The following is a 57671-nucleotide window of genomic DNA, read 5'->3' as shown; positions in this document are numbered from 1 at the left end:
TGGGCATTTTCCGGCGTAGGTCAAAACCACCGCCATCTGCAACATCACTTTGAATGTGTCGCGAATATTATCAGCATGAAATTCAGCAAAACTTTCTGCGCAATCTCCGCCCTGCAATAAAAAAGACTCGCCTTTTGCCACTTTAGATAACGCGGATCTTAATTGACGCGCTTCACCAGCAAACACCAAAGGAGGCATTTTACCCAGCGCACCTTCGACACGAGCCAAGTGCTCTGCACTTGGGTAAACAGGCTGCTGCAACGCAGTTTTTTCTCTCCAGCTGGCTGGATTCCATTGATTCATAACTTCTAAAACCTTCTTATTAATCATTACTCTGGCGTCGATCTAACGCGCGACGACCCAGAGAATTTCTGCATCTTTACTAGACGTGGATACAACGGTGTGACCCATACTGGCATCATAATACACACTGTCTCCCTCTTTTAATTCAATTGGTTCATAGAGCTCAGAGAAAAAATTAATCTTCCCCTCTAACACCAATAAAAATTCTTCCCCATCATGACGCACCCACTCCTTGAACTCATCAAAACTCCTTGCCCGTACCTTGGTTTTAAAAGGCACCATTTTCTTTCGGCTGATCGAGAAGTTTAACAATTCATGCTCGTAAGTCGCCGTCGGGTGAGGCTCCCCCTTACCCTTGCGAGTAATGTCACGGCGCCCCGCAATGGAGTGCTCGCTGGCCTCGACAAAAAGCTGCGGCAGATCCATCCCCAGCCCTTTAATCAATTTTTGAACGATGGTGAAACTTGGTGACACTTGATCGTTCTCAATTTTAGAAAGAGTTGAACGGGCTATCCCTGTCCTTTTACTGACTTCCTCTAACGTCCACCCTTTGGTTAAGCGAATTTCCTTTACCCGCTTACCCAATTCCAAGGGTTCAACAAAGCGATCAGGTTCTGATGCTGTAGCAGTTTCTAAAGACGGTCGACTTACCATAATTCACCTATCTCATTCTAAGTCCCAAAAGTTTACTAAAAGAAACTCCGTTAACCTATGGTCTACACAGCTTCTATTGCAATAAAAACGAAAAATGCCCGCTAATGACGGGCATTTTTTGATTTTTATCAGTCGACCTTTGGCTATTGGCGTTTTTTACTCTTGATAAACCACCTGATTACGACCAGCTCCTTTTGCCTCATACAAACAGACATCGGCTTTTTTATAGATGGATTCTCTGGAATCCGTCTTGATATCAAACGCGACACAACCGACACTAATCGAGGTCTTAATTTCTATACCGTTATAGATAAATGGCTTTTCTGCAATCAATTGTCGATACCTTTCGCAGGCATCTTTTGCCTTCTTACCAACGCAATTAAAAATAACCACACCAAACTCTTCACCACCTACTCGTCCCAAAGCATCATCAGAACGCAACCCTTGAGACACCCTTTTCACCACTTCAGCCAAGACAAAGTCACCGGCATCGTGTCCATAATTGTCATTAACTCGCTTAAAATGATCTAAATCGAACAAGGCAAAAGAAAAAACAGACTCAAACCTCTTCGAACGCGCCACTTCCCGGTCCAGTACAGCTTCAAGCGCTCTACGATTTAAAATCCCAGTCAGATGATCCGTAGATGCTTGCGCCTCCAGCACATTATTAGCCAAAATAAGACGATGCCGCATATCAGCAATACGTTGCATTGCCAGCATTTTGGCAGACAGTACCTTCTGGTGAATTGGCTTAATTAAATAGTCGTCGCCTCCAGCACGAATCCCTTCATCAATATCTTCCGCTTCCGCGCTGGCGCTTAAGAAAATGATAGGCACCCACTCAAGGTTTCGAGATTCCTGGATGCTGCGGATTTTGCTCACCGCTTCAAACCCGCCCATTTCAGGCATTTGCACATCCATGAGGATGAGATCAAGCTCATTGGCGTCTTTGATGTACTGGATAATGGCCTGTTCTCCATTCACAGCCTCAATAACATCGTGCTCTAATTTAGACAAATACATTTTCAGTAAAAGTCGATCCGTATTAGTGTCGTCAACAATGAGTATTTTCATAAAACCTTATCGTTCTTTATTGAGCGCCTCAGAAAATAGCGTGTACTCTTTGATTAATAGCGTGATTAACGCACACACTTCTTGAACCTCTTCTTGCTTAGCAGCCTTCTCTATACGTTCTGCAAGTGCTGAAAGGTCACGCCCACCCAAGTTTTGGGAAATGGATTTCATACTGTGCGCGGCTCTAGCGATCGCCGTTAAATCCACACTTTCTTCACTGGCATTTTTTAGTGTCTCTATAATGCCCTCGGCATCAGAAAAGAAAGCTTGGAACAGTATTTCTAAATCCGCCCCTAATACTAACTTTAACTCATCCAATACAGCTTGATCCAATACCACCTTATCAGTGCCTATAGCTTCTTCATTCTTATCGCTTTCGTGACTCAATTTTACGTCTCTACTAGATTCTTGCTGATGGAAATATTGTTTAAATAGTCGTACTAGGTCGCCCTTTTTAAAGGGTTTCGCAATGAGCCCATCCCCACCAGCACGCTCGACATCCGCTAACCTTTCGGCATGAGCATCCGCTGTCAGTGCAAAAATGGGCGTACTACGATTAAGAGGGTCATTTTTTTCTATATGACGAATCGCTCTCATGGCCGTCAATCCATCCATAACGGGCATGTGTAGGTCCATCAAAATCAAATCTGGGCGATGCTTTTGCCATTGTTGAACGGCAATTTCACCGTTTACCGCTTCGAGAATTTCAAAACCCATTTTCTCAATGAGGCCTCGCGCAACGGCGATATTAGCCTGCATGTCTTCAACGATTAGCACGCAACCAGAAAATTGCGGAAAGTCTTTTTCAGTATACAATGACGCTTTTTCACTCGAGGAGAAATACGACACCGGCTTGGCCAACACCTGGCTATTCAGCGCTGCATCCACGCCCAGTGACAACGAATGACTGTCTACCGGCTTGGTTAAACAGACATTCACACCCGCTTTTTGCAAAGAATCTTGCTTCAAGCGTCCTGAGGAAGAGGCCATGATAATAGCTGGCGCATAATCATTACCGCTTTGCTCGCGAACCAGGGCGCTCAAGGCCAATCCGTCTAACTCTGGCATTTGGTAATCCAAGATAATCAGATCGTACGGTTGCTTCTTAGCAGCCGACATTATCCGTTTATATCCCTCAACTGAGCTTAGCTCCTGATCACATTGAATACCAAGCTCTGACAGCTGATTAGACAAAATCATCAGGTTAATTTCATTGTCATCCACAATCAGTGCTTTCGCATGCTGCCATTGTGACAAATCCACACTTTCCGAAGGCTGTTTTAAATAACTCTCCACCAGCGTAAGAGACACAGTAAAGGAAGAACCAACCCCCTCTTCGCTTTGCAGCATAATACTACCACCCATCAACTCCACCAGTTGCTTAGTGATCGCCAACCCTAACCCAGTGCCGCCAAATTTGCGTGTTGTTGATGAGTCTTCTTGCGTAAACGCTTTAAATAATGACGCTTGAACACCCTTAGCGATGCCAACACCTGAATCCGTTACTTTGATCGATAGATTGGCACGCCCCAGCTCACCCAGCGCCGACGCCACCGCCACAACGACTTGCCCTGTGTGAGTAAATTTAATGGCATTGCTAACCAGATTGATCAGCACCTGCTTGATCCTAAACGCGTCCCCGATGAAGTTGGTAGGCGTATAACTTGGGTATTCCACCAACAGGTCTAAGCCTTTCTTTTCGGCACTAACCATCAACAGGCGCACCACATCATAAAGCGTTTTCTCTAGATCAAAATCAACCGAATCAATCGCCAGCTGACCGGCTTCTATTTTTGAGAAATCGAGTATTTCGTTGATCAGCTCTAGTAAGCTTTCTCCAGATTCTTGGAGGATACCCAATTGGGAGGCTTGTTCAGTACTTAACGGCGAGTGTGAAAGCAACTCAGCCATCCCCAAAACACCATTAAGCGGGGTTCGAATCTCATGGCTCATGGTGGCCAAAAAGTCACTTTTGGCTTTATTTGCTAACTCAGCTTCATTACTGGCCTTGCGCAGAATCGCCTCGGTTTCAATCTGGGAGGTAATGTCTAAATTCACACCGATTAATTTCGGTGAGTGCCCTTCTCGGCCACATTCCAATACTCCGTTTGCTTTCAAATGACGAACCTGTCCATCCAAACGAACAATGCGAAAATCCGTATCAAAGCGCTCGCCACCCTGAATAAAAGTCTCTATTTTGTCATTGAGCGCCGCCACATCATCTGGGTGAATGCACTTTTTCCAGACTTGGTATGGATCACTCACCTCTTCTTTTTCCACCCCAAAAAGGCGATACATCCAATCATCCCAAACCAGTTCATTGGTGCTCAAATCCCACTCCCACACCCCTATCGACGCGGCATCAGAAGCCATAGAAAAGCGCTGATTAGCTCTTTGTCTCTCTTTTTCATCTTGCAATCGGCTTGTTATATCCGTCATATGCCCGATGTAACCTTCAATTTCTCCTTGCTTACCTTTAATCATGCTGCCCGCGGTCTCGCAATAAAATACGCGCCCGCATTTATTTACATAAGCCACACGCTCTAGTGGGTTTACCTTGACATCCGTGTCACTGTAATAGGCGTCCCCGATGCGTGAATATTCCTCTTCACAGGCATATAACATGGCGGTATTTTGGCCGACTATCTCATCTGCAGAATAACCAAATAACACACAAAAAGCGGGGTTTACCATGACCACTTCGCGGTGTTTATTGACCAAGGCAATGGCCGAGGGAGCATCAACGAACAAGGATTCAAATAGCCTTTTCTGCTCTAGCATTTCTTGCTCAACAGCAAGCTGCTGGGTACGATCTTGAAAAGTGATCACCGCGCCCTGCACCAGACCATTAATATCTCTCATCGCCACGCAGTTATACTCAGCAATAAACAACCCATTTTTGCCCCATAAAGGCTCAGCCAAAGACTGACTGCTTTCGCCTGTCAGTACGGTTCTACTGACTGGACATTCTGACAAAGGATAAGGCGTACCATCTGCCTGAGAATGATGCAGCAAAGGATGATGATGCTGACCTAATAATTCTTCCAATTGATAGCCTGTTATATGGCAAGCCGCTTGGTTGGCAAAAATAATCTGGCCATCTGAATTTATACCAAGAAAACCATCGTGCGCAGAATTAAGCAGCAAGTGTTGCTGCTGCTCTGACGCTTGCAGTTTTTCCAGTGTATTGTGTCGTGTTATTTCATTACCAACCCATTGAGCCAGCAATTTCATGAGCTCTATGTCGTCTTCACTAAAGCGCTCTTCTTTTGGGTGTGGACTGGAGAAATTGAGCGTTCCCCAACTTTCCCCATCAATCTTAATCAATGCGCCTATATAGGCTTCTAAGCCAAAATTTTGATAACAAGGGTGATCTTTAATAGTGCTTTTAGAGGTGTGGTGAAAATAGGTAGGCTCACCATTATTTAAGGTGTGCACACAATAGGTCTGCCCTAAGTCAAATGCCATACCAGGTGACAATTCATTATCAGGAGAAACACAGTACTTAACAGTATAAGTGTTGCCATGGATCTTACTAATAATCCCTAATGGCAAACCATACTGAGACACACCCACCGCCAAAATACTCTGCAGCTTATCTTCTAGCGCCGTTGTTGAATTTGCTGTGATCTGATGGAGATTGCGAAGAGTCTGCAAGGTTTTCTGCTGAGGCGTGACATTTTGCGCAACGACATACAAGCCAACCTGCCTTCCTTGGTGATGCTTTGGCGTACACACCACCTCGAGAATCTTTGCAACCTCACCATCGCGATGCCTTAAGGTCAGTAAAAAGGTTGTTTTTTGGCCATTTAAAGCTGAGACAAGGGACTCTTTAGAGGTTTCATAGACAGCTTCACCAATCACCTCAGGTACCCGTTTGCCAATGACTTCCTCCTGACTTAACTTAAAACCCTCCAAACATTTATCATTGGCAAAAGCAAAGCGCAGGTCGTTGTCTACAATGGCAATCATGCTGGTGTTTTTATTAACAAACTCAAACATGTCGTCGTGGGGAATAAGACGGGAAATGGCTTCTGCGTCGATCTTTTGCGACACAAGATGTTTAAGTGCCGCCTCAGCAAAACACAAGGATTGGCGCTGTTGCTCGGAAAAATGTGTGAACTCATGTTCACCAAATAAAATCAAATACGCAGGTTGCGAGGTGTCAGCGTCAAGCCGTCTAACGATTAGGTTGCCTGATACTAAAATACCCTGCCAAAAGCTATCCTTGCTATCAGCAGCGTGGGTAAGGCTGGAAACGGACACATTAGACGATAAAGGAGCGCGTCGAAAAGACTGAACCAAGTGTGCCATCTTTGTATTCTGATCATCAAGCAGCACGCTATGATCAGAAAAAACGACCGCGGCCGATGTCATTTCCAAGAGGCGTGTCGCACTCTTTAACGCTGAAATCAATTCTATCATGTCATTCTAGGTCCCATCCTGATAAACAAATAATAGATTGATTTCATTACGCAAACAGATAAATTGCGTTTAAAAATGTAAGCTCATTGTTTAAGGCAACAACTTATCCAGCAAAACGCAATCTTTCGTGTCATTTCGACTTGCTTTCACTTTATCCAAAATCTTCTGAGCGACTTCTTTTTGTCTTTCTGGCACATATTTAGACTCCACTGTTTCCTGAGTCGTCTTCAAGTAGACGTCCAATTTAGGCGTACAGTAATCGTCAAAAGCAAACACACTAGAAGAACTCAAAGCCAAAACACCGCTAAACGCAATAAAGCCAAATCTTAAGAACATAAAGAACCACCTTATAAAAATCGATACAGCGTCCAATGATAGCGAAATGCACACTATTTAGAAGCGGTTATTTAACGAAAACCAAGGGCATCTTGCCTGGCGGTCACTTTGTCCACTCTCTCAACGCTTTGTATGCCTAAAAAATATTGTGATATTTTTCACAATCAAGACGCACCAAAAAAGCGCCCCCTTCTCCGCTCATCAAAGCCCAATAAAGACTAACTAACTTGAATTAAAAGAGAAAAAACAAAAAAACTCACTCATCTTATTAGTGCACGTTCAAAAATAATTCACCAAAAATGCGCACCTTCTTTTTTTCAAAAATAGTGATTGTAATGAAGAAAAAACGATGTAACATCCACATTCCAGTCATATTCCTGACCAATTGGTCACATTGTGATCATATTTTACCTTTATCGTGGAGAGAACGATGCGCAAACTACTTTTAGGGCTAGGCATAGCGGCAACTGCCTCTACTGCTTTGGCAGCAGACTATTCTGATGATATTCATAAGAACGATTACTCTTGGCGTCAGTTCAATCTAATGTACGCATTTAATGAGCTACCAGACCCAAAAGGTAATGATCATGACTACCTAGAAATGGAGTTTGGCGGCCGTTCTGGCATTGTAGATCTATACGGATACATTGATGTCTTCAACTTGCTATCTAGTGACTCAAGCGATAAATACGGCAGCGACAAAATGTTTCTTAAGTTAGCGCCTCGCTTCTCTTTGGATGGCATGACAGGAAAAGACCTTTCTTTTGGACCGGTTCAAGAATTGTATATCTCCACGCTCTTCAATATTAATGGAGGCCATGATACAGATGTAGGTACTGATAAAGAGTCCGATGCTGTAAACAATGCCTTCTTCGGTTTGGGCGCAGATGTCAATGTGCCATGGTTAGGCAAAGTTGGCATGAACCTTTACGGCTTGTACGACATGACCGGCCGCCGACAAGATTGGAACGGCTATCAGTTTTCCGCTAACTGGTTTAAACCCTTGACCACTTTCGAAAATGGTTCATTCCTTGCTTACCAAGGTTATGTGGATTACCAATTCGGCATGAAATCAGAGTACACATCTTCAAGCACTGGCCTTGCTAATTTTAACGGCCTTTACTGGCACTCCAAGCGTTACGCAGTGGGTTACGGGTTGAAATATTTCCACGATGTTTATGGCATCCAAAATGGTCAGTTTGGCTTGAAAACAACGGGCTTCACCCAGTATGTTGATGTAACGTACAAGTTCTAAATATTGCCAGCGTTTTATCACCTATTGCTGACACAGCAAAAGTAAGAGGTGATAACTCCCCTTTCTCGCTCGGTATGTACGAAATAAAAAAGCCTGCTGGGCTTTTTATCACCCCAGCAGGCTTTTATTGCTTGTTTCAAAAACAATTATATTTGGCTAAATCCAAACCGCTACTCTTTAAATGCGCGGCTTCTAACACTCTCTAAACGCTTCAAAATAGCGTCGAGTCGTTCTGGTTTCACCATAAACTCTTGGAAACCCTTCATGCCTTCTTGCGCCATACGCGGCGACGTATCACGATCGTAAAACTGTGCGGTTCCGGCCGCCGCATTCAGCATTTTTACACCGTCGTTTAAGAACACATTATCAGGAGCATGAGCCTTTATGTTAGTTGGAATTTGCAACAAGGCGGCGTTCACTAGCGTTTGATTATCAGCACGTGCCATAAACTCTAAGAACTTACGAGCGTCTTTTTTGTTTGCTGCACGCGTTGGAATATGAACCGTATCCATTGGCGCATCTTCTGCAACCGGCACCTTGGCATCAATGATTGGGAATTGGAAAAAGCCAATTTTCCCATCTAACTCTTTTGGAAAGTTCGGCGTGATAAAGTTACCAATCAAATACATGGCCGCTTTACCGTTGTACAAAAATGGCTGCGCTTCTTGCCATGAATAAGAGGCGTGGTTTTTCAGAAAATACCCAGGTTTAACCAACTGATCCCAATGTTCGAACACCTTACGCACACGAGGGTCAGTGTAAGGGATTTTGCCGTCCATTAAGTCCATATGGAACTTCAAACCATTGGTACGCAAGTCCAAATAATCAAACCAACCAGCGGCCGTCCATAAATATTTTGTGCCTATGGCGATGGGGGTGATGTCGTTTGCTTTTAATTTGGCATTCACCGCCAAAAACTCATCCCATGTTTTAGGCACTTGCAGCCCTAACTTAGCGAAAATATCCTTACGGTAATACATGCCCCACTGATAATACGTATAAGGAATACCGTACTGCTTGTTATTAATCGTCATGGCTGAAGTGGCTGCAGGCATCAGCTCTTTTAGCCCTTCTTTTTTCCAGATGTCACTGACGTCTTCAAACATGCCACGATCAACAAAGGTTTTCATTCGGTTGCCCGCATACCAAAACACCACATCTGGTGGACTGGTCGCCAACCAATTACGAATCGCGGTTTTATAGCCTTCTTTATCATAAAGGTTATATTTCACATTAATATCAGGGTTTTCAGACTCGAATTTCTGAATAATTTCCTGAAAGGCTTTCTTAGGCGCCGGATCCGCTTGATCAGAATTGATCACCAAGGTTCCGGCTTGCACAACCGAGACCGCAGCAAAAGCAAGCGCCCCTATTAGTAACGACGGTAGTTTTTTCATTTGGTAAGTCCTCTTCTTTTTTTTATTAATGGCATCATAAGGTCAATGATTAACGATCGGCTGTTTGACGCTGCCAAATAGCAACGCCAGCGGACGGCAATACCTCAGTTCCTATTACAAGCTCTGCGTTGTCGGGACGGTAATGGCTCGCTTGTGGCCCGTAATTAAAAGCAAATATTAATTTACCTCGCTCACGAATTCGCACCCCTGATGGCAAATACTCCGTGGCCAGCCCCGCGCTTGCAGCCAGCTTTGCAAAACACATTTTCAATAATGACTTATCTAAGCAAGAGCCTAGGTAAAAATGCTTGTTCGCCCCTACCAAAACCGGTCTACCCGCTTCATCTTTCAAAAGGCAAGGTAACTGGGTGTTGATTTGCTCATGCCAATGGCACAATCGCCCTTCTCCCCACAAACCAAATACAGAAGGCCGAGTGTGATCTGGCAAAGCATCGACTCTCTCCACCGTTAGCGGCAATAAACTGGCCAATGGCCCTGGGGCGAGATTCTCAGGAATCTGATAGCTGTCTGTTTTACTGCCAGTACGAGGCCCTGCCAAAAGAACCCCTTGATAGTTATTTAATCTTTCTTGCAGCCCATCAGAAATGTGCGCCTGGGCAGGCAATATCAACAATTTGTAAGTGTCTAACGAGGCTTCAGAAGAGACAATATCAACCGACACACCTAACTCCCGCAGCGCTTCGTACATGCGATAGCACCAGAAAAGGTAACGATAAGCACGAGATTGCGGCTGAATATCCAAAGACCAACAAGCATCGTAATCAAACATCAAAGCGACACGCCCAGATTCTGGCAACGCCATCAACGCATCCGCATCCAAGCCTGTTTGTTGAGAAAGCTGGCGCACTTCTTGCGCAACGTGAGCCGCCTCTATTGCCGCTTCCGCTTCTTGTCCATCAGGGCGCAGCAACCCCGCATGCATTTGCTCTTGCCCAAAAGGTGCTTGGCGCCAACGGAAATAAGAAACCAATTCCGCACCATGAGAAAAGGCTTCCCATGTCCATAAACGCACAGCGCCATCGGCTGGCGTTGGGTTGTGCGGAGCCCAATTTACTGGGCCAGGCTGTTGCTCCATAATCCACAAACGCCCTTTGCCACACCCGCGATATAGGTCATGGTGAAACGCGCCAAAATCAGGGTGCCCCACGCGTAAATAGGTCTGCTTTTCTTCTTGTGAATAGATGGATTCTTGATCTAAAAAGCCCAACGGATAAGTGTCCCAACTTGCCACATCCAGATCTTGACCAACTTTATGGTGATCAAAGGCGGTGAAAAAGCCCATGTAGTTGTGCACCAGATCTCGCCCTTTGGAATAGTGTCGAAGGATCTCTACCTGCAACTTATTAAACGCGACCACCTGATCAGAGCAACAACGTTGAAAATCCAAACGGTGGGAGGGATTGGCTTCTGTAACGGTTAAGTTTGGTAGCTCTATTTCGTCAAAAGAGCGATAGTCCATACTCCAAAAGACATTCCCCCACGCCTGATTTAACGCATTAACTGAGCCATATTTGTCCTTTAGCCAAACACGAAATGCCGTCAAATCGGCCTCTGCGTAACTCAAAATGGTGTCGTGACAACCATATTCATTGTCTGTTTGCCAAGACGCGATCGCCGGATGCTGCCCATAACGCTGAGCCATTAAGGTCACAATACGGCGACACTCCTCACGATACTCAAGACTGGCAAAGGTGTAATGACGACGTGAGCCAAAATGACGAAAGCGCCCCTGCTCATCTTTGGCCAACATAGATGGATGACGATCAACAAGCCATTTAGGGGGCGTCGCAGTCGGCGTGCCTAAAATGACTTTTAAACCCTGCGAGTGCAATATATCTAACGATTCATCCAGCCATTGCCAATGCAACTCGCCAGGCTCAGGCTCTATCGTACTCCAACTAAACTCACCAATACGGACATATTCGATGCCCATTTCTCGCATGGCCTGAGCGTCTTGCTGCCAGCGACTTTTAGGCCAATGCTCAGGGTAATAACACACACCTAACTTCATCTTAAACTCCTGTAAGTGAGGCATTTTCCGCCTCAATCACGTTATTTTCTTGATAGCACTTCCATGCCGCCATAAAGGCGTTGGCGTTGGCCTGAGTCACCGCCACCGATTGACCTTTTTTGTATAACGCAGACCCCAAACCAAAGCCTCTGGCCCCCGCATCAAAGTACCTTGTCATGTTTTCTGGTGTCACTCCTCCCACTGGACACAGCCATGTCTTGCTAGGAATCACAGCCCCCAGCGCACGGATGACTTTGCGATCCGGCAAGGCCTCAGCAGGAAACAGCTTCACCGCGTCGGCGCCCGCATGCAGTGCAGCAAAGGCTTCGCTCGCCGTAAAAAAGCCTGGCATGGCATACAAGCCCGCTACCTTGGCGGCTTTGATTAACTCAACATCCGTGTGAGGGCACACCATTAGCTTCGCGCCTGTGCTCACTAACTCGGTTAATTGAGCAAGTGTTAATACTGTGCCTGCGCCAATCACAGCGGACGCGCCATAGGTTGTTTGCAGCAGTCGAATGCTCGCAAAGGCATCCGGCGAATTTAATGGCACTTCGATCAAACGAAAACCTGCCTTAATCAACACCTGGCTATGCGCAAGCACCTCATCAGGTTCAATGCCGCGCAATATCGCAACCATCGGACATTCCGCCATAAAAGCATCAAATGACGTCATTAGTGACCTCTCTTTGTTCTGTTTGGCACTGGGGCATGGAGCAAACTTTGACAAGCTAAGCGCTTCAAACCTCGAATACTGGCATCACGCGCGTCCAATGAAAGCGCACTGATACGATGCAGTGACAACGCCAGCTGGTAACGCTCACTCAGGGTGTCATTGCCGATAATCAATACCTTTGAACACGGTCTAGACTGCGCCGACAAAATATCATTCACATCATGCCCAATCACGATGCCCGACAAATAATCGCGTACTTGCTCAGCGGGCAATTCACCGCAAAGGTAATCACTGCGCACACTAAAAAGATGGTGCAAAAGACCGCCTGCCTGCAAACTGGTCGCAACGCCTTTTTCAAACCCTGCACCATGAAGAGTTTGGTTATTCGGCATTCCTTTGACCAAAATAGATTCTTGATTCAGACGAGCAAATAACTCGCCCGAAAAGCTACTTGAGAACTGCATAACCTTACCTTGCAGCAATGGCACCCATTTACAATGAGTGCCTGGTAAGCAGCACAACACATCTTGATCTGCTAAGCCTTGTTCGCTCAGCCAATCAAGCGCGCCAAGTAATTGAGTCTCTTCGCCTCGCATTACATCAAAGTGGCCGCTCACACCGATGCCTTGTAACCCTGGCACAATGGCCACATCGCAGGGCAAACTGCTTGGTAACCAACGCAGGTGCTCAGATAAAGTGTCTAACTCAATAGGGCAAAGCTGATAAGGCACTTCTTGCCATCCGCCTCGGCCTCCGACCATACCCGCCATGTAAATCGGCACATCAGGGTGAATCCACTCGTCTAATAACGCCTCTAAAACAGACTCAAATTCATCACTCGCTAGGGTTTGCATACCTTGATGATTGCTTTTTTCCGCGCAAATTCGCCCCGTATGATCCATTAAAAAAGCACGTAAATTGGTGGTCCCCCAATCGACAGCAATGCACAAAGGCAACTCATTGCATGAATCCATACCAAGACTATGTTGCGTCATTACAAGCGCCCTCCGTCAATCACAAAGCTTTGGCCTGAAATCATACGGCTGTTGTCAGACGCCAAAAACAGCACCAAGTCCGCCACATCGTCAGGTTGAATTTTTTCTTTTAATGATTGCTGAGACATCAATTCTGCTTCGCTTTCGGGTGTCAGCCACAGATTTTTTTGCTTCTGGGTCATGACCCAACCAGGCAATACGGTATTCACTCGTATTTTTTGTGGCCCTAACTCCCGCGCTAGGCTTTTACTCAATCCATAAATACCGGCTTTGGCCGCCACATAACCTGGGTATCCGGTCAAGCCCAGCAACCAAGAATTAGAACTCATATTGATAATGCTGCCACCACCGGCTTCTGCCATGGCTGGTGCCACCACTTGTGCGGCAAAAAAATGGTGCTTCAAATTCACCGACATACACAGATCAAATTGTTCTGATGTCACATCCTGCAAACCATGCCGCTGATCGTCTGCGGCATTATTGATCAGAATTCGAATCGCGCCCCAGCGCTGAATACGCGCAGCTATGCTCGCTTGTAAACACTCGATGTCACTCAAGTCCACTCCCGTGAAGTGCACTTGGGCGCCGCTTGCGGTTAGCTCTTGCGCTAAGGCATTACCGGCGACTTGATCAATATCGAAAAAACTCACGAAACAACCTTGCAGTGTCAACGCTCGCACCAAGGCTTCGCCGATGCCCGTTGCCCCACCACTAACCAGTGCATGACGACCTGCCAAACTGGGGTAAATCACTGTCGTACTGTTTTTTTTATCTAACATTAGTGCGACTCTCTACTGACGTTCGAGCCACTGCTGCCCACTAAGAAATCCAAATCCGCGCCCTCATCAGCCTGCATCACATGGTCAATATACAGCTTCGCGTAACCGCGCTGATATTGGCTCTTTTCTGGTTGCCAGGCGTCTTTGCGGCGCGCCATTTCTTCATTTGAAATCCCCAAATGCAAGCGCCTAGCGCTCACATCCAACGTAATCTCATCGCCATTTTGAACCAAAGCCAATGCGCCCCCAATGGTGGACTCTGGTGCAACATGCAACACCACTGTGCCAAAAGCCGTGCCACTCATACGAGCATCACTGATGCGCACCATATCCGTCACCCCTTGTGCTAACAGCTTGCTTGGCAAAGCCATATTGCCGACTTCAGGCATGCCTGGATACCCTTTTGGGCCACAGCCTTTTAGCACCAAAATCGAGTCTTTATCGACCGCCAGTTCAGGGCTATCTATACGCGCCTTATAGTCTTCAATATTTTCAAAGACCACCGCTTTACCAGTGTGTTGCAACAACTCTGGCGTCGCGGCGCTGGGCTTTATAATGGCCCCTTGAGGCGCTAGATTGCCGCGTAACACTGCGATTCCGCCTAGCGCACGCAAGGGCTTATCAAGGGGACGAATCACCTCGTCGTTAAAGCATTCCGCGCCGGCGGTAATGTCTCCTAATGACGCGCCACATACGGTATTCGCCGACATATCAAACACATGGCTCAAACGCTGAATTAACGCAGGGAAACCACCGGCATAATGAAAATCTTCCATCAAAAAACGGCCAGATGGCATTAAATCCACTAAACAAGGAACCGCTGCGCCAATACGATCCCAATCATCCAGAGTCAATGTCACGCCAAGGCGTCCTGCAATGGCCAGCAAATGCACCACAGCATTAGTCGAACCACCAAGCGCAGCATTGGCTCGGATGGCATTTTCAAACGCTGTTTTGGTAAGAATATCGGAGGGTTTTAGGTCTTCTTTGACCATACTAACAATGCGGGACCCTGTTAAATGCGCCAACGCCTGACGACGAGAGTCTACTGCGGGTAAGCTGCCATTTTCAGGTAATGACATGCCCATCGCTTCAACCAAACAAGCCATAGTCGAGGCGGTTCCCATAGTCATGCAGGTACCACGCGAACGCGACATGCTCGATTCAGCACGCATAAATTCATCAAGGCTCATGTTGCCGCCCCGTACCGCTTCACTAAATTTCCAAACATCGGTGCCAGACCCTATGTCTTTACCTCGATTTTTACCATTTAGCATAGGACCGGATGACACTACTATGGTTGGCAGATCAACGGAGCAAGCCCCCATTAATTGCGCCGGGGTCGTTTTATCACAGCCACCCAATAGCACCACGCCATCGATACCATAGGCGCGCAAGGATTCTTCCACGTCCATGCTCATCAGATTACGAAACAGCATGGCCGTCGGTTTCATTTGAGTTTCACCAAGTGACATCACGGGAAACTCCAGTGGCACACCACCAGCCTCCCAAACACCTCGTTTTACATAGTCAGCAAGCTCTCTTAGATGAGCATTACAGGGCGTAAGCTCACTCCATGAATTACAAATACCAATCACTGGACGACCATCAAAACTGTGGTCTGGCAACCCTTGGTTTTTCATCCAGCTGCGGTGAATAAAGCCATCTTTGTCGAGCTTTCCATACCACTGTTGACTGCGTAATGGCTTTTTTTCAAGTAACGTCTGCTTGTTATTTTTTTTATCTTCCGTTGACTCTGTCATTAACGATGACTCCCAATTCGATACACACGAATAAACAGCGCACACAGAGAATAAGGCGACGAACAACGCTCCGCCTTATGCTCATCTGTGATGCTTTTATCCTTTCGTTGCCCCTAGCGTCAATCCCGCAATAAAATGTCGCTGCATCGCAAAAAACAGAATTACGGGCGGCAACGCAGCAATAATAGACCCTGCAGAAATCAACTGCCAAGACGCCATCCATTGGCCTTTCAAAGCACTGATCCCCGCGGTAATAGGACGCACTTCGTCACTTTGTACCAACACCAATGCCCAGAAATAATCGTTCCAGATAAAGGTGAAAATCAGCACCGCCAAGGCCGCTAAGGCCGGACGAACCAAAGGCAGTACAATGTGTCGGAAAATTTGCCATTCACTGACCCCTTCAACCCGCGCCGCTTCGATTAGCTCATCAGGCAAACCAACAATAAAGTTACGCATAAATAAGGTACAGAATCCGGTTTGAAAAGCGATATGAAACAAAATCAAACCACTCGCCGTGTCGTATAACCCCATGTCTATGGTGAGGTTTCGCACCGGAATCATTAAGATTTGAAACGGCACAAAATTACCCGCAATAAAGGCGGCAAATAAACCAATGCGCCCGCGAAATTTAAATTTTGCCAGCGCATAACCGGCTAGCGTTGAAAGCGACACCGCCCCAATTACTGCAGGCAAGGTTATGATCAAGGAGTTCAGCAAATACCGTAACATCGGTGTTTGAGTAAACACCAAGGTGTAGTTTTGCAAAAACATCCACTGCGTAGGGATGCCCCAATAGTTGCCTGCATTAAGGTCTGCTGTGGAGCGAGCTGAGGTCATCAATACCGCCAACAGCGGTAATAACCACAAAAACAAAGCAACCCAAATGGCGACGCGGTAACTGATGTTAAAAGGTAATGACTTTTTTTCTACTGGTGTTGGAAACATTAGGCTTTCTCACTCTTCAGCATGCGCCATAGGAAGTAGGCAATGTAAATATCCATAATCAAGAACAAGATGGTCGCAATGGCCGCGCCATACCCTGCCCGATAGTTGAAAATAGATTGCTCATACATGAAATACGCCAGCACACTGGAGCTACCAAATGGTCCACCTGAGGTCATGGTGGCCACCAAGTCGAAACTTCGTAATGCACCAATAACCGTCACGACAATGGCAATAAAGGTCGCTGGTTTTAATTGCGGAAGAATCACATGACGCAGCATTTTCCAGCCATGAGCACCGTCTAAGCGTGCGGCTTCGATCTGGTCTGGGCTCAAATTATTTAAGCCTGTGAGATACAAGATCATGCAGTAAGCTATTTGCGGCCACAACCCCGCCACAATGATGCCGAACGTTACCCAATGCTCGTCCGACAATACTGCAATCGGCTGAAAACCAAACAGCTCAATCGCCTTGTTAAATAAGCCAAAACTGGGGTCGTAGAACCAAGAAAAAACCAGACCAACGACCACTTGTGAGATAACAAAGGGGAAGAAAAACATGGCTTTAACAAAACGTATTCCCATCACTTTTTGGTTTAGGAACAACGCAAGTAATAAGCCAATAGGAGGGGCCAACATAAAGAAGATCAACCAATAAAGGTTATTGATTAATGCGGTCCAAAATTGTTCATCCGAAAACAACTCAAAATAATTACTTAATCCTACAAACGTCTTTTCACCTAATCCATCCCACTCAAAGAAACTTAACCAGATACTTTGAGCAATAGGGAAAATCACGTAGAGCGAAAACAAAATGACTGCCGGTGCGAGGAACAAAATTGGCATCCATTGTTGCTGTTTGCTATGCAATTTCTGCATCGCTAACCCACCTCTTATTCTTATTAAAATACGGGTTGTCATTGCTGACAGACAACTCACCAAACAAAATAATGGAATAGAGTTCTACTTTTTGCAATACTTAATAAAAATTTGTGGAACTTAGTCCCAAAAAAACATATAACCCTAATACGACGATATTTTTGGAGAAATTACATGACGAAATTGGAGACCAAAAGCGGCGGCTCATCTTTGGATAAAGCCCTAAGCTTGCTCCAAGAAGTCTGCACCGCGAGCACGCCTCTGCGATTCGCAGAAATAGTCGAAAAAGCCGATTTACCCAAAGCCACTGTACATAGAATATTATTATCTTTGGTTGAGAAAGGGCTAATCCGCTTTGATGAAAGCGCTCAACTTTACCATCCAGGGTATGGCTTATTAGAACTCGCCCACAAAGCTTGGTCGCGCATTGATGTAAGAGACGTTGCCGCAGACCAAATCAAATCCTTATGGCAAGAAACCGGTGAAACCATCCATTTAGCGGTATTAGATCGTGGTGATGTCATCTATATCGACAAGTTAGAAAGCCAAAAAAGTTTACGACTTTTTTCTGCCGTCGGGAAAAAAGGCCCAGGGTATTGCACGGGTGTTGGCAAGGCGATGATGGCTTTCTTAAATGAAAGCCAACTTGAAGAGGCCATTCAAGAGCAATCTTTTATACGTCACACCCCCACCACGATTACCACTGCCGACGAATTAAAAGAGCAGCTGATCAAGATTCGCGACACTAAAATCGCTTTAGATTTAGAAGAGCACGAAGAAGGTATTCAATGTGCGGCTTCGGTTATTTTTAATTACCTAGACGAACCCATTGCGGCGCTGAGCATCACAGCACCAAAATTTCGAGTTGACGAAGCACGTTTTCAACACTTTCAACACTTAGTGAAAGACGCCTGTTTGAAAGTCTCCACCCGAATGGGGGCGATTGCCTCCGACAAGCATTAGGATAAATTTCATGGCAACAATAAAATTAAAAAACGTCATCAAACGCTTTAATGAGATTGAAACAATCCATGGCGTTAACCTAGAACTAGAAGACGGTGAATTTGTCGTTTTTGTTGGTCCTTCTGGCTGCGGTAAATCGACGCTATTGCGCTTAATTGCTGGCCTAGAAGACATCACAGACGGCACATTAGAGATCAATGGCCAAAACATGAACAGCGTCGCCCCCGCGGATCGTGGCGTGGCCATGGTGTTCCAGTCTTATGCGCTTTATCCGCATATGACGGTCGAAGAAAACATGAGTTTTGGCTTGCGTATGACCGGTGTGGATCCGGAAAAAATCAAAACTCAGGTGGCCAATGCGGCCAGCATTTTGCAATTAGAAAGTTTATTAGATCGCAAACCCAAACAACTCTCTGGTGGTCAGCGCCAACGTGTGGCCATTGGCCGCGCCATTGTGCGTCAACCTGACGTGTTTTTGTTTGATGAGCCATTGTCTAACCTTGACGCCGAACTTCGGGTTGATATGCGCATTCAAATCGCACAACTCCACAGTCGCTTAAAATCGTCAATGATCTACGTTACCCACGATCAAGTAGAAGCCATGACACTGGCGGACAAGATTGTCGTCTTACGCGCGGGCAATGTGGAACAAGTAGGCTCCCCATTAACGCTATACCACAATCCTGCCAATGAATTTGTCGCCGGCTTTATAGGCTCGCCTAGAATGAATTTTTTGGATGGCAAGGTACTGGCCATTGATGAAAAAAGCCTCGCGACCATCGATGTCGCAGGGCAACAAATTGCCCTCACCGTCGATGCCGACAAAGTCAGCGTCAATGAAAGCGTTAAACTGGGTTTACGCCCAGAACATGTGAAAGAAAACACAGAAAACAGCGATTTCTCTTTTACCGTTGAAGTGGATGTTGCTGAGCATTTAGGCGGCACCAGCTTCTTATATGGACAGTATAAAGGCCATAAATTAACCATAGAAGCCAGCGGCCAGAATCTCACACGAAACGGAGAATCCGTTACAGTCGGCGTTGCTAAAACAGATTGCTATTTATTCAATAGCAAAGGGGAAGCCCTAGTCAATCGCCCTATTCCGTCGCGCACTTAACGCCTAACTAGCAGCCATTGACTGGTACAAAAATGCCCTCATTACGAGGGCATTTTTGTAGGTCATGTGTCATTCAACACACTGGGTAAGACCTAAAATTCGCTTAAGAAGTTTTCCAAATAAGCATAACCTCGTTGCGCTACAACAGGGTTGTACAGGCTGCCGTGCTCTGGGTTATTCGCACTGGGCAGCATAAAAGAATGCACCGTGTTGCCAAAGTCCATAAATTGAAAATCAATGCCTAATCCTGTCCAGTACTGCTTGGCGGATTGAGCATCTGCATCGCTTACCATATGGTCATTATAGCCATTTAACACCATGATCTTCAGGTCACGATTAACCTGCTCTTCCGGCGCTCTATTAAAACTCATCAAACCATGGAAGCTCGCAGCGCCGACACTGTCTTTAAAGTACTGACCGGCTTCTAAGGCCAAGCGACCACCCAAACAAAAGCCAATATGAACAATGGTTTTATTGCTCAGATTCGCCACTGACTCGTCTGTCAAAGTCCGTTGCAATTGATGAAGAGGTGTTTCATTTTCGAGTAGCTTGCCCATTAAAGACAATTTATCTTCGGTGCTCTCTAAGACGCAATCTTGCCCATATAAATCCACAGCCGTCACTGAATAGCCAAATGACGCGACTTTGTCGGCAATCGATTTTTCGAAATCCGTCAAACCTGAAAACGTTGGCCAAATAACCACATGAATGGATTTACTTGCGGCATCCGTGGTGCCTACTTGGTAATGTTGGCGGCTAACATTGTCGATAAAAAGAGAGTGAAAAGTATCGCTCATAATAGGTCTCCTAACCTTAAATACCGTAGCTATTACGGCAATGTTCATTCTGTGAGCTTGAGTGTATCCAGCCAAGCAATTCAAAATCAACGTTGTTAGGCCGACTTTTGACAATGTCGCCTTTCTTGCTTATTTATCCAGACTATCGTCCATTTCTTTTAGGTTATTTTGCGCAATAGCACACTGCGCCACTGGACGCAGTAATGCTTTTAGTCATCCAACTTTTGATTGCTGCTGGAGTCGATCATCACAGCCAGCCACTTCATGCGCGGATTGGCTTCTAAGGCCAGTTTCACAATAATCGTCAGTGGTATCGACAACAACATCCCTACCGGACCAAACACCCACCCCCATAACAATAAGGATAAGAAAACCACCAGCGTTGAGAGTCCTAAGCCTTTGCCCATATAGCGCGGCTCGATCACATTGCCCACGAACAAATTGACCACCACAAAACCCAATGCGGTTAAACCAGCATAGAGGGGGCCGAGCTGAACAAATGCCAACAGCACGGCAGGCACGGCCGCAATAATAGAACCAATATTGGGTACGAAATTCAGCAAAAAGGCACACACGCCCCACAAGATAGGGAAATCCACACCTATGATCCATAGCCACAATGCAATCACGACACCCGTCAGTAAGCTAACAGAGGTTTTGATCACCAAATAGCGGTTCACCGAATTAATAAAAGAACGGAAATGCTCTAACGACTGAGTCGCATCATTCAAGGCCAGCGACAGCTTCTTAGGCAGCTCAACCGCTTCAAATAAAATAAACACGACCGTCATAATCACCAACACGAAATTCGTCAACGCGCTGCCTAACCCACTTAAGGCTTTTGCCACTAACTGCATCAAAGAAGACGGGTCCACATACCCTTTGATTTTGTCATAGGAAATATGAATGCCAATGTTGTTGAGGCTGGCCAGCAAACTGGACATTTCTTCCGCGAAACGCGATTTATAGGTCGGCAATTGCTTCGAAAGATCATCCAACGAGGACCCTACCAACGCGCCCATCATGCCTAGCCCAACCAACACCACCAACACCACCAGCACAATAGACAGCCAAGTGGGCACCTTTCTGCGGCGTAAACTGGCCATCAAGGGAGCGCATACGATGGCAATAAACACCGCCAGCATAAAAGGCACCACAATTTGGGAGGCGGCTTTCAACCCCGCGATAATAATCACAAACGCGGCTAAGCCAACTAACCAGTGCGTGCCTCTATGCTGTTCACTCATGTCAACTCCTTGATTAGTCTATCGGGTAGATGCTTTGTGCATAATCGGATAAATCTTGCAGCATTAGCTGTTTTGATGGAGGCAAATCTGGCGTTTGCGCAATGGCGTTCAAACGATCAAAGAAAGCCTCCATGTCAATCGAGCCACCACCGTCTTTGTCCAGCAATTTAAAGGCTCGGAATTCTTCCCATTCTTCACGCTGCTGCTCATTTAACTGATCCGGGTAATTACGCGCAATATAACGCATTAACATTTCCGGTAAACGACGATCATCAAATGACATTTCGAGTTCATTTAAAGCGTCAGGCGGCGTATTTCGAATGGTGTCCATCCGAGCTTTGTCTTCGCGCGAGAAGAAACCACCAGAATACAGCATCAAATCTGGGTCTTTAGGAATGCTGCGCTCTTCTTGCACAAACACCTGACTGATTTTTTCTGACAAGCCTGGGAAAGACTTTAACAAAGCAAGATTTTTCCGGCAGGCATCGCCATCCAATTCAAGACGCGCCACCACCTTTTCGTCTTTCAAGAAGGTTGCTGGTGCTACCGCTGGCGCCTTATTGTAATGAATGACTTTGAGCGGCAAGCGCGGAAGGTCACCCAATTCGTCTTGGCGAGTAAACACGCGGTGACGGATTTCCTCGACACTGAGGTCAATCAGAGGTTGTGCATCGCTCATTAGATCGAACACAATCACACCATTTTTATTGGTCGGATGCGGAGCAATAGGCGCAACAAACGCACTGTATTTTTTCACCTGACCGAACATGCCTGAGACATGCAAAAACGGCTTCATGCGAATCGGGTCGATAAATTGTTGTAACTCGTGTTTCTGACGCATTTTCAAATAATAATCGAACAACTTAGGGTGCGTCGTTTTAATCAGTTTGGCCACTTCGATGGTGCCGTACACATCGGACAAAGCATCGTGCGCTTGTTCATGGGCAATGTTATTGGCTTTGGTCAGTGCTTCGAGTTTCATCGATACCTGGCCGTCTTCGCCTATGGGCCATTCAATGCCTTCTGGGCGCATTGCGTAGGTCATGCGCACTAAATCAATAATGTCCCAGCGCGAGCAATTGTTTTGCCATTCACGAGCATAAGGATCGATAAAGTTACGATAAAAACCGTGACGTACAACTTCATCATCAAAACGAATGCTGTTGTACCCTAATGAACAGGTGCCAGGCAATGACAACTCTGCTTCTATGGCCGCCATAAACTCCGCTTCACAAAGCCCTTCTCGATTGGCTTCTTGCGGACTAATACCGGTTAATAGACACGCCTCTGGTTGCGGTAAAACATCCTCTGGAAGGCGGCAATAAAACATCATAGGTTCGCCGATCACGTTAAATTCAAGATCCGTGCGAATACCCGCAAACTGCATTGGCCTATCTCGTGCGGGGTCTGTTCCAGTGGTTTCAAAATCAAACCATAAAAATGAAGTGGGTCCCGATGAGGTCACAAATAATTCCTGTTAGCCATGAAAGAAAACCGTATTATACGCATCTTAATGACGATTTGGCGATGCGAGGAGCCGAACAATGGCAAACCAAATACCCTGCCCCTGTGGCACTGAAAAGAACTACCAAGACTGCTGCGCTGTCTATCACCAAAACCCAGGTTCAGCACCAACGGCTGAGGCCCTGATGCGCTCTCGTTTCAGCGCGTTTGCACGTAACGACATTGATTATATTCAACGCACCCAGCAGCTCGATAACGACACCAGTGAAGACGACACACAAGCGATACAAGAAGAAAACAGCACCACCTTGTGGACTCAATTAGACATTTTAGAAACCGAGCAAGGCCAAGCAAGCGACGACACTGGCAGCGTCACCTTTCGCGCCCGTTTTACAGAAGGTAAACACCAAGGGGAATTGACAGAAAAGTCACTCTTTAACAAAATAAATGGGCAATGGTTGTATGTTTCTGGCAGCCATGAAGTTCACTCAAGCCCGCAAAAAACCGCCCCCGTAGAAAGCCATAAAGTTGGCCGTAACGACCCTTGCTCTTGCGGCTCTGGTAAAAAATTCAAAAAATGTTGCGGATAAGTTTCGCCTAAGAAGGGTTCGAAGAACGGGCAATTTCCATGAGAACTTGCCCGTTTTTTTCTTTGCCAAAAGCCACGGCTGCCTTGGCAAAGCGCTGTTTGCTAAACACCTCTATTTACTAAAGACCACCAGATGATCCAGCTCAATATTGATGCCAATTTCTTGGCCAATCGCGTGATTATGATGGGAAGACGCGAAGCAATACACCACCAGTCCTGATGCCAATTTCACGCGATATAAGAAGTGTGAACCGCGAAACCACTTACTCATTACCAAACCTTTAAATTCACTTGCGTCGTCGTGTATCACATCGTCTGGGCGAACCAATAAGTCGACCTGGGTGCCAATGGCGAGTTCGTCGCTCAAGACACCACGAATGCGGCCAAGATCTGAGTCTAAACAATCGTGCCCACACACCACCGCAGAAAGAAAATCCCCTTGGCCGACAAATCTTGCAGTGAAACGACTTTCAGGTCGATGGTAGATTTGATAAGGCGTGCCGTATTGGTGAATTTCGCCTGACTCCATTACCGCGATGGTATCGGCCATAGCAAAGGCTTCCATTTGATCATGGGTTACCAAAATCGCACTCATGCCTTCATGCTTGAGTATCTGGCGAATATCAGGCACCAGCTCTTCTCGTAATTTGGCATCCAAACCTGAAAACGGCTCATCCATTAATAAGAGCTTGGGCTTGGGAGCCATGGCTCTGGCGAGCGCCACACGCTGCTGCTGCCCACCCGACAAAGAATGTGGGTAGCGCATTTCGTAACCAACCAAACCAATCAGATCCAGCAGCTCAGCCACTCGATTGCTCACCACACGGCTGCTCATGCCCTTGAGGCCAAACGCAATGTTGTCTGCTATGGTAAGGTGCGGGAAAAGCGCAATGTCTTGAAACACCATGCCAATCTGACGCTGCTCTGGAGGCAGCAAATAGTCAACGCTGGAAATCACCTCGCCATTCAATGAAATGGCCCCAGACAAGACGGCTTCAAAGCCCGCAATAGCCCGTAACAAGGTGGATTTTCCGCAACCACTTGGCCCTAACAAACAGCCAATTTGTCCCGCGGTCAAATCAAACGACACATCATGCACTACCGCTTGCCCATGATACCCCACAGACAAGTCACGAATATTCAACTCTTGCAATGCTTTACCCGATGAAAAAGAACTCATGATGTTTCCTAAACTGCCCTTTCGCTAAGCTGGCTTTATAAAAAATACTCTAATTCAGTGCTTTCTTAATGATGTTTTGATATTGAACGATTTAACAACACCACCGGAATTAACCCCACCAAGACAATCATAATCGAGGCAGGAGCGGCGTCGACTAACCGCTCATCTGAGGCCAACTCGAATGCCCTGACGGCCAAGGTATTGAAATTAAAAGGCCGCAGAATTAACGTCGCTGGCAGCTCTTTTAACACATCAACAAACACAATTAATAACGCCGTCAACACAGACCCTTTAAGCAAAGGAAAATGCACACGCTTTAACACTTGCAGTGGGGTCAACCCCAATGAGCGCCCTGCCATGTCCATGCTGGGTTTGATTTTACCTAACCCACTTTGCACCGCACCAAGGGACACCGCCATGAAACGCACTGCGTAGGCAAACAATAAGGCGATAATGGTGCCAGAGAACACCAAGCCAATTTTATCGCCGCTGACGTCTTTCACAAGATTGATCAATCTATGGTCTAACCAAGCCAGAGGCACAATCACCCCAATCGCGATAATAGTGCCAGGCAAGGCATACCCTACGCCAGCACTAGCAACCGAGGTCGACACGCTCCGACTCGGGTGCAAACGCAAGGCATAAGACAACACCAACGCCAAGGCGACCACGATCAAGGCAGCCAAAAAGGCCAAATAAAAAGAATGCCACGCCAATAGGAGAAAATCCCAGGTTAACGGCTCGGCCTCAAACACAGACCAGTAAAGCAACACGCCCGCGGGCAAGAGAAAACCAAACAACACAGGCAAACAGCAAAACACACAGGCCGCCACACCACGCCAGCCCGATAAAACAAGCTCTCGTTGGCTCGCTTTACGCAGACCGGACGCATGATAACGCAGCTTTCGCCGTGAATAGCGCTCAGTGAAAATCAGCACACACACAAACAGCAATAAAATGCCCGCCAGCTGAGACGCTCCCGCAAGATCACCAAAACCGTAAAACGTTCGCATGATGCCTGTCGTAAAGGTGGCCACGCCAAAATATTGCACCGTGCCATAATCAGCAAGCACTTCCATCATTGCCAAGGTCAAGCCTGCAATAATGGCGGGGCGCGCCAAGGGTAACGCCAAGCGAAAAAACGCCGAGACATTTGAATAGCCCAAGGTTCGACTCACCTCTAGCGTGTTGGCCGATTGCTCTAAGAACGCCGCCCGACTCATCAAATAGACATAGGGATAAAGCACCAGACTTAACATGATGACCGCACCACCTAGGGAGCGGATCTCAAAGAACCAGTACTCGCCGTACCCCAATCCACTTAAAGCGCGAATCGCCCCTTGCACAGGGCCGGCAAAATCCAGCAAACCAGTATAGGTGTAAGCAATGATGTAAGCCGGCATTGCTAACGGTAAGAGCAACGCCCAACCTAAAACAGAGGCGCCAGGAAAGCGGCACACACTGGTGAGCCATGCCACTGGTACACCAATGCACAGCACGCCAACCGCCACACCAATCATCAACAGTAAGGAGTTGCTGACATAATCAGCGAGTACCGTGTTCCATAAATGGGTCCACACACCACCACTACCAGTAAAGACATTGGCCACTACCACCAGCACGGGTAAGGCAAGAAGCAAGGCGATCCCTATGGCCGCCCACTTCAGCCACGCAAAAGGAGAATGCGAACGCACCACTCTCTGCTTAGACATCATAATCCGCTCACATCAAACCCACGGTAAAAAATTACTTCCAACCTGCTTCATCCATCAATTCAACAGCAAGACGGTTATTATCACCCAAAACGCTTAACGACAGTGCGTCTGCTTTAAAAGTGCCAAATGTCTGCAACACTTTAGGTGGCTCTATACCCTTCACTACAGGGTATTCATTATTAACTTCTGCGTACCATTCTTGCGCTTCATGGCCGCTTAAGAAGCGAATCAATTTTACCGCATTCTCTTTATGTTCCGCCGATGCTGTCACCCCAGCACCACTCACATTGACATGCGCACCACGCTGCCCTTGCGCTTGGTTAGGCCAGAAAATTGCCAGCGATTTAAACACCGCTTGATCTTTCGCTTTGTCGCTGTTGCCCATGCGCCCGAAATAATACGTATTGGCCAGCGTAATATCACACACACCGGCCGCAACGGCTTTAAGCAAATCCGTATCACCACCAAAAGGCGGTCGAGCGAAGTTCGCGACAAAGCCTTTTAGCCATTTTGACGTCGCTTCTTTGCCATCCGCATCTATCATAGACGCCACTAGAGATTGGTTATAAATATTGCTGGAAGAACGAGCACAAATCCGGCCTTTCCATTTTGCATCAGCCAGCCCTTCATAGGTTGAAAGTTCACTGGCATCGACTTTTTTCGGATTATAAAAAATCACTCGAGCACGTTGCGACAAACCAAACCAGTAATCGTCGCTGTCTTTCAAATTAGCGGGAATCGTTGCTTCTAACTCAGCGTCTTGGATAGGTTGCAACACGCCGGCTTGTTTCGCTCGATATAAGCGCCCAGCATCCACTGTAATAAACAAATCCGCAGGGCTCGCTGACCCTTCTACCTGCAAACGACGCAATAACGCATCCGCAGAGCCAGTTACCAAGTTGACTTTAATGCCTGTGCCCGTGGTAAAACGCTCTAACATAGGTTTGATTAAGGCTTCTTTTCGAGCCGAGTAGACATTCACTTCTTCAGCAGCAGAAGCGACCATTGAACTGCCCAAAATCGAAGCCGCCAAGACCACATGAGACAAGCGAGCTTGCTGTGAAAAATATGAAACTTTAGACAATTGAAACGCCATATTTGACTCTCTTATTTTTTTCTCAATAAATAAAACATTACCAACATACAGTCGATGACAAGGCACCGAAAGTCGATAATACTCAGATTAAAACTTACTTTGTCACGGCTCTATTGGCACAATTCATTCTGGTTTGGCCTGCGTTGTTTCTCTTGCTTTCGCCTTACCTGCGTTAACCAAGGTGGTCTTAATTAAGCCTGCTTGTCGTCCATTAAGACCACGACCTAAAAACAAGATGGGGGATAAATATTGGCCAAACACCCCCGTTTGATCGAGTGTCGATAAAGTACCATAACGCAGTTTTTGCTGATCACTACCAAATTGCAAACAACGAAACCAACGGTCCCACACCGCCAATACCACCCCAAAATTACAGTCATAATGTTCCACCGCAGCAGAATGATGTAACTGATGTTGAGCTGGGGAGATAAGCCAACGTTCTAGTGTTTTGCCATAACTGATCGGCACCGGAGAGTGTCTAAGGTTAGCGCCGCAAATATTGAAGACATAGGTGGCAACAAAAACACCGCCTATCATTAATAAAGAAACCTGCCCTGGAAACAAGGTCACAAACAGCGCCACCAAACTTCCCTGCACCAACAAGGATCGACCGTAAAACAACATACCTTCCACTGGGTGCGTTCTTAATACCGTAAAGGGGGTTAACACCTTGGCGCTGTGATGCACGCGATGAAAGGCCCACAGCCATGACCACCGATGCATTAACCAATGCAACCAAAACCGCGAGAAGTCATCCAATAAAAAATAACACAAGGAAAATAGCGCGATAACACTCCAATCCGGAATCGTCATCGCCAGCGGAGACAAGCCTACCTCTCGTAATTGAAACATCAGCCAAGTCACCACCCCAAGGGTAGTAATGACCTTAGGGAATAAGAGTGACAATATCAGTCGATTACCCAACCAAAGCGCATAATCCACTCGTGCCGACGGGTGCCACCAAAGCCGCCACGAAAACAAAGCGCTCAGTCGACGGGGTGCGCCCTTTCCATATCGAAATAGAAAGAGAACAAACGCAAAAAAGAGCGCCGATGCAAAATACAGAATCGACACTCTTTTACTCGGGTTGACTAAATCACTCACTGCCAACGACAGCTCATTGATCAGCCAACCACCATAGTCCACCGTCGTCATGACAAGACAGGCACTCTAACCATCATAGTGATCAGTCGTTTTCTGCACTAGGACCAGATTTTAGTTGTTCTAACACATCGTCCATACCGCCAGTACGATCATTCAATTTCGCAGTTAACGCAAAATGGCTGCTTAGCAGGTTTTGTACTTTCAGCATATTCAGTTTGTATTCTTGCATGGTCACTGATTCAGACTGAGTGAATTCCCCTTTGCTGTTGGCTGCAACAACTTGAGCGTTGCCAAATAACACTGGGCTAAAACCAATCAAACGATCCAATTGCGACTGGGTACGCCCTAGATCTCGGCCGGCAGCTTGCAGAGACAAAGCAAAGCCTTTTAGCTCGCCCCAATGTTTTACATAGTTACGGTACGCTTTTTTCACATCACCGTTCGACTCTTCAATAATGGCGATTTTTTCCAAATCCGCGTACACGCTACCAGCGTATTTGAAAGCGGCTTCAGCAATCACTTGCTGCCAAGCTACGCCGATGACTTTCGCATAGCCTTTTAACTCTTCACGTTGTGCCGCGCTAAGAACCTTGCCTTTGGCGTCTTGAATCACGCTGCGGCCATCGTAGAAGGCCTGCAAAATCGTATGGAAATAATCTGTCTTGCCACTGGCATCAATGCTGGCAGCATAGTAGGCATGCGCAAACGCCATTTCCGTTTTTAAGTCGACCACGCCATCTTTGTTAGCGTCCGCTTTAGCGAAATAGTCTGGGTTCAATTTTACAATCTGAACCACTTCTTTTGGGGTTAATTCTAAACCATTAATCGGCGCACCAAAGTACCCAAACGCTTCATCCCAAACATGCTCTTTGCCTGTATAAGGTGCGCCCTTGCTGTAAGGTTTATCGTTTGGTTTCACATCCGCTTCGAGTTTTTCATCAAGGTAATCGTTCACCGCTTTGTTATAAAACACCGCCCCCATGGTGAATTTAGAAATCAGCTGAGTGTAATCATAACCATTAACTGGGTCGTAGCCGCCCTTTGTGTTGGCCGCGTTAGTGACCATTTGCTGTAACACTTCTGGTCCAGTTAAATTGCCCGGCCAGCCTGTGATTGTGCCTGGGTAAGCGCTCGACTTAAGATCCTTGCCTTTTGATAACTCATCAATACTCGACTGCTTGATCGCAAAGCCTTTTTTACTGACCGGATCTAAAATGCTTAGGCCTTCTGCTTTGCTTGAAAAATACGACTCCATTAGTGCCAAATCACCGCTTTTGGATGCTTTTTTAAGAGAGTTGTGCAAAGCATGACGTGCAATCTGGCCACCATAAGACACCGATGAGCTGGCGTCGCCTTGGTAATCAGGCAAAGACACAGCAAAGTCGTAAGTCTGTGCATGAAGCGACAATGCACTAGCGCCAATAAAAGCAGTGAGTAATGTTTTTTTCATAAGAGCTACCCTGTGATTTTAAAAAAGATAAGAACGGAATTTGTAATGCAAAAAACCAAAATCAATCGATATTCATTATCATTACCATTCTTTTACCCTCTTACTGACCTTACACTTTTCGATAAGTTCCAAAAAAATGCAATTTTTTTGCATGGCTTGTACACATTCGATCAAAAGCGTTTAAAAAACGATGGGGATTTGAGACAAAAACAAAAAGGCCGCTTAAGTTATCCTTAAGCGGCCTTTCCTAGATAATGGGTATCGACCCTGTTATGGCACCGGGTGCCCCTGTGAGGCAATCCAAATTCTAAACCAGTCATCGTCACTTAATAGCAACCTAGTGGCATCAACAGCGCGTTCAAGACGCTCTATTTTACCTGACCCCATCACTGGGCAAATACCCGAAGGGTGACGCAATAGCCAAGCAATCACCACCTGATCCATGGTCACATTACGGTTGTTCGCTATCGCTTGCAGCACACTTCTGATGCGCTCGGCTTTGTCGTCCTCGCCACTAAAGACAGCGCCGCCAGCAAACGGTGACCATGCCATTGGAGTAACGGCGTGTTGTTGCGCATGCTCTAACGTCCCATCTTTAAAGTGCTCTAGTGCCAGCGGCGAAAGCTCAACTTGGTTCACCACGAGAGGGGCATCAAGGCGCGACTGCAATAAATCAAACTGGGCCGCACTGAAGTTGGAAACACCAAAATGCTTTACTTTGCCAAGAGTGAAAAGGTGATCGAGCGTCTGCGCAACCTCATCGGCGTCCAACAAGGGGCTAGGACGATGCAATAATAAGGTATCAATATAGTCACATTGTAATGCCGCCAGCGACGCGTCGACACTTTCGATAATGTGCTTACTGCGATAATCATAACGATGAAGGCCAATCTCTGGACGGCGTTCAGCCGGTAAAAGCACCCCACATTTGGTAACGATTTCCATCTTATCGCGCAACGCGGGCTTCAAGGCCAACGCCTCTCCAAACAGGCTTTCGCATTGATACTTACCATAAATGTCCGCATGATCGAATGTGGTCACGCCAAGGTCCAAGCAAGCTTCAATAAAGCCCAAGCGCTCGGCGGGTGACATACCCCATTCTAGACAACGCCAGAAGCCTTGAGCGATCCGAGATCCTTCAAATCCTAATGGGTGATATTGATGGCGCATAACAGGCTTTCCTTTCTTCTTATGGTGAACATCCTGCTATTCTAAGCCATCTCACTTTTACCGCAAATGATCTCCGCTTATTTACCAGTATCGATCACATACGACTGGCCGTCAGGGAATGGATATTCATCGCAATTCGAGCCACCACCAATGCGATCCACCACCAAAAAGTCCGATGTTTGCTCTAACGCCAATAGCGGATGATGCCAAGTACCTTGGTGATAATTCACCCCTTGCTGTCCACTTGCGTAGAATAATCGCAGCTGACTAAGGTCTGGCTCATCATTCTCTCCTGGAGGAGCAACCACGACAAAATAGGGACGCTCTTGTAACGGCATAAATGCTTGCGATCCTTTGGGGTGTCTTTCCAACATGGTAATCATCATAGGAAAGCGCCTAGCCTGGCCTCGAAACACACTGATGCCTACGTGCACAGGACGGCTTCCCTGCGAGTCTTCTGCCTCTTCCATCATGGTCACCGTAGCCAGATCATGAAAACGCTGGGTCGTGCCCCCATTGATAAAAAAAGACGGCGCGGCATCGGTGGCTTCAATCACCTCGCCAAAAGGCGCAAACACTTGGGCATTTAATGGTTCAGGAATCAATCGCATCTCGCCCCCTTAGAGAACTGGCTTGCCAATCGCGCGGATACGACTGATGCCGCCATCCGGAAAGATATTAACGCGCAAATGAGTAATAGGCCCAACCTCCAACAACGCCTCTTTAAAAGAATGCTCTTGATCGGCTCCTAGCTTGGATTTTGGCAGCAACTCTTGCCAATACAAGCTTTGAGCCGCCAGAGTAGTGTCTGGCAAGTTACCCGCATCCGCGACTTGAATGGAGCAAGCGTCTGCAAAATTGCCTTTGAAAAAAGCCGTATCAATGATGATTTCTTCAATTTCACCACGATGCCCCAACGCCAATATTACCCAATCATTGCCAGGTTCTCGGCGACGACGCGTTTCCCAGCCATCCCCCATATTAATGCCTTTGCCAGGCAGATTCAGATTGTGCATAGAACCAAAATGTTCGTCGTTTGCGCAGATCGCATGACCACCGACTTCCATCGCTAAGAGGTCAAGTGATTGTGCGCCCAAGCCGCTCCACTCCACTTCTGGTTGACCGTATACTCGCAGCCGAGCCACACCACCATCAGGGTATATGTTGAGTCTAATATGGCTATACACCTGGTCACTCGCAATATCCACCAGCTGACGAGCATCCCCTTCTAACGCCACCGTATTGGTAATGGCCGTCCATTCTGTTGAGGCCGTTGGCACACCGTCACAATGACACGCTTCTAGCATAGCGGCAGGTGCGTAGTTGCCAGTAAAATGACGCGTGTCGATTTCTATTTTGTTTATGCGCCCTGGCACCGCCAATTGAACGACGCAATAATCGTAACCTTGTTCGCGTTTACGGCGAGTCTCCCAGCCGTCCATCCATTTCCCATTGTCATCGTATTTGCCTGCAATAAACACAGGGTCACTGTCTTGTAGCATCCTTTCTTTCGGAGCAAAAAAATCGTCGTTTGCAAACAGGGCTTTGGCCCCTAATCGTTCTGAAGCCAGGTTAACCCCATACCAAACAGTGGCAGATTGAGACATGAACACTCCTTACAGTGGCACCTCAGAATGCAAATGCATCGTCGGCGAATCGTGGTTAAATCAATTTCTAGATAATACATTTGTTTCAGAATAATAAAAGATAAAACTTTTGACTCTTTTGAGCACGTAATCCGTGACTAACTTAGAGTAACCCCTTCCCTGTCGCCGCGTTTTCCTTCATTATTTGTCAATTCGCGAATTAAAATGACTCTAATAATGCAAGATCAATCGATAGAACAACGAATTAAGCTTATTTACGACCAGCTTTCGCCTACTCAGCAAAAGCTGGCGGCCTGCATTCTGAATCACCAAGGTGATATCGCAACGTATTCGGCCACCGAACTGGCTAAATTGGCTAACGTCTCTAAATCAGCGGTCACACGCTTGTTACAGCGTTTGGGATATAAGGATTTCACCGAGGTAAAAAAGCAGGTTCGTGCTGCTCGCCGTTGGGGAGCCCCAATAGCGGAAAAGCAGCCAGAAAACCGTCCTCTGTCGACGCTTTTCCAAGACTATGTCACTTGTGATCAGAGCAATATTCGACGCACTTTAGAGTCCATCAATAGCCAAGACTATCAAACCGCCGTTCGTTGGATCAGCCGCGCTGAAAAAGTCTATATTATTGGCTATCGAAACAATCACGCATTGGGATTACACCTTCGCCAGCAACTTACCCAATGTCGTACTGGCGTACAGTTGTTGCCATTACCGGGTCAAACCTTGGGTGAAGAAGTCGCGGGATTTAGCAAGGACGACATCGTCATTATTATGGGCGTAAGACGACGCCCTTCTTGGTTGAAAAACCTAATGATTAGCCTGCGTAAAAAAGGCCAACTCTTGATTTACATCACCGATCATGCCGATGTAAACCCTCATGAAATTAGTGACTTACATTTCTCTTGCGTGGTTCGAGGCGTGTCCGCCTTTGATTCCTACGCCAGCGTCATGAACCTAATTAGCATGCTAGCCAGTAGTGTTTATCAAGACAGTTATGACAGCGCCAATGCGCGCATTCAAACCATCGAAGACACCTACCAAGCTCTTAATGAACTCGACATGGCCGCTCTCAATAATGGCGCCTTGATCGATGACTTTAGCGATAATGAATAAACAACGATGAGTCACTCGTCGTCATCAAACGAACATATGTAAACCTCTAACGGAATGTATAATGAACTCAATCACACTTGGCCCTCTTAAGCACGCCAATGGCGAAATCCAAATTCCAGGCTCAAAAAGCCTTTCAAATCGTATATTGTTGCTGGCAACACTTGCCAAAGGCACCACTAAAATCACCAACTTGCTAGACAGCGATGACATCAAACACATGCTAGCCAGCCTAAAACAATTAGGGGTGAAGTATTCTCTAGAAGACCAAGGCACTACTTGTATTTTGGAAGGTCTGGCTGGTCCTATCCAAGCCGATTTTGGCGATTTGTTTTTAGGCAATGCAGGCACCGCCATGCGCCCACTGACCGCTGCACTTTGCTTAGGACAAGGCGAATTTCACCTACACGGCGAACCTCGCATGCACGAGCGCCCTATTGGCGACCTAGTCGATGCACTACAAGCATTGGGTGTCGACATTCGCTATGAAGGTGAGAAAAACTACCCGCCACTTTGCATTAAAGCCTCTGGACTATCCGGTGGTGAAGTCTCTATTAAGGGCAACATTTCTAGCCAATTTTTGACCGCTATTTTGATGAGTGCACCACTCGCAAAAGGCGATTTGACGATTAATGTCGATGGCGAATTGGTGTCTAAACCTTACATCGACATCACCTTGCATGCGATGAAGCAGTTCGGCGTTGAAGTAGAAAACCAAAATTACCAAGCTTTCGTCGTAAAAGGCCAACAAACCTACCAAAGCCCTGGCGAAATCATGGTCGAAGGCGATGCCTCTTCGGCGTCATACTTCTTAGCGGCAGCGGCCATTGCAGGCGGAAAAATCAAGGTACACGGCGTGGGTTCAGACAGCGTTCAAGGGGATGTTAAATTTGCGGATGTACTCGCGCAAATGGGTGCAAAAATCACCTACGGCCCTACTTGGATTGAAGCAGAGCATCATGAGCTAAATGGCGTAGACTTAGACATGAACCACATTCCAGATGCGGCCATGACGATTGCCACTACCGCCTTGTTTGCTAAAGGCCCAACCACCATCCGTAACATTTATAACTGGCGAGTAAAAGAAACAGACCGTTTGTACGCCATGGCAACTGAACTGAAAAAGCTCGGCGCCGATGTGATCGAAGGGGAAGATTTTATTACAGTGACGCCTGTCGCTACCCTAAACCATGCGGCAATCGACACTTACAATGATCACCGCATTGCCATGTGTTTTTCACTGGTTGCGTTTTCCGACACGCCAGTCACCATCAATGACCCAGGTTGTACCTCAAAAACCTTCCCGACCTACTTTGAGTTATTCAACACAGTAGCCAGTTAACCGCAAGCCGCCCGCACCTTAGAAAGGCACGGGCGGCACGCTACTTTGGTTACAAGCAAGCAACTTTGGTTACAAGCAAGCAACGCCTACTTTTAGCTGTCTTAATTGGTTTCTGCTGCCGCTGCAATTTCATTGCGTAAGAAGGTCGCGGCTGGACCTATCGCTGTACTACGGCATTTTGCGATCACGGCGGCCACTCTGGGCATACGATCAGAAGAGTCCCAACGGGCCGGCTTTAGCTCAATTAATTCACCGCGCTCAATCTCGGCGGCCACCATCGGCCTTGGCATACTTCCCCAGCCAATACCCGCCATAATCAAGCTATAGCGCAGGCGTGATTCATTTACGCGCCATTGATTCACTCCAACAATACCGAACGCAGGCGAGTCACGTGACGATTTAGGATTCGAAACAATAATCTGCAAATGGTCGCGCAATTCATCCCGTGGAATATTGGCTGGCAGCTGCGCTAATGGGTGCGTCGGAGCGACTACCGCAACCAGATCGATGTCTTTTATGACCTCATACTCTAACTCGGCTGGTAAGTTCTTATTGCCAAAAAACGCGCCTAAATCCGCTTCCCCATTGATTAACTGCTGCACCGCATCTTGAGCCCAAGCGGCGTTAATTCGTAACTGAACCTTTGGATAGGCGACTTTAAATTTCTCTAACGCAGGAGTCATCACAGACAGGGACAAAAAATTGTCCACCACCAAGGTAAGCTCAGCTTCTACACCTTGGGTCATGGTTTCCGTTTGCACTCGAAACTCGGCGAAATCTTCTAAAATTCGGCTAATTCTAGGCAACAATGCATAGCCAGCTTCCGTTAAAGAGACCCGATAGCTAGAACGATCAAAAAGCACCACGCCACTTTGCTCTTCTAATTTTTGCACCGTGTAAGTAATAGAAGACTGCACGCGATGTAGCTTTCGTGCCGCCGCCGCAAAGCTGCCCTCTTTCACCACTGTCATAAAAACAGAAAACTGATCCAATGTTATAGCGTTCATCTTATTCATATTAATTGAATGTCTTATTCGAAAATATCCGATTTTTTTAAATGTAACGCCTTCGTATACTAGCGCCCATTGATACCAACTGAACCCACTTTTAGAGAAAAAAACATGTCTAGTACAGCCATCACACCCAACAGGGTTTCAAAACCATTAAATGCCAGCATTTGGATCTTCCAATTATTGGGTGCCGGAGTCTTTATTATGGCCGGCGTCATGAAGACCATGACTCCTATCGACCAACTCTCGGCAATGATGCCTTGGACAGGACAATACCCTCTGGCATTTGTGCATTTTTTAGGTCTCGTTGATTTTGCCGGCGGCCTAGGACTGATATTGCCATCCCTTACGCGCATTGCGCCGCGCCTCACCGTCATTGCTGCGGCCGCCTGCGTTCTGTTGCAATTGATCGCTATTTGTTTTCATTCATCGCGAGGAGAGTTCAACGTACTGCCGGTGAACGCCGTGTATATTTCATTGGCCTTGCTCGTGCTATGGGGACGAGGCAAAAAAGCGCCGATCACGCCGCGTAATGCATAACCATATTATGTTCAATAAAGGCTAAGGGATACAAGTGCTCTGCGCTCACTCTGCGATTTAGAACGTTTTGAGTGACGCGTAAGGCATGTTATCAGATTCAAAAACAGTAGAACCAAGGGGCAGTTGGCTCTACTGTCTCTAAATACGCCATCTAGGCGTGTTTTTTAATCATGGTGCATGACATCAGGGTAATTGGCTTTTAAGCACTACTATGTGTTTCTGCAAGCCATCAATTTTATCCAACAACTCAAGGCTGAGCGCCACACCTGATAAGTTTAATTCAAGCTCATCCATGAGTCGCTGTGCACGCTGCAACCTCACCACCGCTTGCGTATTGAAGTACCAAACCGAGGCCGAAGCTTGTTCAACCGGCTCAACAATACCGTATTCGACCATTTCGACAACGATCTCTGTATGCGCACCACAACGTTCGCAAACCTCCTCTAAGCTAAACAATCTATGCTCGCTTGGCGAAGATTCAATTACCACTATCTCTGACTTAGACATAATCTACCTCTCGAAAACGTGGCGTGGGTTAAAGTCTGCTTCACACTCAGACAGTTTTAGATACAACGCCTCTGCTTCACTGCTGTGTGATGAAGGCAAACTGACTTGCAAGGTCACTATTTGATCACCCGCTTGCCCCCCTTCTTTACCAGCCAAGCCTTTGCCTTTAATGCGCAGCTTATTACCGCTGTTGGCGCCTTTGGGCACTTTCAATTTTACCTTGCCGCTTAGTGTAGGCACTTCAACGGACGAACCTAATGCCGCTTCCCAACAACTGACTGGTAACGTCAGCAGAATATTTCGGCCGTCTACGGCAAAATAAGGGTGAGGGGCAAATTCAATTTCCAGCAGCAAATCACCGGCTTTTCCTTCGCCAATGCCAGCTTCACCCTGCCCAGCCAAACGGATATGCTGACCTTGCATCACGCCAGCGGGAATTTTCACCTTTAAGGTTTTGTCGCGCGGCCTTAACACGCCGTTTGCATCAGGCTCAGTCACTCGCAACGATAACTGTCGCTGACACCCCTCAAAGGCTTCCTCTAGAAAAAGAGCGATTTTGTGGTGTATATCGCGCCCACGTTGGTTCACCGAACGACGACTATTTGAATAATGGGTTGAGCCTCTGGCTTGTGCACCGAAAATTGAATCGAAAAAATCGCTAAAGTCACCACCAGCTTCTTGCCCAAAGCCTGCATGGTCACTACTCGCATTCTGCCAATCAGAGGACGCCCTAAACCCACCTTCGGCCTGATGTGTCGCCTGTTGACGCAACAGGTCATATTCAGCACGCTTTTCGCCGTCTTTTAATACCGTATAAGCTTCATTCACTTCTTTGAAATGCTGTTCAGCGTCTTTTTCTTTGCTGACATCGGGGTGATATTTTCTGGCCAGTTTACGGTAAGCGGCTTTGATGGCCGAAGCATCCGCTTGCTCAGATAAGCCTAAAACCTTGTAATAATCTTTAAACTCCATAACGTCTCACTTTCATCAAAAAGCACTCCTATTACGAACCTTAAGAAAGACATAAATTTGTCTAATCAAAACGCACTGATTAGCATACTCCTTTTCCCTCGCCACACTGGCTAATATTCACACAAGTTTGATTTAAGTCGTCTTACTATGAAATCCAAGACCCTATACCTTTCTCTGTGAATAGCGAATGACAGTCACAGCAAAACACAAGCACCCAAGAATGCCGCGCTTATAAACAAAAAAAGCCTCAGTCTTTTACCTCTGAGGCTTTATTCTTATAGGCATCGTCTATCGGTGTTGAACCGATTTTTACGCTAATAGCTAGCTTTCTTTCGGTGCTTTAGGTGCTTGCTTGCCATAATTTTCTAACGTGTCGATTTGCTTAGGCGTTAACAGTGCGTATAAATCAGCACGACTTTTAGCGTATTCAATGGTGAGTTTTTCGGTGATATTGCCACTTTCACTGGCCAATTTATCCACCTTTTTCATGTAGCCTTTATCATTGGGTGACAGGCTATTTAACTCATGGCGTTTTTCACTTAGCTTCATCTGCAACTGGCGAATGTCTTCACCGTCGGTCTTAAATAATTTGGCCACTTTCTTTTCTGTTGCGGCGTTCAAATGAAGTTTCTTTGCCATATCAGACGCCATGCTATCAGCAATCTGTTCGGTACTTGGCGCAGCGCTATGAGCTTTTGGTAATGGCGATTGTGTGTCTGCAAGAACGTTTGTCGCGGTAGCGGCCATAATCGCTGCACTTAAACCAACCACACTCAACATACCCACTTTTCTACGATTCATCATAATGCTTCCTTAAGCCCTTCTTTACTGATTTGTTGTCATCCATTATGGCGATAAATTCGCCAAACAATGCCAAAGAGCGAGGAATAAGATGCCAAACTTGTCATTAGACTGTAAATGAAAATCCGCAATAACTCGTCGCGTAGCCTTAATACCGACTGAGACTTGCTGATAGGCGAATACATACGCATTCAGATTCTGGCAAACAAATAGTCGAGTATCTTCTGCATCTGAATATGCACCGCATTTACTCGCTCCGTCATTTTTTGATCAATAGACGTTAGCAACGGCATATCAATCTCTGACATTTTTTGGATTTGTTGCGCTAGGGCATTAAGTTGATCTAATTCAGCCGAAATTCTCAGATAACTGTTTTGTGAGCGAAAATCAAACTCGTTATCACTGCCTGTGTAATACCAATCAGCAAATTGCGTTTGTTTAACATCCCTATTCAGCCCAGCAGAGTCACCTTTTAATACCGCTAACACATTCTCGGATTGCCATTGCGTCAGCTCAACAATCGCCGCTGATAAATGAGCAAATGCCATCGACTGATAAGCAGATTTTGTTAAGACAGACGTATCCTTGGCGGTATTAGAAAACGAGGTTGCCAATGCTGAACACGAATGATTGAGTGCTTGTGAGTTATGATGGAGGCCATCTATTTGTTGATAAACAAGATGAGTACGCTCGTCAATTCTCTGCACTAAAGAAGAAATGCTTTCACTAGATTGTCCTGCTTTATTGGCTAACGATCTGACCTCATCAGCCACTACGGCAAAACCTCGTCCATGTTCACCAGCCCGCGCGGCTTCAATCGCGGCATTCAGTGCCAGCAAATTGGTTTGTTCGAAGATGCCTTGAATCGTGTCTATAAAACCTTTTATCTCAATTGTAATGTCTTTTAAGGCACTCATCTCTTGTAAACTAAGTGCCGTTTTCGTCACCATATCGGACATATCTTGCGTAAGCTTGGCGATCTCCTGCTGATTCCTATTGATGTCCTCATTAGCACCCTCTGATGCACTCATGGGCTCAAATAAACGTCCGGTGATCTCATTGATAGCCACCAACACTGTCCCTAACGTGGCCTGTTTTTCACTGATAAAAGGAGAAAGATAAGCGCTCGCATGAGGCATTGCTCTCACTGTTAATGCATTGTTTTCCAACTCATCTTTCAGCAATTTGTTTTGCACTTCCAATGCACCCTTCTCATTTTTCAGCGCCGTTAGTTCACTTTCCAATACCTGTAATCGTTTCTTTGAAAACAGCATAATCGTCCTTCTTTTCATGTGATGAGCAAAGACAAAGACACCAAAAGCCAGAGCAAACCACAGCCTCCTCTGACTTTTGGTTTCCACCTTTAAGTCATTTAGTCCATGTCGGCAGCAAATAAATCTCGCTTCATATAGAACTTCACCCAAAGTGCGGCAATTAAGCAAATTACACCCAACATGCCACCGGCAATGCTGTACACGGTTTGCGTCATTTCAGGGGATGGGGAATTATTTAAAGCCACATAGACCATGGCTGAAATGCCCACTATTTGAGGCAGTGGGTAAAACGGCGCTTTGTAAGGTCGCTGGTGTTTCGGCATGCGCATACGCAGTACGATCACGTCCACATGAGCAATAATATAAGCCAATAGATAACTGGTGGTTGCCGCAATCACTAAGACAATCAAGGAGTCGATGTTAAAAGCTAAGAAAGGAACACACGCCAGCAATGCCATCATGATGATCCCAACCCAAGGGGTATTAAAACGATTTGTGGCCTTTAACACAGGGAAAGCTTGCTTATCTTGTGCCATACCATGCAGCATCCGTGGCAGTGCAGCCAAGATAGTATTAATCGTACTGCACGTTGCTGCTAACCCCATGATGGTCGCAATAAATAACCCCGCCTTCCCAAATACCGCATTGGAGTAATCTAGATATGGAATGGGTGAGCCTAGCAACGTTTCAGTACTCAGATATAAGCTTGCGCCATAAATAAAAGTCGCAAAGATAGCAAAGATGGCAAACAACGACAGCTGCATGGCGCGTGGAATATTTGTTTGCGGTTTTTTTACATCTTTTATCATTGGACAAATATACTCAGCACCAACGAATAACCACATAGCCAAAGCAATCAGTCCAATAAAGCTGCCATCTGTGACCCCATCAAATCCCCAACTTACCTGAGTACCAGAAATCACCCCGTGAGGCTCATCCAATCCAGTAATGGCTACCAAGCCCAAAATAATCAGTGCACTCACCAAAATAAATGCCAGTACATTCTGCACCTTTGCAAACACATCAGCTCCGACCAGGTTCGTAATACTCAACACAACCAGAATCGCTAAAGGGATAACCTTTTCTGGAAACACGCCAGGCAGCAATTCACCGACCATGGCATCTACCAAGAACATTTCTACTGGTATTGCTAAACTTGCCACGACCACATAGCCAGCAAAAACAGCAACAATCGCGGGGAAATGCCCAATGGCCTTTTGCGTATAAGTAGCTAATGTTCCTTCTTGAGGAAACATCAGTGACAATTCAGCAAAGCTCATGGCGTTACACTGAGAAATAAGCAATGCGGCTAGCATAGCAAACAAGAAGGTCGTTCCACCTAACCCCACCCCCTGTAAACCAGAAATCATAGCCCCTTGAACAATCACCAAACCGATGCAGATGGACATCATGGTCAGTAGGCCTATTTTATTAGACTTAGCCGTTGCTAAAGCATGGCCATGGGGTAGGTTTACCGTTTGTGTCGCGCTAAGATCTCTCATAATAATGTTCCTCTTCAGTCAATAGACATTAACTATTTCAAAACCGATCAAATCGGTAAGGGGTTGGATCAATAAGTGGTGTTGCGTTTGAGACAATGTCCGCCGCGAGTTGCCCCGCTGCAGGCCCAGTGCCAAAGCCATGTCCTGAAAACCCTGTGGCGAGGGTGAGCCCAGGCAGTTGACTGACTCGATCAATAACCGGATTCGAATCCGGTGTTATGTCAATAAGACCTGCCCACGTTTCCGCTATCTCAGCCTGATTAAAGATGGGCCAAGCATTACGGAGATTGGTCATCGCTTCGTTATTAAGAGCTGGGTTAACCTTTGGGTCCATCGTACGAATCTGCTCAAACGGGCTAATGCCATTGGCCTTCCAACGTCGTTTAAGAGATAGATCTTTAAAGAAGTAACGTCCTGCGGACACTCGTAAGAAGCTTCTTTGAGCGCGTAACTGCGCCAGGTAACGCCAACCAACCGTAAGATGGTCAAGCGTAATGGGGGCATCCAACGCGCCACGTTGAGTCACGATAAAACCGCCATCTTGATGTTTTCTAAAAGAGAAATCAGGCCCCCCTACGGCGATATCAGTAGGCCCTGTCATTGGCTTAGTTCGCATCACAGAACAAATAACAGGTAAAGTTGGCAGCGACACCCCGTGATTACCCAAAAAGCGGCGCGACCAAGCCCCACTGGCAAGCAACACTTGCTCGCAGCGTATTTCCCCTTTTTCAGTGATCACACCACTGACTTTCCCCGCGCTAGTCGACAACATACGAACCGCGCAATTCTGAACAATAATGGCGCCTTTCTCTATGGCCGCTTTGGCCATCATAGGCACGGCAATAGAAGGTTCCGCTCGGCCATCAGAGCCAGTGTAAATACCACCAACCCAGTTCCCTTTTCCGCCAGGCACACGCTGTTTAACTTGCTGAGAGCTCAACAAGGTGGAATCGAGATCAAACGATTGCACCGAATTGACCCAAGCTTCATGAAGCGCCATTTGCTCATCATCTTTTGCAAGAAACATAATCCCAGCTTGCTGGTAGCCCAAACTATGCCCTACACGTTGCGGCATCTCAGACCACAAACGATCTGCTGCCATGGCCAATGGAACATCCGCTGCATGGCGGCTAGTTTTGCGCACCCAACCTAAGTTTCTCGATGACTGCTCACCCGCTATATGCCCTTTCTCGATCAATACAACGGGAATATTTCGCTCTGCTAAAGTCAATGCTGCAGAGACACCTACAATGCCACCACCAATAATCACCACTTTCGTTTCCGTCGGCAGTTCATCCGTGGTGCTAAATCTATCGAGTGTTTTCGTCATACCCTTGTCCTGTCTAGCGCTGAAATCTAAAGACCAAGCCGGTCCAACTTAACCTGATGTACGTGTACGATTAAGCCAACTGTATTTTTTCTATTGTCGCGGTTGCGGCACCACGGTAAGCGGTGACTTCTAATTCGACCTTATATTCGCTGGACCCTAATGGGGGTGAGGTAACCGTCGTCGCGGGATCAATTCCTCTGAATTTAGTGCCAATAAAGTCCATCACGGCCATGGTGTCCGCTGGGTTTTGGATAAACACTCGAGACATGACAACATCCGCTAGGCAAGAGCCCACGGCAGCTAAGGCTGTTTCAATGTTGTCAAACACTTGTTGAGTCTGTAACAGAAGGTCGTCTGCTATTTCTTTAGTATGAGGGTTTCGACCTGCGGTATTGGATACATAAATCCAATTATCGACCGCGACAATGCGGGAATAACTGGCCGCTTCTTCGAATTTAGATCCGGTTTTCACTTTCGTAATATGCGTCATTGGATTACCTGATTTACACAGAAAAGAAACATGAAGAGCATAAGAATCAAGGCTTATGCCCTTCTGAGATTTGAGTGGACTAGCGAAGCTCTGGGGTATCCCAAAGATTCAGTTTCACGCCAATATTGTTCTCTACTGCATTACGGTAAATTTTAGTCGCCCAAGCCACGTCTTCCGTTGGTAATCCACCCACAGATAAAATAATAATTTCTTCTTCATTGTTACGGCCTGGGGCGGCACCTGCAGCAATGGCGCCTAGATCTTCTAGGCTATCCTTGTTCATCAGCCCTTCTTCAACCATGTCTAAAAAGCGGCAACCAATGATAGGAATGTACATATGGGAAGGCTTTGGAGCTTCTTCATACCATGCGTCGTATAACCCTGGATTATCCAGTACTTTGCGCACATCATCTTGTTCAAGCCCTGCGTCTAAACGGCAATAAGCTGGCATCGAAATGTACGCCCCTGTTTTAACCCATTCCCGTTTTACAATTGGGTAAGTCGATACATCCCCGGTTTCCCCTGAATTACAATAGGTCACGATATCAGAGTCCCGAACCACTTCTTCTAGGGTGTCTACCACTTGAACATTGGTAATTTGTGGAAAGGTGACATTTACCCAAGTTAAAAAGTCATCCAAACTCTTCTGCCCACGCCCTTTCACTTTTAATGTATCAATCTGCGGACAAACCGCCATGAAGGCTGCTACAGAAGTTTTTCCCATCACTCCAGGGCCCAAAAGACCAATAACTTTTGAATCCTTACGTGCTAAATGACGCGCTCCCACTCCCGGTACGGCCCCAGTACGGTAAGCCGACAACAAATTAGCAGACATATGAGCTAACGGCGCACCAGTATCAACATCGTTTAGTGTCATCATTAAAATAGAACGCGGTAAACCTCTTTCACGATTCGCTATATTTGATCCGTACCATTTCACACCACAAGTTTGGTAGTCACCTCCTAGGTACGCAGGCATCGCCATCAAACGACGATCCGGAGTGTGATGTGGCATATTAGGAATGTCTGTTTTTTCAGGAAAAGTGACCATGGCGCCATGGGAATCATTGTTGGCACCCGCCATGCGATAATCCCCCTTATAAAGCAGCGCAAACATTTCCTCCATGGTATCAACACAAGTCGGCATGTCGGTTACGCCCGCCTTGATCATGTCTTGCTCGGAAAGATAAATGAAATCAATTTTTGTATTGTCAGACATAGCATCACCTAAATATAAGATTGAATTAAATTCTGCTAATTAAGAGTAATCTTTATAAAAACCTAATATTTAACAAAGAAACCCAGCAGGCATTTCGATATTAGTAATACGGCTTTATTAGGTATTGTATTTTTGGGACATGCCTATTTATATTTTATAAAAATTATTTGGCACTTAATTTGCTAGGGTTCTTTATTGTTTTAAATAACGAGTGTGAGCCATGTCTACTCATTTATTGCTATCACATCTAAAAAGCATTCGCTCTAAACAGCCTTGGTTAGTGTTAAGTGCCGCTCAGAAGTTTTCATTGTGTCACTCGGACAATGCGTCTATTTCGCACTTTTATAGTTTTGAGGTTAGCGACCAAGAGGAATCGGTATTTGCCATACCAGATGGTTGCGTTGATATTCTGTTTGATTGCGACAGCAGCCACCCAAGTGCAGAAGTTTATGGCACACCACTGGAAGCTACCTGTATCGATTTAGCCGCTGGGCATCGCTATTTTGGGGTGCGTTTTACAGCGGGTATGATGCCAGATTTTCTGGCCACTTCGGCGCAAGAACTGGTGAGCACAAAACAGACATTATTAGACATAAATCCTGATACAAATCAGTTATTTGAAGAAATAGTAAACACAGAAAACTTTGTTCAACAAGTCTCATACTTTGAGCAATTTTATGACTGTCAGATAGCAAGGAAATGCTCCGCAACCACCGCTCAGGTGATACAAAGTATTTATGCGAATAATGGCAATATAAAGATACAAGACATGGAAGCACTGACTGGCTACACAAGGCGCACAATACAGCGCTTGTTTGTTGATGATGTTGGTGTCACACCTAAGCTGTTTAGTCGCATCGTGCGCTGCCAATCCGCAGTCTACAATATCAATCACAGCGATAACATTGAGCTTTCCGATCTTGCTTTTAGCCTAGGTTTTAGTGACCAGTCACATTTCCAAAAAGAGTTTAAAAAGTTAGTTCATGCAACCCCTATGCTTTACCAAAGCAGCGTAAAACAAGAGAGCTACATTAATAGAATTCAATACATTTAACCAACAAACGTTCCAAAAAAGAGCACAAAAACAACAAAACACCAAAACAGTGCAGACGAAAACTTTTGAATTAAAATGATTTTCACAATCGGATTTTGATTTTTTATATTATATAAACGCCATCTCTATTTTCTTTTTTATAAACCTCTTTCATACCTAATTATTTATTTTAAGCAAAAAAAGCCCCAGCTTTTTACAACTGGGGCAACACTCAACGACTATCACAAAAGAACGCTTTACTCTTGCTCATCATCTAAAACCCGCATCATCTTCAGGTTTTAGACCATTACTCGTCATTCAACTTGCTCTAAGGGAGAGAACAAGCTTTCTGGGATGAGGTTATTATAAAACGCTTTTTTGTCAGTGTGTGTCAGAGGGTTGACACCTCTTAGTAAATCTTGTCAGGCCGCTGTCAGCAAAGTTTCTTTTTATTGCTTGAATCAGCACGGTTGGCCAATCAACAAAAAAGACCTGATGCGTTTTGCTCTAAAATGCAGCCATTAATACGACATTTCTAGCTCATAAATAGCATCGTTAAAGGTTTCCATTTTTTCTTGCATCACTTGCTGGGCATCTGCCAAGCCTTTGTTATAAAAGGTTGCTGCAAAATTATCTGTGATAAAGTCCAATAAGAACTCCGCCTCAAAGGCCCCAACTGACAGGTCGAACTCCTGCTCTAAATAGGCTTTTAGCTGGTCCGTCATTTTGACTTTATCGGCGCTATCTAACGTTAATTTGCTCATTATTCTTCTCCATTAAGCGTAATAACAAGCGAACGCTCGCCACCATAATCTCGATGTTCTCCCAAATATATGCCTTGCCAGATTCCCATATTAAGAGCGCCGTTACTGATTGGAATCTGTACACTGGACCCGAGCAGACTAGTCTTTATGTGAGCGGGTAAATCGTCATCGCCTTCGTCATTGTGACGGTAATAGGACTCTCCTTCTCGCACGGTTCGGTTAAAATAATTTTCGAAGTCTTCGCGCACTGTGGCATCCGCGTTTTCATTGATGGTCAGCGAGGCCGAAGTATGCTGAATAAAGACATGACATACCCCTATTTTCATCCTTTTTAACTCTGGCATAGCGCGCACAATATCGTCCGTGATCAAATGAAAACCTCTTGGCTTGCTGGGCAGCCTAATTTCTTTTTGATACCACATAATTCCCCCTATCGATGATGACTCAAGACAAAAAAATAACCCCATAGGAATGTCGTCTGTGAGCATTCCGATGGGGTTATCTTATCTTCTCAAGTTTTCACGCCTCTTGCATGCCTCTGCTGGCATTAATTCCTTACGAGTGTGTATGACTAAGCGACGGGTCCCAGTCTTTCCAAATAACCTCACGTCCTTGTTGGCGAATCATTTTGGCAATCTCACCTACCGGGCGCTCATCACTGATTTCAAATTGCTCTAAGGCCTGTTGCGCGTCTTCGGCATACCCGCCAGGCTGTGTTTTGGATTCGGCACTCATCGTAGTGAAGCCCATCCGCACCGCATGATTTCGAAATTCAGCGGACTCACGCGTAGACAGGCTCATTTCTAAATCCGCATCAAACAAACGCCACGCCGCAATCAATTGCACCAGTTGACGATCAGAAATCACTGATTTAGGCACTATGCCGCCTTCGCAAGGACGAATGCGAGGAAACGCCACGCTAAAACGACTGCGCCAATATCGCTTTTGAAGGTGACGAAGATGCTTAGCCATCATGATGGAATCGGTACGCCAATCTTCTAAGCCCAGCAACACCCCTAAGCCGATTTTATGGATGCCGGCTTGCCCTATTCGATCTGGCGCGTCGAGACGATAATTAAAATCGGATTTATTGCCCCGTAGATGATGCTCTAAATACGTCTGCCGGCGATAGGTTTCCTGATAGACCAATACCGCATCCAAACCAATGCCTTGCAGAGTTTTATACTCTTCAGCCTCTAATGGCTGAACCTCCATAGAAAGCTGACTAAAGTGCGGTTTAATCCATGGAATCATGCGTTCAAAGTAGGGCATGGATACCTTGTTCGTCTCGCCTGTGACCAACAAAATACTATCAAAGCCTTTGCCTTTTATGGCGGCGATTTCTTTTGCGAGCTGTCCTTCGTTTAAAGTCAGTCGCTTAATCGCATTGCTCATGGAAAAGCCACAATAAGTGCATTCGTTGGCACAGGTGTTAGACAAATACAAAGGAGCAAACAAACTTACCGTATTACCAAAACGCTGTTGTGTCAGCTGTTCTGACTTTGCCAGCATTTGCATCAAATAAGGCTCTGCGGCGGGGGAAATTAGCGCCGCAAAATCCTTGATATCGAGTCGTTTTTTGGCGAGTGCGACTTTCACATCCTGCTCATTAATAGACTCATGCAATAACGCAGTTTGCTGCCACGATTGAGACGCCAGTACGGAACTAAATTGCCCTTCAACCTCGGGACTTTGTGGGCTGATATGAAGTCGTTTCACCGCGCTCATGACAAGCTACCAACAAAGTCCGTAAAAGGGCTCGACGCTTGCGCCTGCTGACGCTTTTCACCCAAGCCCGATTCATACGCCAAGCGCCCTGCCTCTACCGCCATTTTAAAGGCCAAACTCATTTGCGCCGGGTTCTGTGCTACCGCCATGGCCGTATTCACCAACACGGCATCGGCGCCCATTTCCAATGCCAACGCGGCATCCGATGGCGCGCCAATGCCCGCATCAACGATCACAGGCACCTGACTTTGCTCAATGATAATGTCCAGAAAAGGCTTACTCGCTAAGCCCATATTAGAGCCAATTGGCGACCCAAGTGGCATCACGCATTGACACCCCACTTCTTCCAATCGCTTGCACAACACAGGATCAGCGTGCACATAAGGCATCACCACAAAGCCTTGTTTCACAAGCTCTTCAGCCGCCGCCAATGTTTCTATCGCGTCCGGCATTAAATACCTTGGGTCAGGGTGAATTTCTAACTTGACCCAGTTTGTTTCCAGCGCTTCTCGTGCTAATTGTGCGGCAAACACCGCTTCTTTTGCCGTGCGAGCCCCTGAGGTATTAGGCAAAAGCTTAATACCATGCTGCTGTAACGGCTGCAGAATATTGTCACTTTGATGTTTCAAATCCATACGACGTAAAGACAAAGTCACCAGTTCACTACCACTGGCGTTAATCGACGCCATCATCGCATCGGCGCTGGCGTATTTGCCAGTGCCAGTGAATAAGCGCGATGAAAACTCATGACCTGCAATCATTAAAGATGACACATTAACCCCCTGCAATGGATTCAAAAATAAACACATTCATATCGCTTTCAAGCATGGTTGTTGCCCACACACTTTTAGGCACCACGGTTTGATCAATGGCCACCGCAATGCCTTGAGACGGCTTATCCAGTTGATGCAATAAATCCATTACCGTCTTTCCCAAAAAGGACAGTGGACTGTCGTTCACATAAAGCGTGATCTCGTTACTCATCAAAAGCCGCCTTTTCTGTTTGATACAAAGACAATAAGTCCCGTGTGGCTTGCACTGGGTTATCGGCCTTGGTGATCGCGGTCACCAAGGCCACACTGTCGACCCCTGTTTTTAACACGGGCGCCACACGTTCGGCATTAATGCCACCAATGGCCACCGTCGGATACACTCCTTTTAACAAGGAGGCATAGAAGCCTAAGCGTACAAGACCTTGCGGCTGCGACGGCATGTCCTTGGTTTGAGTAGGGAAAATATGACCCAAAGCAATGTAACTAGGGTGAATCTTCATCGCATTGGCAATTTCAAAATAACCATGGGTACTGATGCCCAGCGCCAAGCCTGCTTGACTAATGGCACTCAAATCCGCCACCGCTAAGTCTTCTTGGCCAAGATGTATCCCAAAAGCGCCATGCTCAATGGCTTTTTGCCAGTAATCATTAATAAAGACCTGAGCCTGATAACGCTTACCCAGTGCCACAGCGCCTTTAATTTGGCTGTCTAACGTTGAAACGCTAGGGTCTTTGATTCGCAGCTGAGCTGTGGTCGCGCCATTTTCGAGCACCAATTCCAGCCAAGCGAGCGAATCCACCACCGGATACAAACCAAATTTCTGCATATCGATAGCAGTAAATGACAAATCACTCACGTCCGCGGACGCCACTGAACTGAGCGCTGTGATGCTGGGCAAATACTGAGTGTGTTTCGGCCAACCTGCACAGCCCTCGAGATCACTGGCCAAATAGGTCTGGCTCATAGTGATGGCATCCAAGGTGTCATAACCATGGGCTAAGAAGCAGGCCAACGAAAAGGTACGGGCGTCTTGTTGAGTTTGCGATAATTTCTGATGATGCGCCGCAAGGGAAAAACCGCACGATTTCTGGTTCGCTATCAAGCACAGCGCTCCGCTCTGCTCATCGCTCAAAAGCCAGCTGGCCTCAGAGACAGAAAGCCAAGGCTGCAACGCAGTGTTAATGTCCGTTACTGACCCTGTGTTAAGGCATCCTACCAAGCAATCAAGCTGACGCTTGGGCGCCACAATGAGATCTGTGTTGGTTATCAATTCCGTTAAAAAACGATGGCAATTCACATTGGCATTGACCTCAGCGTTCAACACCACACTAACCGACGGCAACAAAGCTTTGATTTGCTTAAGCCATTTAGCACAACACACCACCAACTCATTTGATGGTAATGAATGCAAATAAATAACATCTGGCATCGATTGATCAAGCAAGCTTTGCCATTGGTCATCAAACTGCGCAAACGAACAAGAGACGCTTGACGGCTCGGCTTGCCGATACGTGTCTATATGCTTTACAACACACTTTAAATGCTCAGCAACCGTGGCTGACAAGGCGCGCGAACAGGCCGTAGCCTGTCGCGCGCCAACTTGCCAAATAACCGGAAGTTGATTCATAGTCGTTCCTCGGCTTACGCCAATTTATCTGTCGTTAATTTATCTGTCGTTAAGTAAACATCACTGCCTAGTTCACGAAACTGTTCTGACATTTTTTGCATCCCTGTTTCTGCCTCATGCTCAGCCGCAACAGCCGCTTGATCTTCTAAGCCTTTTGCGTAATCACGCACTTCTTGAGTGATTTTCATTGAACAGAATTTCGGTCCGCACATCGAACAAAAATGCGCCACCTTGCCCGATGCCTGAGGCAAGGTTTCATCGTGATAAGCCCGCGCCGTGTCTGGGTCCAGAGCAAGGTTAAATTGATCTTCCCAGCGAAACTCAAAACGCGCCTTAGATAAGGCGTTGTCGCGCACTTGAGCACCTGGATGGCCTTTTGCCAAATCGGCTGCATGAGCCGCAATTTTGTAGGTGATCAAGCCTTCTTTAACGTCTTCTTTATTGGGCAAACCCAAATGTTCTTTTGGCGTCACGTAACACAGCATGGCACAGCCATACCAGCCAATTTGTGCGGCACCAATGCCCGACGTAATGTGATCATAGCCAGGGGCGATGTCTTGTGTCAGCGGACCTAAGGTATAAAATGGCGCCTCATGACAATGCTCTAATTGTTCCGTCATGTTTTCTTTGATCAGTTGCATTGGCACATGCCCAGGGCCTTCGATCATCACTTGCACATCGTATTCCCAAGCCACTTTCGTCAACTCACCCAAAGTACGCAGCTCTGACATTTGGGCTTCATCGTTGGCGTCCATAATCGAGCCTGGGCGTAACCCATCGCCCAATGAAAGCGACACATCGTAGGCGGCACAAATTTCACAAATGTCGCGAAAACGTTCGTACAAGAAGCTTTCTTGATGATGAGCCAAGCACCACTTCGCCATAATGGAGCCACCACGAGACACAATGCCCGTTAAGCGTTTAGCGGTCATTGGTACAAAACGCAACAGCACACCCGCGTGAATGGTGAAGTAATCCACCCCCTGCTCCGCTTGTTCGATCAAGGTGTCTTTGAATACTTCCCAATTTAGCGCTTCGGCAACGCCATTTACTTTTTCTAACGCTTGGTAAATCGGCACAGTACCGATCGGCACAGGCGAATTACGCAAGATCCACTCTCGGGTTTCATGAATGTTTTTACCGGTTGATAAATCCATCACGGTATCGGCGCCCCAACGGGTTGACCAGACCAATTTTTCGACTTCTTCTTCAATCGACGAGGTCACGGCTGAGTTACCAATGTTGGCGTTCACTTTCACCAAAAAGTTACGACCTATGATCATCGGCTCGCTTTCAGGGTGATTAATATTGGCGGGGATAATGGCGCGCCCAGCGGCGACTTCATCACGAACAAATTCAGGGGTAATGCGTGTTTGAATGTTTGCACCAAAACTTTGGCCGGGATGCTGCTTCAGCAACAATTCGCTTTTTATCGCGTCTAGATTTTGATTTTCACGCAGTGCAATGTATTCCATTTCTGGTGTCACAATGCCTTGTCTGGCGTAATGCATTTGAGTGACACACTTGCCTTTACGGGCTTTACGAACAGTCAGCAGGTTTTGAAAACGCAGGGATTCTAGAGCAATATCACTTAATCGTGCCTTAGCAAATTCTGACGACACCATGGGTAATTCATCCGTGTCGTCTCGACGTTCAATCCAAGGAGCGCGCATGGGAGCCAACCCTTGGTGGACATCAATATTGGCTTCAGGATCGGCGTAAGGGCCTGAGCAGTCATACACGTAAATCGCTTCATTTGGCTCAAACGTTAAGTTGTCTGGGTCTGATCCGATCGGCGTATCTGTCAGATTGATTTTGCGCATAGGCACACGAATAGAGTCTTCTGAGCCGGTTAGGTAAATACGCTCAGAGGCAGGAAAAGGCCTTGCTTGCAATGACTCAATAAAAGATTTGGCGTCAAGGCGTGCTTGATCGCGTGTTTTTTTGGTGGTTTTTTGTGGTGTCGACATAAGCAGTTCCTACTAAGAAAAAAATAGAGAATTGCTTGTCTGGGGTGCTGTCTTACGAAACAAAAGCCCGTTATTTAGGCGTTTTATATCGCAAAAAAGATGAGTCCTGCGGATCTGTTTGAATGAGGAAAAATGACGCGACATCAATCGAACAAAATACACAGGAGTTCATTTGATGCAGATAAGAAAATGGAGACTTTCTTGTTTCCTACGCGGGTCTTAACCCGATCAGGTTCTGCGGATCCCGCACTAAATATGCGATCTCAGCCAAATGGCACTCCGACAAGTGCCAACGAGTATACTCAGTCTTAATCTAATGTAAACACTCAGTGCTCACATTAGATTCGACCAAACGATCAAGAAAAAACGCTACTCGCCTTGCATTTCCAAGGCCATTTTATAGAGGTGATTTTTCTTCTCTCCGGTTAATTTTGCCGCCATCGACGCGGCTTGTTTAACAGGTAAATCTTCCAAAAGAATGCCCAAGATACGCTTTGATTCAAGTTCTTTTTCGTCGCCGCTTTCTTGAATAAAGCTCAGCATGACAACAAACTCACCGCGCATCTGGTTTGCGTCGGCATCAAACATAGCAAGAATTTCTGCGGCTGTGCCCGACAAAAAGGTCTCGAACGTTTTGGTTACTTCACGGGCAAGGACCAATCTAGCATCATCCCCGTAAACATTTAAAACATCCTTAATTGAATCATAAATACGGTGCGTCGATTCATAAAAAACCACCGTACCAGTTTGTTTTTTCCATGACTCAAACAAGTCGCAGCGTGCTTTTGATTTTGCTGGGACAAACCCTGCAAAAAAGAACTGATCCGTTGGTAAGCCCGAAGCACACAAGGCAGAAATCAAAGCACAAGCACCAGGCACTGGTGTCACTGTTAAGCCGCGAGCACGCAAGAAACTGACAATGTGGTAACCCGGATCAGAAATAAGTGGCGTGCCGGCATCCGATACTAGGGCAACATTCTTCCCCTCTTCCAACAAGCTAGCGACGTACTCAGACTTGTCTTTTTCATTATGATCGTGGATCGAAAAAAGTTTGGCTTCGATGCCAAAATGATTCAACAATCGACGGGTGTGACGAGTGTCTTCTGCCGCAATATAGTCTACATCGCGTAAAGTTTTTTCAGCTCTTATACTAAAATCATCAAGATTGCCTATTGGGGTTGCAACTATGTAGAGCGTCCCCCTCACATCATCTGAACTATGTGCTACCATATTGCCTCTTTTATCTGTCATTTTATGAGCTTATGAGCCTAATTAATCTTCGCATCATATCATTAACCGTCTGTACATTTCTGCTAAGTGCTTGTAGCTCGACGAATTTAAATAGATCGCAGGGCACTTTACCGCAATATACACCGCCAAGTAGTCAAGAAAGCACCGCGCCTGACAGCATCTACCATCCGTATCAAGCGCCAAAAGAATTGGTGACCGCGTACGACAACGCGCTGCAATTTTACAAAGACGGTGAGTATCAAAATGCTCACGACACCTTGGGTGAGAAAATACTCATTACGCCCTCTCGCATCCAATTTAAGGCGTCTTTATTAGCGTCTTTGATTGCCGCAAAACTGGACGATCCCATCAAGGCCATGGCGTTATTAACACAAGCCAGCCAACTGGATTCTGCCCAAGAGCCGAGCAATCAAATTCAGCTTAATGAAACCAAAGCCATCGTGTTGGAGCACACAGGGCATTGGTCACAAGCCATTACACTTAGGCTTTCACTAGATGACTCTTTGACGGGTGATGACAAAGCGTATAACCAAGCCGCGTTGTGGGCCAGCATTCAAAACCTGACCGACACCCAAGTGCAAGGGCTCGAGCAAAGCTCGCAACCTAATCTAGAGGGTTGGCTCACGATCAGCAAAATATTGCGCAATCAAACCCTATCGATTGAACAACAACTCACTCAATTCCAACACTGGCAAGCACAATACCCAGAACACCCTGCGGCGCTTAATCCACCACTGGATTTTAAAGTGATCGCCAAGCTGGGTGAAATGGCGCCAAAGAAAATCGTCCTAATGTTGCCAATGAGCAACAAACTGGAACGTGCATCCCAAGCGATAATCGATGGTTTTTTCTCTGCCTATTACCATCAGAAAACCAAACGAGCTGATATTTCTATTATCGACACTGACAGCTACCCAAACATAGCCGATGCACTAGCGGCAGCAAACGCGCTGCATCCTGATGTGATTATTGGGCCTCTTAAAAAGAGCAAGGTCGCACGCCTTAGCCAATTAACATTGAGCCACCCTGTTATTGCGCTAAACCAACTGGGCACCAATGCTTATGTTAATAACCTCTTCCACTTCTCGTTAAGCTCCGAAGACGACATTCACGAACTGATCCATTTCGCGAAGCAAGCCGGAGCGAAAAAAGCCGCTATTTTGAGCACCCAAAGCACTTGGGCATTAAGACAAGCGGATGAATTTTTACAAGCGGCCAAGAAAGAAAACATTAGCGTTGCCGCTAACCTTTCTTATAAAAATGCCTCACGAGACCGTCAAAATACGGTGCAAAAACTGTTACTGGTGAATGAGAGCAAGCGTCGCATCGCCCTCATTCAGCGCTGGACAGGGGAACAAGTGGACAGTGTTACAAGACCTAGGCAAGATTTAGACTATGTGTATTTTGTTGGCAAACTGAGCGATGCAAAACAAGTTCGCCCTTTGCTGGATTACTACTTTGCCAAAAGCATCCCTATGCTGGCCAGCAGTACGCTTAACGATACGCCACCAGAGCGCAATATAAATTTTAGCGACATTGAGCGCATCCTATTTACAGAAATCCCGGCCATCGCCCAAAAAAGCAGCCTACTTGATGAAGTCTCAACAGACCGAGATTCTAATATTCTGCGCCGTTTGTACGCGCTCGGAGCGGACGCCTATTTACTCGCTAACCGCTACCCTTTGTTTGTACAACTAAAAAGTACGCGACTTTCTGCTAATACAGGCATTATTACCATGGATAAAAATGGTATATTCCATAAACGACCTGAGATTATGACTTACCGAAAAGGAAATTTGGTTAATGCCGTCAGTACTCAATTTTTTCACAAGGAAGAAACGGAACTCCCCGAAGAATAACGGGGAGAAAGCCGAGCAAGCGGCTGAGCTTTATTTACAGCAGCAAGGATTGCGACTGATCGATAGGAATTTCCACAGTCGCATGGGAGAAATTGATCTCATTTTCCTAGACAATGATACCTATGTGTTCGTCGAGGTGCGCTTTCGCGCCAACGCATCGCATGGCAGCGCCGCAGAAAGTCTTAATCCGTCAAAGCTTAAAAAAGTCAGATTGACCGCGGACTACTGGTTACAACAAAACAATAAATCAACAAATGCCTGTCGTTTCGACGCCATATTGTTTGATCAAGAAATAGACACTCAACATTTAACTTGGCTTAAAGCAGTATTTTAACCATTATGGATTTTCAAGAAGCGATCTACACTCAATTTGCCCAAAGTTTTGAGGCTCAGCAACAAGCACTAGAAAGCTTGCCCCCTTATATAGAACACGCGGCTCGAGTCATTTTCTCAAGCGTCGCTTCTGGCGGTAAAGTAATTTGTGTGGGAAACAGCACAGGCTCACATTTGGCTCAGTATTTTAGTACTCTGATGTTAGATCGGATGGACAGAGAGCGCCCCGGCTTGCCAGCCATCAACCTCAGCGGTGATGGCGCCGCCCTGCTCGCAATCACTCACAGCGACAGCTACCATGACGTTTTCTCTAAGCAGATAACCGCCATTGGCAACCCTGGTGATATTTTGTTTGTGATTGCCAATCGTGGTAATACCTCGCCCATCATTCAAGCCATCCAAGCGGCCCACGAGAGAAAAATGAACATTGTGGCGCTGACCAGCCCAGAAGCCAAAAACGTGTCTTCTTTGACCTCTCGTGACGACACAGAAATTAAAATCAACCTACTTGGCACCGCCCGTGTTCATGAATGCCAAATTACCGTTATCCACACCTTGATTGACTTACTCGAACGTCAACTGTTTGGTTACGACGAATAAATCACGCCTTTTTTTCAAACACAAAAACACCGCTAAAAAATACCAAAAAAAAGAGCCTCACGTGAAGCGCCCCATGTTGGTTATCCAACCACCAGGAGCGACTTCATGCGCAGGCTCTTCTTTTATCTGACATTGTCTTATTTCTGCGTTTAGTCGCGAATTCAGACTATTTGACCACTTTTAATGTGAACGCTTTCTTTTCAGGTTTCGGTGGCGTTGGCTCTGTTGGTCCTTCTGGAAACTCTTCGTCAGGAAACACAAAACCGTCGCCATTTTCTTTGGCGTAAAGGGCTAAGGCGGCCTTCATAGGAACATACACCTGCATAGGCTTACCACTAAAGCGCGCTTCAAAAGACACCGCGTCTTTGTCCATAATCAAATGACGCACGGCAGACATGCTGATATTCAATACAATCTGACCGTCTTGCACAAACTCTCTTGGTATTACAGCACCTTCGTGGTCTGCATCAACCAAAAGGTAAGGCGTCATATCATTGTCGGACACCCACTGATACGCCGCGTTCAGCAAATAAGATCTTTTAGGTAACATTACAACTCCCATGGTTCTCACCTTTATAAACAAGGCAAAACCGATATTCGATATTTTACTTTACGTCAAATTCGATC

The 57671-nt window shown here is 46.3% G+C and carries 53 protein-coding genes and 1 riboswitch (1 of these 54 only partly in view); of the genes, 11 read left to right on the top strand and 42 right to left on the bottom strand.

All coding sequences use genetic code 11. The features are described 5' to 3' along the window. The 5 genes from E0D71_RS10845 to E0D71_RS10825 form a co-directional block, all read right to left on the bottom strand. Window positions 1-303: the beginning of a 3-deoxy-7-phosphoheptulonate synthase class II gene (locus E0D71_RS10845; RefSeq protein WP_133003319.1), read on the bottom strand. The gene continues 1044 nt to the left of window position 1, outside the view; only the first 303 of its 1347 coding nucleotides appear in the window; the start codon lies at window positions 301-303; its stop codon lies off the left edge, out of view. A 42-nt stretch (window positions 304-345) separates the two neighbouring features. Further along, window positions 346-957, bottom strand: a complete 612-nt coding sequence (locus tag E0D71_RS10840; RefSeq protein ID WP_133003318.1) for an XRE family transcriptional regulator — start codon at window positions 955-957, stop codon at window positions 346-348. 156 nt (window positions 958-1113) lie between these two features. Beyond that, window positions 1114-2031 carry a diguanylate cyclase gene (locus E0D71_RS10835; RefSeq protein WP_133003317.1) on the bottom strand — a complete coding sequence of 306 codons (918 nt, stop codon included), beginning with the start codon at window positions 2029-2031 and terminating at the stop codon, window positions 1114-1116. Between the two features lie 6 nt (window positions 2032-2037). Next, window positions 2038-6456: a PAS domain S-box protein gene (locus E0D71_RS10830; protein ID WP_133003316.1), complete on the bottom strand. Its 4419-nt coding sequence runs from the start codon at window positions 6454-6456 to the stop codon at window positions 2038-2040. 90 nt (window positions 6457-6546) lie between these two features. Next, window positions 6547-6792 (bottom strand): hypothetical protein, encoded by a 246-nt coding sequence (locus E0D71_RS10825; protein ID WP_133003315.1) that lies wholly within the window; start codon window positions 6790-6792, stop codon window positions 6547-6549. A gap of 430 nt (window positions 6793-7222) precedes the next feature. On the opposite strand from E0D71_RS10825, the gene E0D71_RS10820 reads away from it, so the two are divergent. Further along, window positions 7223-8047 (top strand): outer membrane protein OmpK, encoded by an 825-nt coding sequence (locus E0D71_RS10820; RefSeq protein WP_133003314.1) that lies wholly within the window; start codon window positions 7223-7225, stop codon window positions 8045-8047. 170 nt (window positions 8048-8217) lie between these two features. Here the strand turns inward: E0D71_RS10820 and E0D71_RS10815 are convergent, their stop codons facing one another. The 8 genes from E0D71_RS10815 to E0D71_RS10780 all read right to left on the bottom strand — a co-directional run bounded on the left by E0D71_RS10815 (window position 8218) and on the right by E0D71_RS10780 (window position 17512). Further along, on the bottom strand, window positions 8218-9444 hold the full coding sequence (locus tag E0D71_RS10815) for an extracellular solute-binding protein (protein WP_133003313.1): 1227 nt from the start codon (window positions 9442-9444) through the stop codon (window positions 8218-8220). 49 nt (window positions 9445-9493) lie between these two features. After that, window positions 9494-11476, bottom strand: coding sequence for a beta-galactosidase (locus tag E0D71_RS10810; protein ID WP_133003312.1), 1983 nt, complete (start codon window positions 11474-11476; stop codon window positions 9494-9496). A gap of 1 nt (window position 11477) precedes the next feature. After that, on the bottom strand, window positions 11478-12152 hold the full coding sequence (locus E0D71_RS10805) for a 2-dehydro-3-deoxy-6-phosphogalactonate aldolase (RefSeq protein WP_133003311.1): 675 nt from the start codon (window positions 12150-12152) through the stop codon (window positions 11478-11480). Continuing rightward, window positions 12152-13147 carry a 2-dehydro-3-deoxygalactonokinase gene (locus E0D71_RS10800; protein ID WP_243712020.1) on the bottom strand — a complete coding sequence of 332 codons (996 nt, stop codon included), beginning with the start codon at window positions 13145-13147 and terminating at the stop codon, window positions 12152-12154. The genes E0D71_RS10805 and E0D71_RS10800 overlap by 1 nt, the downstream gene beginning before the upstream one ends. Next, on the bottom strand, window positions 13147-13926 hold the full coding sequence (locus tag E0D71_RS10795) for an SDR family NAD(P)-dependent oxidoreductase (RefSeq protein ID WP_133003310.1): 780 nt from the start codon (window positions 13924-13926) through the stop codon (window positions 13147-13149). Before E0D71_RS10795 ends, E0D71_RS10800 begins: the two co-directional genes overlap by 1 nt. Further along, window positions 13926-15689, bottom strand: coding sequence for an IlvD/Edd family dehydratase (locus E0D71_RS10790; RefSeq protein ID WP_133003309.1), 1764 nt, complete (start codon window positions 15687-15689; stop codon window positions 13926-13928). The genes E0D71_RS10795 and E0D71_RS10790 overlap by 1 nt, the downstream gene beginning before the upstream one ends. Window positions 15690-15785: 96 nt before the next feature. Beyond that, window positions 15786-16637: a carbohydrate ABC transporter permease gene (locus tag E0D71_RS10785; protein WP_133003308.1), complete on the bottom strand. Its 852-nt coding sequence runs from the start codon at window positions 16635-16637 to the stop codon at window positions 15786-15788. Further along, window positions 16637-17512 (bottom strand): sugar ABC transporter permease, encoded by an 876-nt coding sequence (locus tag E0D71_RS10780; RefSeq protein WP_133003307.1) that lies wholly within the window; start codon window positions 17510-17512, stop codon window positions 16637-16639. The genes E0D71_RS10785 and E0D71_RS10780 overlap by 1 nt, the downstream gene beginning before the upstream one ends. A gap of 174 nt (window positions 17513-17686) precedes the next feature. On the opposite strand from E0D71_RS10780, the gene E0D71_RS10775 reads away from it, so the two are divergent. Beyond that, window positions 17687-18475: an IclR family transcriptional regulator gene (locus tag E0D71_RS10775; RefSeq protein WP_133003306.1), complete on the top strand. Its 789-nt coding sequence runs from the start codon at window positions 17687-17689 to the stop codon at window positions 18473-18475. A gap of 10 nt (window positions 18476-18485) precedes the next feature. Then, window positions 18486-19592 carry a sn-glycerol-3-phosphate ABC transporter ATP-binding protein UgpC gene (gene ugpC, locus E0D71_RS10770; RefSeq protein ID WP_133003305.1) on the top strand — a complete coding sequence of 369 codons (1107 nt, stop codon included), beginning with the start codon at window positions 18486-18488 and terminating at the stop codon, window positions 19590-19592. Window positions 19593-19684: 92 nt separating this feature from the next. Here ugpC and E0D71_RS10765 read toward each other — a convergent pair whose 3' ends face one another. From E0D71_RS10765 to sbcB, 3 genes are all read right to left on the bottom strand, one after another. Continuing rightward, the gene (locus E0D71_RS10765; RefSeq protein ID WP_133003304.1) at window positions 19685-20389 is read right to left on the bottom strand and encodes a dienelactone hydrolase family protein; all 705 of its coding nucleotides are present in this window, start codon (window positions 20387-20389) and stop codon (window positions 19685-19687) included. Between the two features lie 209 nt (window positions 20390-20598). Next, window positions 20599-21636, bottom strand: coding sequence for an AI-2E family transporter (locus E0D71_RS10760; RefSeq protein ID WP_133003303.1), 1038 nt, complete (start codon window positions 21634-21636; stop codon window positions 20599-20601). Between the two features lie 13 nt (window positions 21637-21649). Then, window positions 21650-23101 carry an exodeoxyribonuclease I gene (gene sbcB / locus E0D71_RS10755; protein WP_133003302.1) on the bottom strand — a complete coding sequence of 484 codons (1452 nt, stop codon included), beginning with the start codon at window positions 23099-23101 and terminating at the stop codon, window positions 21650-21652. A 79-nt stretch (window positions 23102-23180) separates the two neighbouring features. On the opposite strand from sbcB, the gene E0D71_RS10750 reads away from it, so the two are divergent. Continuing rightward, the gene (locus tag E0D71_RS10750; RefSeq protein ID WP_133003301.1) at window positions 23181-23690 is read left to right on the top strand and encodes a YchJ family protein; all 510 of its coding nucleotides are present in this window, start codon (window positions 23181-23183) and stop codon (window positions 23688-23690) included. Between the two features lie 111 nt (window positions 23691-23801). On the opposite strand, the gene E0D71_RS10745 is transcribed toward E0D71_RS10750, so the two are convergent. From E0D71_RS10745 to alc, 8 genes are all read right to left on the bottom strand, one after another. Next, window positions 23802-24869: an ABC transporter ATP-binding protein gene (locus tag E0D71_RS10745; protein ID WP_133003300.1), complete on the bottom strand. Its 1068-nt coding sequence runs from the start codon at window positions 24867-24869 to the stop codon at window positions 23802-23804. A 65-nt stretch (window positions 24870-24934) separates the two neighbouring features. Further along, window positions 24935-26584, bottom strand: a complete 1650-nt coding sequence (locus E0D71_RS10740; protein WP_133003299.1) for an iron ABC transporter permease — start codon at window positions 26582-26584, stop codon at window positions 24935-24937. A 31-nt stretch (window positions 26585-26615) separates the two neighbouring features. Next, window positions 26616-27590, bottom strand: a complete 975-nt coding sequence (locus E0D71_RS10735; protein ID WP_243712024.1) for a Fe(3+) ABC transporter substrate-binding protein — start codon at window positions 27588-27590, stop codon at window positions 26616-26618. 213 nt (window positions 27591-27803) lie between these two features. After that, complete coding sequence (locus tag E0D71_RS10730) at window positions 27804-28835, bottom strand: sterol desaturase family protein (protein ID WP_133003297.1); 1032 nt, start codon at window positions 28833-28835, stop codon at window positions 27804-27806. Between the two features lie 31 nt (window positions 28836-28866). Beyond that, a complete protein-coding gene (locus E0D71_RS10725) occupies window positions 28867-30234 on the bottom strand; it encodes a DUF4856 domain-containing protein (protein ID WP_133003296.1) in 1368 nt (455 codons plus the stop codon). Window positions 30235-30504: 270 nt separating this feature from the next. After that, window positions 30505-31404, bottom strand: coding sequence for an aldo/keto reductase (locus E0D71_RS10720; RefSeq protein ID WP_133003295.1), 900 nt, complete (start codon window positions 31402-31404; stop codon window positions 30505-30507). A 77-nt stretch (window positions 31405-31481) separates the two neighbouring features. After that, window positions 31482-32015, bottom strand: coding sequence for an ureidoglycolate lyase (locus E0D71_RS10715; RefSeq protein ID WP_133003294.1), 534 nt, complete (start codon window positions 32013-32015; stop codon window positions 31482-31484). A gap of 9 nt (window positions 32016-32024) precedes the next feature. Beyond that, window positions 32025-33011 carry an allantoicase gene (gene alc / locus E0D71_RS10710; RefSeq protein WP_133003293.1) on the bottom strand — a complete coding sequence of 329 codons (987 nt, stop codon included), beginning with the start codon at window positions 33009-33011 and terminating at the stop codon, window positions 32025-32027. Between the two features lie 204 nt (window positions 33012-33215). Here alc and E0D71_RS10705 point away from each other — a divergent pair, with 204 nt between their 5' ends. Both E0D71_RS10705 and aroA read left to right on the top strand, forming a co-directional pair. Then, window positions 33216-34121 (top strand): MurR/RpiR family transcriptional regulator, encoded by a 906-nt coding sequence (locus tag E0D71_RS10705; RefSeq protein ID WP_133003292.1) that lies wholly within the window; start codon window positions 33216-33218, stop codon window positions 34119-34121. A 61-nt stretch (window positions 34122-34182) separates the two neighbouring features. After that, window positions 34183-35460, top strand: a complete 1278-nt coding sequence (aroA, locus tag E0D71_RS10700; protein WP_133003291.1) for a 3-phosphoshikimate 1-carboxyvinyltransferase — start codon at window positions 34183-34185, stop codon at window positions 35458-35460. Window positions 35461-35561: 101 nt separating this feature from the next. On the opposite strand, the gene E0D71_RS10695 is transcribed toward aroA, so the two are convergent. Next, the gene (locus E0D71_RS10695; protein ID WP_133003290.1) at window positions 35562-36476 is read right to left on the bottom strand and encodes a LysR family transcriptional regulator; all 915 of its coding nucleotides are present in this window, start codon (window positions 36474-36476) and stop codon (window positions 35562-35564) included. Window positions 36477-36581: 105 nt separating this feature from the next. Here E0D71_RS10695 and E0D71_RS10690 point away from each other — a divergent pair, with 105 nt between their 5' ends. Next, a complete protein-coding gene (locus tag E0D71_RS10690) occupies window positions 36582-37010 on the top strand; it encodes a DoxX family protein (protein WP_133003289.1) in 429 nt (142 codons plus the stop codon). Between the two features lie 183 nt (window positions 37011-37193). Here E0D71_RS10690 and E0D71_RS10685 read toward each other — a convergent pair whose 3' ends face one another. The 8 genes from E0D71_RS10685 to E0D71_RS10650 form a co-directional block, all read right to left on the bottom strand. After that, complete coding sequence (locus tag E0D71_RS10685) at window positions 37194-37517, bottom strand: chaperone modulator CbpM (protein ID WP_133003288.1); 324 nt, start codon at window positions 37515-37517, stop codon at window positions 37194-37196. A gap of 3 nt (window positions 37518-37520) precedes the next feature. Then, window positions 37521-38489 (bottom strand): DnaJ C-terminal domain-containing protein, encoded by a 969-nt coding sequence (locus E0D71_RS10680; protein ID WP_133003287.1) that lies wholly within the window; start codon window positions 38487-38489, stop codon window positions 37521-37523. Between the two features lie 321 nt (window positions 38490-38810). Further along, window positions 38811-39293, bottom strand: coding sequence for a Spy/CpxP family protein refolding chaperone (locus E0D71_RS10675; protein WP_133003286.1), 483 nt, complete (start codon window positions 39291-39293; stop codon window positions 38811-38813). A gap of 188 nt (window positions 39294-39481) precedes the next feature. Further along, window positions 39482-40564, bottom strand: a complete 1083-nt coding sequence (locus E0D71_RS10670) for a methyl-accepting chemotaxis protein (protein ID WP_279433442.1) — start codon at window positions 40562-40564, stop codon at window positions 39482-39484. Between the two features lie 98 nt (window positions 40565-40662). Further along, window positions 40663-42066, bottom strand: coding sequence for an APC family permease (locus E0D71_RS10665; protein WP_133003284.1), 1404 nt, complete (start codon window positions 42064-42066; stop codon window positions 40663-40665). A 37-nt stretch (window positions 42067-42103) separates the two neighbouring features. Further along, window positions 42104-43396 carry an FAD-binding oxidoreductase gene (locus E0D71_RS10660; protein WP_133003283.1) on the bottom strand — a complete coding sequence of 431 codons (1293 nt, stop codon included), beginning with the start codon at window positions 43394-43396 and terminating at the stop codon, window positions 42104-42106. A 70-nt stretch (window positions 43397-43466) separates the two neighbouring features. After that, window positions 43467-43886: a Rid family hydrolase gene (locus E0D71_RS10655; RefSeq protein ID WP_133003282.1), complete on the bottom strand. Its 420-nt coding sequence runs from the start codon at window positions 43884-43886 to the stop codon at window positions 43467-43469. A 79-nt stretch (window positions 43887-43965) separates the two neighbouring features. Beyond that, complete coding sequence (locus E0D71_RS10650; RefSeq protein ID WP_133003281.1) at window positions 43966-45105, bottom strand: tyramine oxidase subunit B; 1140 nt, start codon at window positions 45103-45105, stop codon at window positions 43966-43968. A gap of 220 nt (window positions 45106-45325) precedes the next feature. On the opposite strand from E0D71_RS10650, the gene E0D71_RS10645 reads away from it, so the two are divergent. Next, complete coding sequence (locus tag E0D71_RS10645) at window positions 45326-46159, top strand: helix-turn-helix domain-containing protein (RefSeq protein ID WP_133003280.1); 834 nt, start codon at window positions 45326-45328, stop codon at window positions 46157-46159. A 500-nt stretch (window positions 46160-46659) separates the two neighbouring features. Here the strand turns inward: E0D71_RS10645 and E0D71_RS10640 are convergent, their stop codons facing one another. From E0D71_RS10640 to rsmI, 8 genes are all read right to left on the bottom strand, one after another. Then, a complete protein-coding gene (locus tag E0D71_RS10640; RefSeq protein ID WP_133003279.1) occupies window positions 46660-46902 on the bottom strand; it encodes a DUF2164 domain-containing protein in 243 nt (80 codons plus the stop codon). After that, on the bottom strand, window positions 46902-47324 hold the full coding sequence (locus tag E0D71_RS10635; protein WP_133003278.1) for a secondary thiamine-phosphate synthase enzyme YjbQ: 423 nt from the start codon (window positions 47322-47324) through the stop codon (window positions 46902-46904). Before E0D71_RS10635 ends, E0D71_RS10640 begins: the two co-directional genes overlap by 1 nt. A gap of 133 nt (window positions 47325-47457) precedes the next feature. Then, window positions 47458-48630 carry a 2-iminoacetate synthase ThiH gene (gene thiH / locus E0D71_RS10630; RefSeq protein ID WP_133003277.1) on the bottom strand — a complete coding sequence of 391 codons (1173 nt, stop codon included), beginning with the start codon at window positions 48628-48630 and terminating at the stop codon, window positions 47458-47460. Then, window positions 48627-49403, bottom strand: coding sequence for a thiazole synthase (locus E0D71_RS10625; protein WP_279433441.1), 777 nt, complete (start codon window positions 49401-49403; stop codon window positions 48627-48629). The genes thiH and E0D71_RS10625 overlap by 4 nt, the downstream gene beginning before the upstream one ends. A gap of 1 nt (window position 49404) precedes the next feature. Further along, window positions 49405-49614, bottom strand: a complete 210-nt coding sequence (gene thiS, locus E0D71_RS10620) for a sulfur carrier protein ThiS (protein ID WP_243712019.1) — start codon at window positions 49612-49614, stop codon at window positions 49405-49407. Next, window positions 49607-51031: a thiamine phosphate synthase gene (thiE, locus tag E0D71_RS17400; RefSeq protein ID WP_165942982.1), complete on the bottom strand. Its 1425-nt coding sequence runs from the start codon at window positions 51029-51031 to the stop codon at window positions 49607-49609. Before thiE ends, thiS begins: the two co-directional genes overlap by 8 nt. A gap of 14 nt (window positions 51032-51045) precedes the next feature. After that, the gene (thiC, locus tag E0D71_RS10610; RefSeq protein WP_133003276.1) at window positions 51046-53001 is read right to left on the bottom strand and encodes a phosphomethylpyrimidine synthase ThiC; all 1956 of its coding nucleotides are present in this window, start codon (window positions 52999-53001) and stop codon (window positions 51046-51048) included. 188 nt (window positions 53002-53189) lie between these two features. Continuing rightward, window positions 53190-53293: riboswitch (TPP riboswitch) on the bottom strand. 77 nt (window positions 53294-53370) lie between these two features. After that, window positions 53371-54231, bottom strand: a complete 861-nt coding sequence (gene rsmI, locus E0D71_RS10605; RefSeq protein WP_207923366.1) for a 16S rRNA (cytidine(1402)-2'-O)-methyltransferase — start codon at window positions 54229-54231, stop codon at window positions 53371-53373. 32 nt (window positions 54232-54263) lie between these two features. On the opposite strand from rsmI, the gene E0D71_RS10600 reads away from it, so the two are divergent. Genes E0D71_RS10600 through E0D71_RS10590 form a run of 3 tightly spaced genes read left to right on the top strand, consistent with a single transcriptional unit; the run spans window position 54264 to window position 57044 of the window. After that, the gene (locus tag E0D71_RS10600; protein ID WP_133003274.1) at window positions 54264-56111 is read left to right on the top strand and encodes a penicillin-binding protein activator; all 1848 of its coding nucleotides are present in this window, start codon (window positions 54264-54266) and stop codon (window positions 56109-56111) included. Beyond that, window positions 56056-56445: a YraN family protein gene (locus E0D71_RS10595; protein WP_133003273.1), complete on the top strand. Its 390-nt coding sequence runs from the start codon at window positions 56056-56058 to the stop codon at window positions 56443-56445. The genes E0D71_RS10600 and E0D71_RS10595 overlap by 56 nt, the downstream gene beginning before the upstream one ends. Before the next feature lie 5 nt (window positions 56446-56450). Continuing rightward, a complete protein-coding gene (locus tag E0D71_RS10590; RefSeq protein ID WP_133003272.1) occupies window positions 56451-57044 on the top strand; it encodes an SIS domain-containing protein in 594 nt (197 codons plus the stop codon). 166 nt (window positions 57045-57210) lie between these two features. Here the strand turns inward: E0D71_RS10590 and E0D71_RS10585 are convergent, their stop codons facing one another. Further along, window positions 57211-57594 carry a ClpXP protease specificity-enhancing factor gene (locus tag E0D71_RS10585; protein WP_133003271.1) on the bottom strand — a complete coding sequence of 128 codons (384 nt, stop codon included), beginning with the start codon at window positions 57592-57594 and terminating at the stop codon, window positions 57211-57213. Between the last annotated feature and the right edge of the window lie 77 nt (window positions 57595-57671).

It is taken from the genome of Marinomonas sp. KMM3893, from assembly GCF_004352855.1.
In the GTDB taxonomy this organism is placed as follows: domain Bacteria; phylum Pseudomonadota; class Gammaproteobacteria; order Pseudomonadales; family Marinomonadaceae; genus Marinomonas; species Marinomonas arenicola.
The sequence above is the reverse complement of the archived record's forward strand: the minus strand, read 5'-3'. Positions and strand labels throughout refer to the sequence as shown.

Excerpts from the sequence above, each read along its gene's own strand:
- E0D71_RS10660 (WP_133003283.1), bottom strand. The coding sequence starts at position 43,396 with ATGACGAAAACACTCGATAGATTTAGCACCACGGATGAACTGCCGACG.
- E0D71_RS10670 (WP_279433442.1), bottom strand. The coding sequence starts at position 40,564 with ATGCTGTTTTCAAAGAAACGATTACAGGTATTGGAAAGTGAACTAACG.
- E0D71_RS10810 (WP_133003312.1), bottom strand. The coding sequence starts at position 11,476 with ATGAAGTTAGGTGTGTGTTATTACCCTGAGCATTGGCCTAAAAGTCGC.
- E0D71_RS10840 (WP_133003318.1), bottom strand. The coding sequence starts at position 957 with ATGGTAAGTCGACCGTCTTTAGAAACTGCTACAGCATCAGAACCTGAT.
- rsmI (WP_207923366.1), bottom strand. The coding sequence starts at position 54,231 with ATGGTAGCACATAGTTCAGATGATGTGAGGGGGACGCTCTACATAGTT.
- E0D71_RS10595 (WP_133003273.1), top strand. The coding sequence starts at position 56,056 with ATGCCGTCAGTACTCAATTTTTTCACAAGGAAGAAACGGAACTCCCCG.
- E0D71_RS10800 (WP_243712020.1), bottom strand. The coding sequence starts at position 13,147 with ATGACGCAACATAGTCTTGGTATGGATTCATGCAATGAGTTGCCTTTG.
- E0D71_RS10675 (WP_133003286.1), bottom strand. The coding sequence starts at position 39,293 with ATGATGAATCGTAGAAAAGTGGGTATGTTGAGTGTGGTTGGTTTAAGT.
- E0D71_RS10715 (WP_133003294.1), bottom strand. The coding sequence starts at position 32,015 with ATGCGATTGATTCCTGAACCATTAAATGCCCAAGTGTTTGCGCCTTTT.
- E0D71_RS10725 (WP_133003296.1), bottom strand. The coding sequence starts at position 30,234 with ATGAAAAAAACATTACTCACTGCTTTTATTGGCGCTAGTGCATTGTCG.
- E0D71_RS10825 (WP_133003315.1), bottom strand. The coding sequence starts at position 6,792 with ATGTTCTTAAGATTTGGCTTTATTGCGTTTAGCGGTGTTTTGGCTTTG.
- E0D71_RS10695 (WP_133003290.1), bottom strand. The coding sequence starts at position 36,476 with ATGAATAAGATGAACGCTATAACATTGGATCAGTTTTCTGTTTTTATG.
- E0D71_RS10730 (WP_133003297.1), bottom strand. The coding sequence starts at position 28,835 with ATGACGACGGTGGACTATGGTGGTTGGCTGATCAATGAGCTGTCGTTG.
- alc (WP_133003293.1), bottom strand. The coding sequence starts at position 33,011 with ATGTCTCAATCTGCCACTGTTTGGTATGGGGTTAACCTGGCTTCAGAA.
- E0D71_RS10765 (WP_133003304.1), bottom strand. The coding sequence starts at position 20,389 with ATGAGCGATACTTTTCACTCTCTTTTTATCGACAATGTTAGCCGCCAA.
- ugpC (WP_133003305.1), top strand. The coding sequence starts at position 18,486 with ATGGCAACAATAAAATTAAAAAACGTCATCAAACGCTTTAATGAGATT.
- aroA (WP_133003291.1), top strand. The coding sequence starts at position 34,183 with ATGAACTCAATCACACTTGGCCCTCTTAAGCACGCCAATGGCGAAATC.
- E0D71_RS10600 (WP_133003274.1), top strand. The coding sequence starts at position 54,264 with ATGAGCCTAATTAATCTTCGCATCATATCATTAACCGTCTGTACATTT.
- E0D71_RS10685 (WP_133003288.1), bottom strand. The coding sequence starts at position 37,517 with ATGTCTAAGTCAGAGATAGTGGTAATTGAATCTTCGCCAAGCGAGCAT.
- E0D71_RS10820 (WP_133003314.1), top strand. The coding sequence starts at position 7,223 with ATGCGCAAACTACTTTTAGGGCTAGGCATAGCGGCAACTGCCTCTACT.
- thiS (WP_243712019.1), bottom strand. The coding sequence starts at position 49,614 with ATGAGTAACGAGATCACGCTTTATGTGAACGACAGTCCACTGTCCTTT.
- E0D71_RS10805 (WP_133003311.1), bottom strand. The coding sequence starts at position 12,152 with ATGACGTCATTTGATGCTTTTATGGCGGAATGTCCGATGGTTGCGATA.
- E0D71_RS10785 (WP_133003308.1), bottom strand. The coding sequence starts at position 16,637 with ATGTTTCCAACACCAGTAGAAAAAAAGTCATTACCTTTTAACATCAGT.
- E0D71_RS10640 (WP_133003279.1), bottom strand. The coding sequence starts at position 46,902 with ATGAGCAAATTAACGTTAGATAGCGCCGATAAAGTCAAAATGACGGAC.
- E0D71_RS10830 (WP_133003316.1), bottom strand. The coding sequence starts at position 6,456 with ATGATAGAATTGATTTCAGCGTTAAAGAGTGCGACACGCCTCTTGGAA.
- E0D71_RS10745 (WP_133003300.1), bottom strand. The coding sequence starts at position 24,869 with ATGAGTTCTTTTTCATCGGGTAAAGCATTGCAAGAGTTGAATATTCGT.
- thiH (WP_133003277.1), bottom strand. The coding sequence starts at position 48,630 with ATGAGCGCGGTGAAACGACTTCATATCAGCCCACAAAGTCCCGAGGTT.
- E0D71_RS10650 (WP_133003281.1), bottom strand. The coding sequence starts at position 45,105 with ATGTCTGACAATACAAAAATTGATTTCATTTATCTTTCCGAGCAAGAC.
- E0D71_RS10720 (WP_133003295.1), bottom strand. The coding sequence starts at position 31,404 with ATGCGCCATCAATATCACCCATTAGGATTTGAAGGATCTCGGATCGCT.
- E0D71_RS10690 (WP_133003289.1), top strand. The coding sequence starts at position 36,582 with ATGTCTAGTACAGCCATCACACCCAACAGGGTTTCAAAACCATTAAAT.
- E0D71_RS10665 (WP_133003284.1), bottom strand. The coding sequence starts at position 42,066 with ATGAGAGATCTTAGCGCGACACAAACGGTAAACCTACCCCATGGCCAT.
- thiC (WP_133003276.1), bottom strand. The coding sequence starts at position 53,001 with ATGTCGACACCACAAAAAACCACCAAAAAAACACGCGATCAAGCACGC.
- thiE (WP_165942982.1), bottom strand. The coding sequence starts at position 51,031 with ATGAATCAACTTCCGGTTATTTGGCAAGTTGGCGCGCGACAGGCTACG.
- E0D71_RS10585 (WP_133003271.1), bottom strand. The coding sequence starts at position 57,594 with ATGTTACCTAAAAGATCTTATTTGCTGAACGCGGCGTATCAGTGGGTG.
- E0D71_RS10780 (WP_133003307.1), bottom strand. The coding sequence starts at position 17,512 with ATGCAGAAATTGCATAGCAAACAGCAACAATGGATGCCAATTTTGTTC.
- E0D71_RS10795 (WP_133003310.1), bottom strand. The coding sequence starts at position 13,926 with ATGTTAGATAAAAAAAACAGTACGACAGTGATTTACCCCAGTTTGGCA.
- E0D71_RS10750 (WP_133003301.1), top strand. The coding sequence starts at position 23,181 with ATGGCAAACCAAATACCCTGCCCCTGTGGCACTGAAAAGAACTACCAA.
- E0D71_RS10655 (WP_133003282.1), bottom strand. The coding sequence starts at position 43,886 with ATGACGCATATTACGAAAGTGAAAACCGGATCTAAATTCGAAGAAGCG.
- E0D71_RS10790 (WP_133003309.1), bottom strand. The coding sequence starts at position 15,689 with ATGACAGAGTCAACGGAAGATAAAAAAAATAACAAGCAGACGTTACTT.
- E0D71_RS10735 (WP_243712024.1), bottom strand. The coding sequence starts at position 27,590 with ATGGTCGCTTCTGCTGCTGAAGAAGTGAATGTCTACTCGGCTCGAAAA.
- E0D71_RS10760 (WP_133003303.1), bottom strand. The coding sequence starts at position 21,636 with ATGAGTGAACAGCATAGAGGCACGCACTGGTTAGTTGGCTTAGCCGCG.
- E0D71_RS10775 (WP_133003306.1), top strand. The coding sequence starts at position 17,687 with ATGACGAAATTGGAGACCAAAAGCGGCGGCTCATCTTTGGATAAAGCC.
- E0D71_RS10680 (WP_133003287.1), bottom strand. The coding sequence starts at position 38,489 with ATGGAGTTTAAAGATTATTACAAGGTTTTAGGCTTATCTGAGCAAGCG.
- E0D71_RS10815 (WP_133003313.1), bottom strand. The coding sequence starts at position 9,444 with ATGAAAAAACTACCGTCGTTACTAATAGGGGCGCTTGCTTTTGCTGCG.
- E0D71_RS10590 (WP_133003272.1), top strand. The coding sequence starts at position 56,451 with ATGGATTTTCAAGAAGCGATCTACACTCAATTTGCCCAAAGTTTTGAG.
- E0D71_RS10645 (WP_133003280.1), top strand. The coding sequence starts at position 45,326 with ATGTCTACTCATTTATTGCTATCACATCTAAAAAGCATTCGCTCTAAA.
- E0D71_RS10835 (WP_133003317.1), bottom strand. The coding sequence starts at position 2,031 with ATGAAAATACTCATTGTTGACGACACTAATACGGATCGACTTTTACTG.
- E0D71_RS10635 (WP_133003278.1), bottom strand. The coding sequence starts at position 47,324 with ATGTGGTATCAAAAAGAAATTAGGCTGCCCAGCAAGCCAAGAGGTTTT.
- E0D71_RS10705 (WP_133003292.1), top strand. The coding sequence starts at position 33,216 with ATGACTCTAATAATGCAAGATCAATCGATAGAACAACGAATTAAGCTT.
- E0D71_RS10740 (WP_133003299.1), bottom strand. The coding sequence starts at position 26,584 with ATGATGTCTAAGCAGAGAGTGGTGCGTTCGCATTCTCCTTTTGCGTGG.